This window comes from Anabaena sp. PCC 7108 (assembly GCF_000332135.1).
Taxonomy (GTDB): Bacteria; Cyanobacteriota; Cyanobacteriia; order Cyanobacteriales; family Nostocaceae; genus Anabaena.
On record NZ_KB235896.1, the window covers coordinates 5227356 to 5285026 of the forward strand.

Annotated in this window: 49 protein-coding genes (1 of these 49 only partly in view); 28 read left to right on the forward strand and 21 right to left on the reverse strand. The window is 38.6% G+C overall.

The features are described 5' to 3' along the window. Nucleotides 1-1336: the 5' portion of a cation:proton antiporter gene (locus ANA7108_RS0124395; RefSeq protein ID WP_016953457.1), read on the reverse strand. 968 nt of this gene lie to the left of the window's left edge; the window shows 1336 of its 2304 coding nt (coding positions 1-1336); the start codon lies at nt 1334-1336; its stop codon lies off the left edge, out of view. Nucleotides 1337-1601: 265 nt separating this feature from the next. Here ANA7108_RS0124395 and ANA7108_RS0124400 point away from each other — a divergent pair, with 265 nt between their 5' ends. The 3 genes from ANA7108_RS0124400 to ANA7108_RS0124410 all read left to right on the forward strand — a co-directional run bounded on the left by ANA7108_RS0124400 (nt 1602) and on the right by ANA7108_RS0124410 (nt 5450). Next, the gene (locus ANA7108_RS0124400) at nt 1602-3041 is read left to right on the forward strand and encodes an FAD-binding domain-containing protein (protein ID WP_016953458.1); all 1440 of its coding nucleotides are present in this window, start codon (nt 1602-1604) and stop codon (nt 3039-3041) included. 297 nt (nt 3042-3338) lie between these two features. Continuing rightward, entirely contained in the window at nt 3339-4079 is a 741-nt protein-coding gene (locus ANA7108_RS0124405; protein ID WP_016953459.1) for a cytochrome c biogenesis protein CcdA, read from the forward strand. A 3-nt stretch (nt 4080-4082) separates the two neighbouring features. Beyond that, nucleotides 4083-5450 (forward strand): cytochrome c biogenesis protein, encoded by a 1368-nt coding sequence (locus tag ANA7108_RS0124410; protein ID WP_016953460.1) that lies wholly within the window; start codon nt 4083-4085, stop codon nt 5448-5450. 214 nt (nt 5451-5664) lie between these two features. Here the strand turns inward: ANA7108_RS0124410 and speB are convergent, their stop codons facing one another. After that, nucleotides 5665-6723: an agmatinase SpeB gene (gene speB, locus ANA7108_RS0124415; protein WP_016953461.1), complete on the reverse strand. Its 1059-nt coding sequence runs from the start codon at nt 6721-6723 to the stop codon at nt 5665-5667. A gap of 2108 nt (nt 6724-8831) precedes the next feature. Here speB and ANA7108_RS0124425 point away from each other — a divergent pair. Then, entirely contained in the window at nt 8832-9713 is an 882-nt protein-coding gene (locus tag ANA7108_RS0124425; RefSeq protein ID WP_016953463.1) for a hypothetical protein, read from the forward strand. A gap of 30 nt (nt 9714-9743) precedes the next feature. On the opposite strand, the gene ANA7108_RS0124430 is transcribed toward ANA7108_RS0124425, so the two are convergent. Continuing rightward, entirely contained in the window at nt 9744-10673 is a 930-nt protein-coding gene (locus ANA7108_RS0124430; RefSeq protein WP_016953464.1) for an energy-coupling factor transporter transmembrane protein EcfT, read from the reverse strand. A gap of 66 nt (nt 10674-10739) precedes the next feature. Continuing rightward, a complete protein-coding gene (der, locus tag ANA7108_RS0124435) occupies nt 10740-12104 on the reverse strand; it encodes a ribosome biogenesis GTPase Der (RefSeq protein ID WP_016953465.1) in 1365 nt (454 codons plus the stop codon). 239 nt (nt 12105-12343) lie between these two features. On the opposite strand from der, the gene ANA7108_RS0124440 reads away from it, so the two are divergent. Continuing rightward, nucleotides 12344-14350 carry a WD40 repeat domain-containing protein gene (locus ANA7108_RS0124440; RefSeq protein ID WP_026104429.1) on the forward strand — a complete coding sequence of 669 codons (2007 nt, stop codon included), beginning with the start codon at nt 12344-12346 and terminating at the stop codon, nt 14348-14350. 155 nt (nt 14351-14505) lie between these two features. On the opposite strand, the gene plsY is transcribed toward ANA7108_RS0124440, so the two are convergent. The 4 genes from plsY to ANA7108_RS0124460 all read right to left on the reverse strand — a co-directional run bounded on the left by plsY (nt 14506) and on the right by ANA7108_RS0124460 (nt 17876). Then, entirely contained in the window at nt 14506-15186 is a 681-nt protein-coding gene (plsY, locus tag ANA7108_RS0124445; protein ID WP_016953467.1) for a glycerol-3-phosphate 1-O-acyltransferase PlsY, read from the reverse strand. Nucleotides 15187-15286: 100 nt separating this feature from the next. Continuing rightward, on the reverse strand, nt 15287-16555 hold the full coding sequence (locus ANA7108_RS0124450; RefSeq protein ID WP_016953468.1) for a DUF3086 domain-containing protein: 1269 nt from the start codon (nt 16553-16555) through the stop codon (nt 15287-15289). A gap of 84 nt (nt 16556-16639) precedes the next feature. Continuing rightward, nucleotides 16640-17026 (reverse strand): DUF3119 family protein, encoded by a 387-nt coding sequence (locus tag ANA7108_RS0124455; RefSeq protein ID WP_016953469.1) that lies wholly within the window; start codon nt 17024-17026, stop codon nt 16640-16642. A gap of 64 nt (nt 17027-17090) precedes the next feature. Continuing rightward, nucleotides 17091-17876 (reverse strand): MlaE family lipid ABC transporter permease subunit, encoded by a 786-nt coding sequence (locus ANA7108_RS0124460; protein ID WP_016953470.1) that lies wholly within the window; start codon nt 17874-17876, stop codon nt 17091-17093. Nucleotides 17877-18247: 371 nt separating this feature from the next. On the opposite strand from ANA7108_RS0124460, the gene ANA7108_RS29185 reads away from it, so the two are divergent. From ANA7108_RS29185 to ANA7108_RS0124505, 10 genes are all read left to right on the forward strand, one after another. Continuing rightward, the gene (locus ANA7108_RS29185; RefSeq protein ID WP_083389586.1) at nt 18248-18544 is read left to right on the forward strand and encodes a hypothetical protein; all 297 of its coding nucleotides are present in this window, start codon (nt 18248-18250) and stop codon (nt 18542-18544) included. A 382-nt stretch (nt 18545-18926) separates the two neighbouring features. Then, nucleotides 18927-19748, forward strand: coding sequence for a signal peptide peptidase SppA (gene sppA / locus ANA7108_RS0124465; RefSeq protein WP_016953471.1), 822 nt, complete (start codon nt 18927-18929; stop codon nt 19746-19748). 195 nt (nt 19749-19943) lie between these two features. Beyond that, nucleotides 19944-20357 carry a chorismate mutase gene (aroH, locus tag ANA7108_RS0124470; protein ID WP_016953472.1) on the forward strand — a complete coding sequence of 138 codons (414 nt, stop codon included), beginning with the start codon at nt 19944-19946 and terminating at the stop codon, nt 20355-20357. A gap of 39 nt (nt 20358-20396) precedes the next feature. Next, a complete protein-coding gene (locus tag ANA7108_RS0124475; RefSeq protein WP_016953473.1) occupies nt 20397-20684 on the forward strand; it encodes a hypothetical protein in 288 nt (95 codons plus the stop codon). Nucleotides 20685-20804: 120 nt separating this feature from the next. After that, complete coding sequence (locus tag ANA7108_RS0124480; RefSeq protein ID WP_016953474.1) at nt 20805-21260, forward strand: hypothetical protein; 456 nt, start codon at nt 20805-20807, stop codon at nt 21258-21260. Further along, nucleotides 21257-21487 carry a hypothetical protein gene (locus ANA7108_RS0124485; protein ID WP_016953475.1) on the forward strand — a complete coding sequence of 77 codons (231 nt, stop codon included), beginning with the start codon at nt 21257-21259 and terminating at the stop codon, nt 21485-21487. Before ANA7108_RS0124480 ends, ANA7108_RS0124485 begins: the two co-directional genes overlap by 4 nt. A gap of 8 nt (nt 21488-21495) precedes the next feature. Beyond that, nucleotides 21496-21714, forward strand: coding sequence for a type II toxin-antitoxin system HicB family antitoxin (locus tag ANA7108_RS0124490; protein WP_016953476.1), 219 nt, complete (start codon nt 21496-21498; stop codon nt 21712-21714). Nucleotides 21715-21910: 196 nt separating this feature from the next. Then, entirely contained in the window at nt 21911-22225 is a 315-nt protein-coding gene (locus tag ANA7108_RS0124495) for a hypothetical protein (protein WP_016953477.1), read from the forward strand. A 259-nt stretch (nt 22226-22484) separates the two neighbouring features. Next, entirely contained in the window at nt 22485-22709 is a 225-nt protein-coding gene (locus tag ANA7108_RS0124500; protein WP_016953478.1) for a DUF433 domain-containing protein, read from the forward strand. After that, nucleotides 22706-23044: a DUF5615 family PIN-like protein gene (locus ANA7108_RS0124505; RefSeq protein WP_016953479.1), complete on the forward strand. Its 339-nt coding sequence runs from the start codon at nt 22706-22708 to the stop codon at nt 23042-23044. Before ANA7108_RS0124500 ends, ANA7108_RS0124505 begins: the two co-directional genes overlap by 4 nt. A gap of 16 nt (nt 23045-23060) precedes the next feature. Here ANA7108_RS0124505 and crtR read toward each other — a convergent pair whose 3' ends face one another. The 6 genes from crtR to ANA7108_RS0124535 form a co-directional block, all read right to left on the reverse strand. Then, nucleotides 23061-23948 (reverse strand): beta-carotene hydroxylase, encoded by an 888-nt coding sequence (crtR, locus tag ANA7108_RS0124510; RefSeq protein ID WP_016953480.1) that lies wholly within the window; start codon nt 23946-23948, stop codon nt 23061-23063. 223 nt (nt 23949-24171) lie between these two features. Continuing rightward, nucleotides 24172-25254 (reverse strand): photosystem II q(b) protein, encoded by a 1083-nt coding sequence (gene psbA, locus ANA7108_RS0124515; protein WP_016950481.1) that lies wholly within the window; start codon nt 25252-25254, stop codon nt 24172-24174. 282 nt (nt 25255-25536) lie between these two features. Then, nucleotides 25537-25878, reverse strand: coding sequence for a histidine triad nucleotide-binding protein (locus tag ANA7108_RS0124520; RefSeq protein ID WP_016953482.1), 342 nt, complete (start codon nt 25876-25878; stop codon nt 25537-25539). Between the two features lie 232 nt (nt 25879-26110). After that, nucleotides 26111-27328 (reverse strand): M20 family metallopeptidase, encoded by a 1218-nt coding sequence (locus ANA7108_RS0124525; protein ID WP_026104431.1) that lies wholly within the window; start codon nt 27326-27328, stop codon nt 26111-26113. 277 nt (nt 27329-27605) lie between these two features. After that, nucleotides 27606-28286, reverse strand: coding sequence for a dethiobiotin synthase (bioD, locus tag ANA7108_RS0124530; RefSeq protein ID WP_016953484.1), 681 nt, complete (start codon nt 28284-28286; stop codon nt 27606-27608). A gap of 196 nt (nt 28287-28482) precedes the next feature. Next, entirely contained in the window at nt 28483-30165 is a 1683-nt protein-coding gene (locus ANA7108_RS0124535; protein ID WP_016953485.1) for a serine/threonine-protein kinase, read from the reverse strand. Between the two features lie 1228 nt (nt 30166-31393). Between ANA7108_RS0124535 and ANA7108_RS0124540 the strand changes: the two genes are divergently transcribed. Continuing rightward, nucleotides 31394-32410, forward strand: a complete 1017-nt coding sequence (locus tag ANA7108_RS0124540; RefSeq protein ID WP_016953486.1) for a ribose-phosphate pyrophosphokinase — start codon at nt 31394-31396, stop codon at nt 32408-32410. A gap of 112 nt (nt 32411-32522) precedes the next feature. On the opposite strand, the gene ANA7108_RS0124545 is transcribed toward ANA7108_RS0124540, so the two are convergent. Next, nucleotides 32523-33314, reverse strand: coding sequence for a hypothetical protein (locus ANA7108_RS0124545; protein ID WP_016953487.1), 792 nt, complete (start codon nt 33312-33314; stop codon nt 32523-32525). 83 nt (nt 33315-33397) lie between these two features. On the opposite strand from ANA7108_RS0124545, the gene ANA7108_RS0124550 reads away from it, so the two are divergent. The 4 genes from ANA7108_RS0124550 to ANA7108_RS0124565 all read left to right on the forward strand — a co-directional run bounded on the left by ANA7108_RS0124550 (nt 33398) and on the right by ANA7108_RS0124565 (nt 38015). Further along, nucleotides 33398-34639, forward strand: coding sequence for a sigma-70 family RNA polymerase sigma factor (locus ANA7108_RS0124550; protein WP_016953488.1), 1242 nt, complete (start codon nt 33398-33400; stop codon nt 34637-34639). Between the two features lie 148 nt (nt 34640-34787). Further along, nucleotides 34788-35930 carry a DUF1822 family protein gene (locus tag ANA7108_RS0124555; protein ID WP_016953489.1) on the forward strand — a complete coding sequence of 381 codons (1143 nt, stop codon included), beginning with the start codon at nt 34788-34790 and terminating at the stop codon, nt 35928-35930. A 41-nt stretch (nt 35931-35971) separates the two neighbouring features. Next, entirely contained in the window at nt 35972-37066 is a 1095-nt protein-coding gene (locus tag ANA7108_RS0124560) for a Gfo/Idh/MocA family protein (RefSeq protein ID WP_016953490.1), read from the forward strand. Nucleotides 37067-37376: 310 nt separating this feature from the next. Further along, nucleotides 37377-38015, forward strand: coding sequence for a hypothetical protein (locus ANA7108_RS0124565; RefSeq protein WP_016953491.1), 639 nt, complete (start codon nt 37377-37379; stop codon nt 38013-38015). Nucleotides 38016-38095: 80 nt separating this feature from the next. Here the strand turns inward: ANA7108_RS0124565 and ANA7108_RS0124570 are convergent, their stop codons facing one another. Continuing rightward, nucleotides 38096-39625 carry a YifB family Mg chelatase-like AAA ATPase gene (locus ANA7108_RS0124570; protein WP_016953492.1) on the reverse strand — a complete coding sequence of 510 codons (1530 nt, stop codon included), beginning with the start codon at nt 39623-39625 and terminating at the stop codon, nt 38096-38098. 544 nt (nt 39626-40169) lie between these two features. Between ANA7108_RS0124570 and ANA7108_RS0124575 the strand changes: the two genes are divergently transcribed. Then, nucleotides 40170-40430 carry a hypothetical protein gene (locus ANA7108_RS0124575; RefSeq protein WP_016953493.1) on the forward strand — a complete coding sequence of 87 codons (261 nt, stop codon included), beginning with the start codon at nt 40170-40172 and terminating at the stop codon, nt 40428-40430. 80 nt (nt 40431-40510) lie between these two features. Here ANA7108_RS0124575 and ANA7108_RS0124580 read toward each other — a convergent pair whose 3' ends face one another. Both ANA7108_RS0124580 and ANA7108_RS0124585 read right to left on the reverse strand, forming a co-directional pair. After that, nucleotides 40511-41407: a M48 family metallopeptidase gene (locus ANA7108_RS0124580; RefSeq protein ID WP_016953494.1), complete on the reverse strand. Its 897-nt coding sequence runs from the start codon at nt 41405-41407 to the stop codon at nt 40511-40513. 12 nt (nt 41408-41419) lie between these two features. Then, nucleotides 41420-42052: a TetR/AcrR family transcriptional regulator gene (locus tag ANA7108_RS0124585; protein WP_016953495.1), complete on the reverse strand. Its 633-nt coding sequence runs from the start codon at nt 42050-42052 to the stop codon at nt 41420-41422. Nucleotides 42053-42158: 106 nt separating this feature from the next. Here ANA7108_RS0124585 and ANA7108_RS0124590 point away from each other — a divergent pair, with 106 nt between their 5' ends. The 7 genes from ANA7108_RS0124590 (at nt 42159) to ANA7108_RS0124620 (ending at nt 52741) form a co-directional block, all read left to right on the forward strand. Further along, nucleotides 42159-43526 carry an HlyD family secretion protein gene (locus tag ANA7108_RS0124590; protein WP_016953496.1) on the forward strand — a complete coding sequence of 456 codons (1368 nt, stop codon included), beginning with the start codon at nt 42159-42161 and terminating at the stop codon, nt 43524-43526. Nucleotides 43527-43554: 28 nt separating this feature from the next. Beyond that, complete coding sequence (locus tag ANA7108_RS0124595; protein WP_016953497.1) at nt 43555-45579, forward strand: ATP-binding cassette domain-containing protein; 2025 nt, start codon at nt 43555-43557, stop codon at nt 45577-45579. Between the two features lie 173 nt (nt 45580-45752). Continuing rightward, nucleotides 45753-46859 carry an ABC transporter permease gene (locus ANA7108_RS0124600; RefSeq protein WP_016953498.1) on the forward strand — a complete coding sequence of 369 codons (1107 nt, stop codon included), beginning with the start codon at nt 45753-45755 and terminating at the stop codon, nt 46857-46859. 260 nt (nt 46860-47119) lie between these two features. Beyond that, the gene (locus ANA7108_RS0124605; RefSeq protein ID WP_016953499.1) at nt 47120-48127 is read left to right on the forward strand and encodes a DUF2235 domain-containing protein; all 1008 of its coding nucleotides are present in this window, start codon (nt 47120-47122) and stop codon (nt 48125-48127) included. Nucleotides 48128-48207: 80 nt separating this feature from the next. Beyond that, nucleotides 48208-49836, forward strand: a complete 1629-nt coding sequence (locus tag ANA7108_RS0124610) for a peroxidase family protein (protein WP_016953500.1) — start codon at nt 48208-48210, stop codon at nt 49834-49836. 85 nt (nt 49837-49921) lie between these two features. After that, nucleotides 49922-51103: a hypothetical protein gene (locus tag ANA7108_RS0124615; protein WP_016953501.1), complete on the forward strand. Its 1182-nt coding sequence runs from the start codon at nt 49922-49924 to the stop codon at nt 51101-51103. 504 nt (nt 51104-51607) lie between these two features. Then, nucleotides 51608-52741, forward strand: a complete 1134-nt coding sequence (locus ANA7108_RS0124620; protein WP_026104432.1) for an ABC transporter permease — start codon at nt 51608-51610, stop codon at nt 52739-52741. 290 nt (nt 52742-53031) lie between these two features. On the opposite strand, the gene ANA7108_RS0124625 is transcribed toward ANA7108_RS0124620, so the two are convergent. The 3 genes from ANA7108_RS0124625 to ANA7108_RS0124635 form a co-directional block, all read right to left on the reverse strand. Then, nucleotides 53032-55710, reverse strand: coding sequence for a type I secretion system permease/ATPase (locus tag ANA7108_RS0124625; protein ID WP_016953503.1), 2679 nt, complete (start codon nt 55708-55710; stop codon nt 53032-53034). Continuing rightward, the gene (locus ANA7108_RS0124630; RefSeq protein WP_026104433.1) at nt 55659-56417 is read right to left on the reverse strand and encodes a peptidylprolyl isomerase; all 759 of its coding nucleotides are present in this window, start codon (nt 56415-56417) and stop codon (nt 55659-55661) included. Before ANA7108_RS0124630 ends, ANA7108_RS0124625 begins: the two co-directional genes overlap by 52 nt. Nucleotides 56418-56707: 290 nt before the next feature. After that, nucleotides 56708-57466: a TIGR00297 family protein gene (locus ANA7108_RS0124635; protein ID WP_026104434.1), complete on the reverse strand. Its 759-nt coding sequence runs from the start codon at nt 57464-57466 to the stop codon at nt 56708-56710. Nucleotides 57467-57671: the final 205 nt, after the last annotated feature.

Below are 57671 nucleotides of genomic sequence, written 5' to 3' on the forward strand. Positions count from 1 at the left end.
ACTGGTCAATAACTACCACAGGTAACTGGTTTTGCTGCAACAACCTCACTAAATTTTTGCCAATTCGCCCGTAGCCACATACTACTATATGGTCTTTCCGTGGCACATCTTCAGAAAAATCACGGGCTTGATCTTCCACCAAATAAGGTTTTAGCCAAGGCATTGATTCAGCAAAATCAAATAAAAATGGTACTAGACGCAAGACAAACGGAGTCAACATCAATGTGACTGCGGTAGTTCCCAAAATCAGTAAATATATGCGTCGGGAAACTAAACCCAAAGCCTGTCCTTCACTAGCCAGAACAAAGGAAAACTCTCCAATTTGTGCCAGTCCTAACCCGGCAATTAAAGCGGTTTTTAATGGATAGCCAAATAATTTAACTAGAGGTGTGATAATTAAAAACTTGCCTACGAACACTAGGGCGACAAGTCCGAGAATCAGTTCCAGATTGTTCCACAAAAATACTGGGTCAATTAACATCCCAATCGCAGCGAAAAACAAACTGGCGAAGATATCCCGCAGTGGTTCAACAATGGTCAGTGTTTCGTCGGCGTACTCAACCTCAGAAATCATCAACCCAGCGACAAACGCTCCCATCTCAATTGATAGCCCCAAATATTCTGTTAATAGGGCAATACATAAACACAGAGTTACCACGCCTAACAAAAATAACTCTCGGCTTTCAGTACGCGCTAACAGTCTTAATAAAGGCGGGATTAACCAAATTCCCGCTACAACTGCACCAGCAGCAAATAAGCCAATCCTCACCAGGGCTATTAACACCGCCATCCCAAGAACATCAGCTGGTTCATGGAGGGCTGGTAATACAGCCAACATTAGTCCTAAAGCCAAGTCCTGCACTACCAAAATGCCCAGCATTACCTGCCCGTGGGGTGTTTCTGTTTCGTTGCGTTCCATCAAGCATTTGAGGACAACTGCTGTAGACGACAAAGAGAGAATTGACCCCAAAAATACACCTTTAGCTGGTAAACTTCCCCAAGCGCCTGTTAACCCACATACCAAAACCGTGATTAAAATGGTGAGGGCAATTTGTAAACTACCGCCACCAATAGCGATCGCTTTGACCTTCTTGAGTTCCGCCAAGGAAAATTCTACACCCAAGGCAAACAACAAAAAGGCTACCCCAAACTGCGCCAGGGTTTCCACCTGCACAACTTCTTTAATTAGCCCTAGTCCAGATGGTCCGACAACCATCCCGCCGATGATATACCCCAGTAAAACTGGTTGTTTTAAGAGTGCAGCTAACAGTCCACCGCAGGCGGCGACAGCAAACACTGACACTAAGTCAACAATTAATCTAAAATCCTCTTGCACCAGTTTTTAAAGAACTATTAAGACCTAATAAACCCAGCATACAAAGTTTTATCTCTTTGAGGGGATGGGAATAGTCCCCTAAAAACAAAAATTCTAGATAACTCCATCTATTTTCTCCAAGTTGCTAGTTATCTCTTGCTTAATACCCCTAAATTTATTTATGGAGTTATTTATGGAGTTTAGCGAAACAATGCTAAGTAAAAAACTAAGAGCGCAAGTGTCCTTTTAGATGTAAAATAGTACAAATAAACTATATCAATATCTAATGTCTGACCTAATTCTGTTTTGGCATCGCCGGGATTTACGTATTTCTGATAATACAGGACTAGCCGCTGCACGAGAGCGAAGTGCAAAATTGGTAGGTGTATTTTGCCTCGATCCTGATATTTTGCAGCGAGATGACATAGCTCCTGCTAGAGTAACTTATATGATTGGCTGCTTGCAAGCACTGCAACAGCAATATAGTCAAGCTGGTAGCCAATTGTTAATTCTGCACAAAAACCCAGTGATAGGGATTCCGGTTTTAGCAGAGGCTTTAAAAGCTAAAGCTGTGTTTTGGAATTGGGACGTAGAACCATATTCACAAACAAGAGATATCGCCGTAATAGATTCTTTAAAAGCACAAGGAATTGAATTTCTTCACCAAAATTGGGATCAATTACTTCATGCACCAACAGAAATTTTTAGTGGTTCTAAAACGCCTTACACTGTTTATACTCCTTTTTGGAAAAATTGGATTACTAAACCCAAAGCAACTCCTATAGAAACTCTACCAAATTTTGCAGGTTTAACAGAACAAGAACAAGAAATTGCTCAACAAGCAGGCGCAATTAAATTACCATCTGCTCAAGATTTAGGATTTAGTTGGGATGGAGAATTAATTATTTCTCCAGGAGAATCAGCAGCAGAAACAAGGTTAGAAATATTTACCAAATCTGCTATTAATGAATACCAGGAACAACGCAATTTTCCCGCTGTCGATGGAACATCTCAATTAAGTGCAGCATTGAAATTTGGTGTAATTAGTATTCGTAAACTTTGGCAAGCTACAGTAGAAGCATTAGAAAATAGTCCTAGTGAAGAAGTTACAGCAAGTATCCGTACATGGCAACAAGAATTAGCCTGGCGGGAATTTTATCAACACGCCATGTATCACTTCCCTGCATTATCTGAAGGTGCATATAGAGATAGTTTCAAAAACTTTCCTTGGCGAAATAATGAGACACATTTTCAAGCTTGGTGTGAAGGAAAAACGGGTTATCCGATAGTTGATGCAGCCATGCGGCAGTTAAATGAAAGTGGCTGGATGCATAATAGATGTAGAATGATTGTTGCTAGTTTTTTAACTAAAGATTTAATTATTAATCCTCAATGGGGAGAAAAATATTTTATGCAGAAACTCATTGATGGTGATTTATCTGCTAATAATGGTGGTTGGCAATGGAGCGCTTCTAGTGGCATGGACCCCAAACCATTACGGATTTTTAACCCCGCAAGTCAAACGCAAAAGTTTGATGCAGAAGGAGAATATATTCGTCAATGGGTCAGAGAGTTAAAATCTGTAGAGACGGAGTATTTAATCAGTGGTAATATTACACCTTTAGAGCGTCGTGCTGTGGGTTATCCAGCACCAATTATAGATCATAAAAAGCAGCAGGCTTTGTTTAAACAATTGTATCAGAATCAAAAAACTGCTATGAATTAATTTTTACCTTTAGATGGGAAGGATGTAAATATTAATCATCCCCCACAAAAAACGTAACTGTTCATTTGACATTTGACATTTGACACTGGTTAGAGTCTTTTCCAATCTTCTGAGGGTATCTGCTCTCAATGACTCACGGAATCAAGTTCCATGTTATTTAATGTCTCAAATTTTGGCAGTAATTTTTACCTCTCTCTATTCAAATTATTGATGTCGATTTTCCATAAAATCAATAAACAACAACATAAAATAAGCTAAAATGCAAACAGAGTAAGCATTTCCCCTTTAACAACAATCATGCTGGAGATTCTACAAACACAAATTTATCAACTTGAACAGTTCGCAAACAGCCTTGTTGCTAACCAACTCACCCACCTTAGCATCGTCAGCATTGCCATTATTTTTGTCGCCGGCTTACTCACCAGCCTTACGCCCTGTATGCTGTCTATGCTGCCCATTACCATAGGCTATATCGGCGGTTATGAAGCTAAAACCCGCTTACAAGCAGCAGCCCAATCAACTTGGTTTGCCTTGGGATTAGCAACTACACTTGCAGGGATGGGAATCATAGCAGGTTTAGTTGGAAAAGTCTACGGTCAAGTAGGAATTGGCTTACCAATTATTGTGAGCATTATTGCTATCATTATGGGATTGAACTTATTAGAAGCATTACCCATACAATTTCCTTCTTTGAATGAAACAAATTGGATTTCCCAAGATTTACCTCCTGGAGTGCGTTCATACTCGATTGGATTAACATTTGGATTAGTCGCTTCCCCTTGTAGCACACCAGTTTTAGCCAGTTTATTAGGTTGGGTTGCGAACACCCAAGATTTAATTTTAGGTGCTGTTTTACTACTTTCCTATACAGCCGGATATGTAGCCCCATTGATTTTAGCAGGTACATTTACTGCTGCCATTAAAAAAATATTAGAATTGCGACGTTGGTCTGGTTGGATAAATCCTGTCAGCGGTGCATTATTAGTAGGCTTTGGTGTTTTTTCTTTACTTTCTCGTATCCCTATTGCTAGTTTCTAGACAATGACTTTAGATAATACGACATCCACAGAATTAAGTTGGTGGTTAATACCTGGAAGATTCCTCCGTCGAGGGATTTTGCCGATTTTAACTGATTTGCGCTTGGCAATTATCCTCTTATTAGTAATTGCATTATTTAGCATTAGTGGTACTGTAATTGAACAGGGACAATCACCTGCATTTTACCAATCTAATTACCCAGAACATCCAGCTTTATTTGGTTTTTTGACTTGGAAAGTAATTCAAGTAGTTGGGTTAGATCATGTATATAGAACTTGGTGGTTTTTGAGCTTACTAGTACTATTTGGAACCAGCTTAACAGCTTGTACATTTACACGTCAATTACCAGCCTTAAAAGCTGCTCAAAAATGGAAATATTATGAAGAACCCAGACAATTTAAAAAATTAGCTTTGAGCGCAGAACTAGATATAGTTTCCTTGCAGTCAGTTACGCCAATTTTGCAGCAAAAAAGGTATAAAATATTTCAAGAAAAAAATCAAGCACAGGATGATATTCTCTATGCTCGTAAAGGTATAGTCGGACGTATTGGACCAATTATCGTTCATATTGGTATCGTTGCCATTTTGCTAGGTGGGATTTGGGGCGCAATGACCGGATTTATGGCTCAAGAAATGATTTCTAGCGGCGATACATTCCAGGTAAAAAATGTTATTGATGCTGGTCTATGGTCATCTCAGGATGTATTAAAAGATTGGTCTGTACGTGTAAATCGCTTTTGGATTGATTACACACCTACGGGGGGAATTGACCAATTTTATTCAGATATGTCTGTGTTAAATAATGAGGAAAAAGAAGTTGAACATGAGAAGATTTATGTTAACAAACCCCTGCGTTATCACGGAGTAGTTTTCTATCAAACAGATTGGGGAATTTCTAGTGTTCGGATTAGATTAAATAAAAGTCCGATTTTTCAATTACCAATGGCACAATTAGACACCAAAGGAAAAGGAAGACTTTGGGGAACTTGGATACCAACTAAGCCTGATTTAAGTGAAGGTGTTTCCTTACTAGCAAAAGATTTGCAAGGTATGGTATTAATTTATGATGCTCAAGGCAAATTAATTAATACTGTCCGTGCGGGAATGTCTATACCTGTGAATGGGGTAAACTTAAAAATTATTGATGTTATTGGTAGCACAGGGTTACAAATTAAATATGATCCTGGTATACCCATTGTTTATGCAGGATTTGGTTTGCTAATGTTGGGTGTAGTAATGAGTTATTTTTCCCATTCGCAAATTTGGGCATTAAAAAAAGGAGATACTTTGTATATTGGTGGTAAGACCAACCGAGCGCAAGTTGTATTTGAAAGAGAAATTTTAGGAATTTTAGAGGAATTAAGTTCTTAAGGGAACTCCAAAAAATAAATTATTCAATATTTTGGAATCAAAACGACTGTTCTTCCCCCTGCTCCCTGCTCCCCTGCCTTCAAAACGGTCGAATATTTTTTTAGTTGGAAGTCCCTAAGCTATGGGAGCGTTTCCTGTTCCCTTCCTAAAGCTAAACTAATCGAGAGCGTAAAGCCACTACTGCTACCAGTAATTAATGTTGCTATTTTCAAATTTATTGTTCAGCATCTAAATTTTTTGTCTGCGATAAAAACAGTAAATTCGCCAACTTATAAACTATTCGCGCACCTACATTACCATCCCACTCAGCATCACCAACTTCGCAAATATCAAAACCAATAATTTTTCTGCCACTATTCACCAATTCTCGGAATAAACAATAAGCTTGCTCTAATTCCAATCCCCCTGGAACTGGTGTACCTGTATGCGGACAAAGTTTAGGATCTAAACCATCGACATCAAAGCTAATATATACATTTTCTGGTAAATGACTAATTATTTCTTTACATAAGTCAACCCAAGTTATTCCCGAATATAATTTCTGTTTAATTGCCGATTCATAATAAGCAATAATGCGCTGATTTGAGTTGTTAATTATGTCTACTTCATCTTGACAAATATCTCGTATAGCTACCTGTACTAGTTTGGAAATTTGCGGTATCTTCATAGCATTAAACATGATAGATGCATGGGAAAATTCAAATTCCTCATAGGCATCACGTAAATCTGCGTGTGCATCAATGTGCAGAATACCATAATTCTCATATTTAGCGGCTAAAGCTTGGAAATAACCTAATGGTGAACTATGATCACCACCAATAACAGCAACTTGCTTACCCTGGTTTATCGCTGTTTGACATTGGGTAAACAACCAGTGATTCACCTGTTCACCTGCTTGATTAATTGCTGTTAGCACAAGGGTTAAATCAGGTGTATCTGTCAGTGCTTTTCCTTCAGCTTGTCGTTCAATAATTTTAGCTGCTTCCTGACGGTAGTAATTATTTTTTTCTAAAATATCTTGGGGAATTTCTAGCAAAAAAATTCCCTGTTTCCAGCCATCAGGATGATCTAAATCAAATAAATCTATTTGCAGTGAAGCATCAAGAATTCTCTGTGGTCCTTTGGCTGTTCCAGCACCGTAGGAAACGGTGACTTCCCAAGGTACAGCAAAGACAATCAAGTTTGCAGAATCGTAATCAAATGGTAAACCCAATAGGTTTCCATTCATTTCAGCTATCCCACTAGGATCGTAGTCTTGGAGTTGATTATTCATTGCTCATTTTCTAGATTTACATCAGCAGAGAAAACGCTGCTTGGTCAACATCTGCATTGTAACAGAATTGACTATTAATCAACTTAAAATTGCAAATATCTATAATTAGGTTGATGGATATTATCGACTCTACGATTATTGGAACAGGTAAGGGAGGAAACTGATTATTAAAAAAAGGTTTGGCAATAAACCAAACCTCTATAATTGCTGTGCTTAACAACGTACTAAATTAATTTAGTTCTAGTTTCTTTGCAGTTCATCTTCCTAGAGAGTATGTCCAAATACACCAAAAACTGATAAAGGATTTCTTGATTAAAATAGTAACTCTATTTTTGGGTTTAGTCTCAAAATATACTAATATATATTTTAAGCATGAAAAAGGCTTGGTCTTAGTCCAAGCCTTTGTATATACCAGGTGTTTACCATATATAGTTAATTTAACCTCTCTTGGAATGTAGTTCATCTCTCTATAAGGTGTGTACAAATTTGCTAAAAGCTGCTATCTAATCTCACACTAACTTCTATGTTAAATAAATTTTTTTCTAAAATTTTTTTCAACTAAATAGTGCTGATAGTAGTTAATTATACTATTTCTGAGTTTAACTTTAAAGTATTTACTTGTGAAATAATTGCTAGATAAGCTTTTGGGCGTTTCATCTGTGAGAATTATTTTTTAAATTGTCAGTTAATATTACATACAAAAAAGGCTTGGTTCTGAACCAAGCCCATATATATACCAAGTGTTTACCATATCTAGTTAATTTAGAATAACTTTAATTTTACTTCATCTACCTATAGGATGTATACAAAATTTATATAACCTGTTAAGGATTTATTTGAGAATAGCTAACTAAAAACCTATTCTCACTTTAAACAAATTCTAGATGATCTGTTTTGAGGATTGTCTCAAGATGATGCTTTCTTCAAAAAGATACTACACCCTGAATGAAAATAGAGAATAATACCATAAATAATTCACTTAATTGAGCGAACCACAAATATGATCGATATCCTGATTAATATTTAATTATGAGGTTAATAAAAAAGGTTTAGCACTCGGCTAAACCTCCATAGAAAGCAGTTATTTCGACACACCAAAATTAATTTACGTCTATTATTTTTTATAGTCATCTTCCTTAAGTGAGTATCTAATTTTCGTCAAATATGATAGTCACTTCACCGTTTAAAGCTTTAACTAAATCTACTACCAAAAGAAAGATTAACCATTTAAGTTATTAGCTTTTAAAACAATATTATCACTAAGTTTAAAAAAAGACATTAAATTCACAAATATTTCTATATTTGAAATCTATAAATTAGTATAATTTAGTCGTAATTATTTGGCTGTGTATGCGTTTAAATGGTCGATTGTATATGGCTTTTGGGTTTAGTGAAGAAGTAGCTATTTTAATAAATTGGAACAAATATTACAGCATATGTAGTGAATAATATTAAGTGTAATAACTGAATATTTTACTTAAGTCGGTAGGCACAATTAAACATAACTATGTGAAGAAAAATTAACATTACTCAAACCTTGTTCCCTCAGGATAAATATTCACGGACGGAAGACGTAAATATAACATTGTATTCGGGTGAATAACCATCCTTAGAGCATGGAAAGTTTTTAATGAACCGCAGAGGTAGAAAAAAAGATGTTACGCTAATTAGCATAATGCGTGTTCATAGAAGCCATGTGTTAGCACTACATAGGGGTTGCTGAAAAAGTCTTGTCGTGGAGACAGGGAACAGGGAACAGTTTCAGCTATCTGTCATCCCCAAATTTTTGGATTTATTAGCCCCAAAATGCACAGTTTTTCAGGTCTAACCTTCAAAAATCTTGCACTTTGTTTCCTCTTGTTCAGCCCCAAACCTTTGATTTATCTGGGTTTTACATTTATTCAGCAAGTCCTACATAGCTTTTTCAAAATCGCTATATGATTAAAATAAGTTTTAATTCCAGGATATTTGGCAAGACTTAATGCTATTTTAATGACAGCTTTTACCTCTACTGTAGGCGCACAACTGTTTGTCAATCAGACTTCAGATTTATTAGTAAGTCCTATTGAGTATAAATTAGTAAACTTTGAGAGTGTGAGAAGACAAAAATGAAGCAGTTTTTTACCAGTATTTTCATCTTGACAACTTTGTTAATTGCACCTAGCTGTTCATCAGACAATAAATCTAGTGAAGTCAAGATTTCACCTAGTATGAATATGAATCATGAAAAAGATTCTATGAGTGAACATGATGGACATTCTATGGAACATATGAATGAGGAAGATCACTCAAAAACAACTACTCAAGCTAAATTAAATACTCCTCAAAAGTTAGCTCCTAATCAGCCAATTAATTTAGTGATAGAGATTCAAGATTCTGCTGGAAAACCCGTGACTAAATTTGATAAATTCCAGGAAAAACTAATGCATTTAATTGTAGTTAGTGATGACCTGAGATTTTTCGAGCATATTCATCCAGAATATCAAGAGAATGGCAGCTTTAAAGTCAGTACTAAATTTCCTGAATCTGGAGGATATACTCTATTTAGTGACTATAAACCTGTGGGAGAAAAAGATAGAGTATCTTTAATGAATATCTCTATTCCTGGTTCAGTTCCACTTCCAAAAAGTTTGGAAAAATTTCAAAAAAGCCAAACTATATCTAACACGAAAGTTAATCTCGATTTTTCGGAAAAAAACATTAAAGCCGGAAAATATATTACCCTGAAGTTTGATTTAAAAGATAGCAATAATCAACCAGTTAAAGACTTACAACCATATTTGGGAGAGAAAGGACATTTAGTAATTATCAAGAGTTCTTCAGACCTGACAACAGCAGATTATATCCATGCCCATGCACTCAAAAATACCACAGATGGAGTAATCGAATTTAAAACTAAATTCCCCCAAAAGGGAACTTATAAAATGTGGATGCAATTTAATCGTAACGGAAAAATTAATACTGCTGACTTTTGGGTAAATGTAGAATAGACCTGCCCCCCAAATTCTGCTGTATTTTGATTATGAGACTTGCGTTCCAAAGGCAATTCTTAATCCCCAAAATACAATTAAAATTGCGATCGCTAACCAGTCCCCTGTTCTGAATTTTAAATCTTGCCATTTAACTCGATGCTCATTCGGACTGGTAAAGCCGCGCACCATCATTGCATTTGCCATTTGATCAGCACGCAAGAGCAGATTTTCTAAAAGTCTTTCAATCACAATTAACCAAACTTTAGCTCCTCCTTTTAATCCTAGCTTTTTCCAATTAATTGCCCTAGTCATCACAGAACGCACTAGATTTTGGACTTCTTCTAAAACTAAAGGAATAAATCGCAAAGATAAAGTTAAAGTTAGAGTAATTTCTGTAACTGGTATCTTAAACCTTCGCAGAGGTTGCATTAAACTTTCCATTCCAGAGGTGATTTCTTCTGGTGCAGTTGTTAGCAGATATAAATTAGTGCTGTAAATTAAGGTAAAAACAATTGTACTGAGGCTAATTGCTAAATCTAAGGAACGGCGATTTACTTTAATTGGTCCTTGATGAAACAGCACATAGTTATATTCTTTATTCCTAGCTGCTAATTTGGGACTCTCTTTTGTTTTCTCACCATTTGCTGGCGGAGTTAAAACTTGTTCCGTTGCAGGTAAGCGTGGCTGATAACTGACACCTAGCCCATCAGGACTGATAGCACCAATTATTAATACCATAAATGATAGAACTAACAGCCAACCCATTTGTTGCCGCCACACGCGCAAAGGAATCTTGGCAAATACCGTAAAAATAATTAGCAGTAATACCAATAGCACTCGCCAATAGTTATTAGCGACAACATAGCTGGTGAGAAAGCTCAATAACCAAATTAACTTAACTCGCGGGTCGAGTTTATGTAGCCAAGTTTGCGGATTTTCTAAGTATAGTCCTAGTGGGAGCGATCGCAGTAAATCCATTTTTTAGTCATTGGTCATTGGTCATTGGTCATTGGTCATTGGTGATGAACAAATGACCAGTGAATACTATTTTACGCGAGTTGCTCGATTGAGATTGCCAATTTCCGCATCTCGGACTTTTTTACTCCGCCAGAATAACCGAATCGGAGTCCCATCAAATCCTAATTGTTTGCGAAATTGTCTTTCAATATAACGGCGATAATTATCATTGAAGCGGTGAGCATCATTAACAAATAGAGCAAATGTTGGTGGTTGGGTACTTACTTGTGTACCATAATAAATCTTACCTTGACGACCGCCTCGTGAAGTTGGTGGAGAATGCCAGCTAATTGCATCTGTGAGGACTTCATTTACTACGGAAGTAGTAACACGGCGTTTGTGTGCCTCTGCTGCTTTATTCACCAAGTCTAAAATCTTTTCTACCCGTTGTCCGGTGACGGCACTCACAAAAATTATCTCTGCCCATTCGGTAAAATGCAACCGTCCTTCCAGAGTTTTTTCGTAATCATAAATGGTGTATGAGTCCTTTTCGACAGCATCCCATTTGTTAACTACGATAATGCAAGCTCGACCTTCTTCGATGATTCGCCCAGCTAATTTTTGGTCTTGTTCTGTGGCTCCATCTTCGGCATCTAGAACTAATAAAACCACATCGGCGCGGCGAATTGCTTTAAAGGCGCGGTTAATGCTAAAGAATTCCGTACCGTAATCGATGTGTTTCTTTTTACGAATGCCGGCGGTGTCAATTAAGCGATAAGTTTGCCCAGACCGTTCGATGACTGTATCAATACTATCACGAGTTGTACCGGAAATAGGGCTGACGATCGCTCTTTCTTCCCCAACAAAGGCATTTAATAAGCTGGATTTACCTACATTTGGGCGGCCAATAATGGCGACTTTAATTTCGTTATTTTCTTCTACTTCCGTAACTTCGGGAATGTGAACTAGTAACTCGTCCAGAATTTCCCCTGTACCGCTACCATGAATCGCGGAAATCGGGTATGGTTCACCTAACCCCAACTGCCAAAATTCACTAGCTTGCATTGCGCCTTGTTCGGGAGATTCACATTTGTTCACAGCCAGTAAAACAGGAACCGATTGTTGACGCAACCACCCAGCAATTTCTTCATCTGCTGGCGTGGGGCCTGTTTGACCATCGACGACAAAAATCGCTGCACAAGCTTCTCTGAGTGCGATTAATGCCTGTTGGCGAATCAAAGGCAGGAATTCGGTGTCATCGTTAAAGACTAAACCGCCTGTATCTACGACTAAAAAATCGCGATCGTTCCAAAAAGCAGGTCGATAAGTGCGATCGCGCGTTACACCCGGTTCATCGTGGACAATCGCCGTTTGATCTCCGGCGAGACGATTAACTAAGGTGGATTTGCCCACATTCGGGCGGCCGATAATTGCAATAATTGGCAGTGCCATAAACCAGAGTGCTGAGTGTGTAGATGTGCTGAGTTTTCTATCTACGTTCTTCACCCAGCACTGTTTTGGAGAACTATTTATCATATCACATTTTAAGATTATAGCAAATTTAATTTATATAATTTTTATGTAATTTTAAATAAAAGTGCAAATACAAGTACTTGGTCGTAATGTTGCAAAATACAGCAATAGCAATTATACATAAGTATAAATCAATTATAAGCGTCACAATTAATCACATGAGTAAACGTTCATGGCTAGAAATTAGCGAGTATATATGCTTGGGTTTATCAGTATTGGGAACAATCACAGCTACTGTGACTCAGCAAGTAGTTTATGCAGCTATTCCACTGAGTTTAAGTATGGCGTTAAATTTAGCCAATCGTCCCCGGTTTAATTATTCCCAGTCACAACAACAAATTGAGCAATTACAGTCAAGTCTGCAAAATATGACAGACAACTTTTACCAAGTAACGGAAACTATGGATACATCTAATCAGCGTTTGCAACAAATCGATGCTTGGAGACAACAATTAATCCAAATTATCGACCAAAAAATCGAAATATCAATACAAGAATTGACAGCGAATATTAACCAATTTAATCAACAAATCCAAGTAGTTAATAACCGTTTAACTCGCTTGGATAATTCCCTGCAAAATTTAAATCAGACAATTCACCAACAAGGAGAAGAATTAATAACAGTTCAAGAATTAAAATCTGAATTTTCACAATTTAATCAACAGATTGAAGTTGTTAATTCACGATTTGAGCAAATTGAGAACTCGATCAAAAATTGGAGTGAAAACAGTCAAAAGCAATTAGCTGAATTACGCCAAAATCAAGAAAATCAAAGTTTAGAATTTTCACAATTTAATCAACAGATTGAAGTTGTTAATTCACGATTTGAGCAAATTGAGAACTCGATTAAAGATTGGAGTGAAAACAGTCAAAAGCAATTAGCAGAATTACGCCAAAATCAAGAAAATCAAAGTTTGGAATTTGCCCAACTTAGTCAAAAGATCGAAATAGTTAAACCTCGATTTGAGCAAATAGATAACTCAACACAGCAATTGCATCAAACTATTGGAAAACAAGCTGAAGAATTAGAGCAAGTTAAACAAAATCAAGATACTGAAAGTTCCAAATTTAATAACCTCTTTAATTCTATCAACGATTCTATCAAACAATCTTTGACAGCATTGGATGTGTTGACAGAATTAGATAGTTCATTGGATGCTTTATTAAAACCGTTGCAGACAGAGAATCAGTCAACTAGTCAAACAAATCTGGAATTTAATCAAGCAATTCCAACTACATCTTCATCTGATCAAAACCTAGAAAAATTATTATTTGTAGGTACTTTAAAAGGTCATAATCATAAGGTTCTTTCAGTTGCTTTTAGTCCAGATGGTAGAATATTAGCTAGTGGAAGTGATGATAAAACTATCAAGATTTGGGATTTAGCGACTCAGCAACATCGTACTCTTGAAGGACATGGAGAATCTTCTTGGTCTGGAGGGATTAATTCAGTTGCTTTTAGTCCAGATGGTAAAATATTAGCAAGTGGAAGTGATGATAAAACAATTAAATTGTGGGATATAAATACGGGAATAGAAATTTTCACGTTCACAGGACATGAAGAAAAAGTTTACTCTGTCGTATTTAGTCCCTTGGGAAAAATGTTAGCTAGTGGGAGTAAAGATAAAACTGTCAAACTATGGTCTTTAGAACAGGGGAAAGAAATTCACTCTTTCAAAGGTCATACAGATGATGTGTTATGTGTGGCTTTTAGTCCAGACGGTAAAATTTTAGCTAGTGGTAGCAAAGATAAGACCATTACAATTGTGTATTTAGGTCAACAAAAAGTCCAAACTATTACAACTGATTCTGATTGGTTTGCAGATATTAATTCTCTTGCATTCAGTCCATATGGCAAAATTTTAGCTAGTGCTAGTCAGAAGAAGAAAATTCAATTATGGGATATAGAAACCTGTCAAAAGATTCGCACTCTCAAAGGTCATGATGATGACGTTCTTTCTGTTGCATTTAGTCCCAATGGTAAAATTTTAGCAAGTGCGAGTAAAGATAAAACTGTTAAACTATGGTTTGTAGATAGTGGTGAAGAAATTTCCAGCGTCAAATGTGCTGATGATACAGTTTATTCAGTTGCTTTTAGCCCAGATGGTAAAATATTAGCTGCGGGAAGTGGAGATAAAACGATTACCTTATTTCCTTGTAAGTGAGGCGTGAATTTTATTTATTTATTAATTTAGTTAAATTAGTCGGCTTAAGCCGACTTTCGCTATTAGCCGGGGAATTAATTCCCCGGAGGCTAAAGTTTTTTATCTGTGGTTGCCTTAACCATCAGAATGTCCCACAATTATCTGATATTTATATTTTATGCCGTTTGTTCAGTTTCCGTCTCTACCTTCTGCCCAATTTTCGGTTCTGTACCCGCAATTAATCGCTCAATATTACTGCGGTGACGAATAATAACATATAAACCTCCAGCAATACCAAAAAGTATATATGGTAAAGGTTGATGGAAAATTGCCATCAAAATGGAAACAGCAACAGCACCAGCAATAGAACTCAAAGACACAATTCTCGATATGGCAATAACAACGGCAAAAATTCCTATTGTTGACAAACCAACCTGCCAACTTAATGCTAACAAAATCCCTATACCAGTAGCCACAGACTTACCACCAGTAAAGCCTAAAAAGATTGATTTACTGTGTCCTAAAATTGCGGCAAATCCAGATAAAGTTACTAAATAAGGTTGCCAAATTTCTAAATTTATAGTTAACGGGATTAAATTATAACTAGGAGCAAGATTGCATAAAACATAAACTAGATTTATTGCTAAAACTCCCTTTAACCCATCAATTAATAACACAGATGCCCCTGGAACTTTTCCTAAAGTCCTTAGTACGTTTGTTGCCCCAGTTGAACCAGAACCAACTTCCCGAATATCAATTCCTTTTAACAGCTTCCCAGCCAGATATCCCGTAGGGAAAGAACCCAATAAGTAAGCTATTAAAACAACCGCCCCACACAAAGTTAACCAAATAGCCATAATAGTTCGTAATTCGTAATTCGTAATTCGTAATTCGTAATTATTTGGTCACTAGTCTAGAGTGAAATATCTTGACCAATGACCAATGACCAATGACTAATTAAAACTCATCATCATAATCTCTATCTTTCATGGTTTTTGGATCGGGTGCAAAAGCCAACCAGAGAGGGAATTGTAGCAAACCTAGGCTAATTTGCTCCTCAGAATCATCAATAATAATTAAAGGCAATTGATTGGCTTTAACTAATCTATCTGCTTTCTGGGCTAAAGCCGTCGGTGCTTCAAACAAAACCACACCTCTATCAGGGCCAAAATCGGGACGACCAATTCCCAAACAATCTTGTAAACCGCGTCGCCATTCACCTAAACGTTCTGGTGTATTGGCTAAAATTAGAGTACGCACGCGATCGCCATGTAGTTTGTGTAATATGGAAATTGCCGCCGACGCAATCAAGATATTCTGCAAGCGGCTACCCATTGTCCGTAAAGCACCCCGTCCCCCCAAAGTGAAAAACCAATTAGAAACTCGTTCTGCGTGAATTGGTTCAAAAGTCCGCCTTAACTGCCACGCAGCGCCATAATAATCGGGTTGATTGCGGTATTGGTCAATTAAACGGCGTATTTGTTTAGTTGTCTCTTGAAACTGTTGTTGAGCTAGTTGCAGTGTGGGGGGCTGTTGTTCAGCCGGTTTTGCTTCTTTGACTGCTGGTTTTTCCCGTTCCTTCACAGCCGGGGCTAATTGCAGTTGCTCGGCTGCGGCTGCTAAATCTTGTAAGCTACCTGTGAGATAGTCTTTAAAACCCTGTACCCGAATTGCTAAATCTTGAGATGTTCCCGCAAAGGTAGTTCGCATTTCATTACGAATGCGTTCTTGTCGTCTTTCTAGTTGTTCGACAGAAATCTGCAATGCTTGTTTACGTTGTTCTAACAGCAATAGAGACTCTTGCACCATTTTTGAGAGTGCAGTTTGAGTTTCACTAACTTGTCCTTGAAGATTTTTGTAAGTAGCTTGGAGTTGAAAAATTTCTGCTTTCAGCGCTGTCTCAGTTGCTTGTAACTCGGCGACTCGGTGTGCAGCTTGTACATATAGTGAATTAAGTTCTGATTCTGACTCCAGCACCGCAGTTTCTACTTCACCTTTGAACTCTTCTGTTGGTTCTACTGTCAGAGATGCCGCTGCTATGTTGACTACTGGTGACTCCAAAGATACATCATCTGCTTGTGGTTCACCTGATGGAATTAAAGTTTCTGTTGCCGGCAATAAATCAGCAGCTAGGTTTTCCGGTGTTTCACCTGTAGAAATTTTTTCTGGTGTTTCTTCCCACCAATCATCAATCGATTCTGGAGTTTGAGATTCCTCTGGGTTCATAAATATATAGTGTAATTCCTAGGAAACGAATAATATCGAAGTCAGGGGAGACGCTCAAGACGAGGAGAAAATCACCATTCACCACTAAATACGTGGACAACGCTGTTCCAAACAAGATTTTAAGGCTTTGGGGTCAAATAAAATCGGTAAAAAGTGAATGCTGTTGACTTCTTTAAAATAAAACAGAATGGGAAATCCATTCCAGAAGATTCGCCAATTTTGCCATTCTTGGTAAGGAAAACGCCTAATTAACTTTTCTCCCCGGTAAATATCAAAGTCTGTGGCGGTAAATTGCAACCGCAGTGTGACAGCTTGAAACATGAGAAACAAGCCAAAAATTGTGAACACTCCTCCTACCCAAGGTTGTACTAGCAGTAGTGGAATAGCAGCCAGCACCAAGACGACAGGGATATTGTAACTTGGCTTGAGTTCCACAGTAGCGGTGGTATTCGGCACAGATGAACTAATCACAATCTTGATCTCCTGCTTTGTTAGTAAACATTAATCTTCTATTTTAGTAGTTAAAACTGAGTCGTTATAACCCTGGCGTAAATCCACCACCTGTTCCTTGAAACATTAACCAAGAAAGAAAGAAGTTGCTAACGAAGATAATCAGCAAGGCTGTAACCACGGCTGTTGTGGTTGATTGTCCCACACCTTTCGCGCCTCCTGTTGTCGTTAAACCCCAACTGCAACCAATGGTGGCGATTAAAATACCAAAACAGCCTGCTTTAATCATGGCGCTACAGATATCCCAGATGTCGAGAAAGTTACGAGCTGAGTCTAAAAAGACTGCATCTGAAAGATTGTAAACGTTGGTGGCAATTATCAATCCCCCAGTCATGCCGGTAATTAAGGACAGAAGGGTTAAAATGGGCAGCATTAATAAACAAGCAAGAATACGGGGGATTACTAGATAATCAATTGGGTCAGTTTTTAACATCAACAGGGCATCTATTTGCTCTGTGACTCGCATTGTACCAATTTCGGCTGCAAAGGCAGAACCAACCCGTCCCGCTAAAATTACTGCTGTCAGTACTGGTGTAAGTTCTCTGGTTAAGGCTACCGCCAAAACACCGCCGACGAGGTTTCCTGCACCAAAGTTGATAAATTCCCGCGCTACCTGAATTGTAAAGACTGCACCGACAAAAACGGCTGTTAATAAGGCAATAAATACGGAATCTGGACCAACTGCTGCTAGTTGCTCTAAGGTGTTACGCCGATGGATTTTGCCTTTGAGGAGGTGAACTATTACTTGTCCACCCAAAAAAACCGCTGCCAGCAATCGCTGACTCCATGTTCCTAAACTGGATTTAGTCATTAATTCAGTAGTCAGTTATCATTTATTCAGTTATCATAAACTGCCCTAACTCCCTAAATTCCTAACTCCTTCAGGTGTTGCTCAAACATTAAGTTAGTTTAAAGACTCTCTCAGAAAGTTAAGCTATTATTAAACGCATTGCAACGAGTTATTTATAATTTATTGAAAATAAAACCTTGATAAATAAAGGGTTTCACGGCTTGCCAGCCCTTTATTTTAGCCTCAGCATTTTGTGTAACTAGTAGAGTTTACTTTTAATGAAAACTTAAGATTATTGACGAAATAACTGTTCAGGAGCGATCGCATTTATTCTAGAAGATGACGTGCATCTATTCAGCCATCGTCTACATACTCCCGGAGCTTGCCTGATAATGAGCATATTTACCAACTTTCTTCGCTCCCTACTACTCACTACCGTTTTTAGTTTTATCGCTCCTATATTCTTAGTCGGCAGTATATTAGTCTTCTTATGCCTCTTTGGCTACATTCCTGGTTTACAAGGCGTAGCTGAGAATATCCCGACTCTAATCCTGCATTTTCTCGCCACTTTTGGCACTGGTAGCCCCATTAATGGCTTATTTGTCATTAGTCTTACCTGTGGTTTTGTGGGCGGGCTGTTTGATATCTATGCTTACTATCGATGTCAAATTCTCCGCATTGATTCCTAAGTAATATTAATGCCTTCGTCAGGTATTTATTAAGTTACAGGAAGACGCACTTTCGCCAAAACCACCTTGTTGCTGCTCTTAACTCAGATTTGAGTTCCTATTGTTAACTACGTATAAGCCATCACAAGTCTTAGTCATTAGTAACTCAAGACCATATTTTGTGCTGGAAATAGCCTGTTCGTGCCTTTGTGGCCAAGACCAGTTAATAATTAGTAATTTCAATACATAGTCCTTAACAAATAAATATAGCAAATGAAACTATACACGAAATCTAAAATTTTCCTTAAGATTTTAGATAGTCCTGTACCTGCTCACTATTAAGGAGGTTGTCTGAGCGCTAGGCATTTTATATTAGGTTTATTAATAGGTAATTAAATTGCTCATGGTTTGGCCTTTTTCGCCCAGATTTCGGAAACAAATTGCTCGGATTGAGATTACTGGTGCGATCGCCAGTGCTACCCGTAAACGGGTATTAGAAGCCCTGAAAACTGTAGAAGAGAAGAAATTTCCGGCTTTACTGCTACGCATTGATAGTCCTGGCGGTACAGTGGGAGACTCCCAAGAAATTTACAGCGCTTTGAGACGGTTGCAGAAAAAAACCAAAATTGTCGCTAGTTTTGGCAATATATCGGCTTCGGGCGGCGTTTATATCGGAATGGGAGCCGAACACATTATGGCTAACCCAGGCACGATTACAGGTAGTATTGGTGTGATTTTGCGTGGGAATAACCTGGAACGCTTGCTAGAAAAAGTGGGTGTTTCTTTTAAGGTGATTAAGTCTGGCCCTTACAAAGATATTTTGTCCTTTGACCGAGAATTGACAGCAGCAGAAGAGAGCATCCTGCAACAGTTGATTGATGTCAGTTATCAGCAATTTGTGCAAACAGTAGCTGAGGGCAGGTCTTTGGATGTAGAAACCGTGAAAACTTTCGCTGACGGCCGGATTTTTACGGGAGAGCAAGCCTTAAATTTGGGCGTTGTAGACCGTTTGGGAACAGAAGAAGATGCACGTCGCTGGACGGCCGAATTAGTAGGACTTGATCCAGAGAAAACTCCTTGCTATACGCTAGAAGAACGTAAACCATTATTGAGTCGAGTTCTACCAGGGAGCCGTCTGGCGAACTCCAGAATTGGGGCTGGAATTGATTGGCTCGAATTTGAAATATCTACTAGTGGTTTACCCTTGTGGTTGTATCGACCGTAAATAAATTGTCAATAGTCACTAGTACCGCAGGGGGGAATTAAAAATTAACAATTAAAAATTAAAAAAGCAGATGGCTCTAGCTTTTCAGTAATTTTTAATTGTTGTTTGAGTTACTCTATGCTGCACTAGTTAATAGTCTTTGTACTAATGACTAATGACTAATGACCAATGACTAAATAAAGGAGGATTTTGGAAGTGGAATGGCAAATACGAGCGATTCGTGGCGCAACAACTGTTGCAGAAAATAGAGTGGAAGCAATCCGAGAAGCGGTGACAGAATTACTTGATGAACTCGAAGAACGGAATCAACTTGAACCAACAGCAATTTTGAGTGTTACTTTTTCTGTCACACGGGACTTAGATGTTATTTTCCCAGCTGCGATCGCTCGCAGTCGTCCTTTATGGGATAGTGTGGCTATGTTGGATGTCCAGCAAATGCACGTTGAAGGCAGTTTACAGCGCTGCATTCGGTTTTTAATCCACGCCTATTTACCAACTTCCGCCCCCATTCACCACATTTATTTACGTCAAGCGGCTAAATTGCGCCCAGATTGGGGTTTACCGCAAACGTTACAAACTTCACAGCCAGTAATTAAAACAAAAGTTTAAAATCAGCAGGTCAATAATATATGTAAAAATTAGCGCCAAATGAGTTATTACAATGGTGATGCGGCTGCTCAACCTGCTGCTATTGGTGGGAGTATTTTCACTCATCGAGGAACTGGTGTTTGTGTGAAGTTAGAGGATTTTTTGAATATTCTCTCCAAAGGTGAAGAGCCGCTTGTCATTGTCACTAGTGAAGGTTATTTTACGAAAATATATAAATATGTGACTGCGTATAAGGGTTTTGTGTTTTTCACAGAATCCTTAGATAAATTGCAATTTGGTAGCAATATTGAGGTGATTTACGCCCAGAGTTTAGGGACGGATATTTGATAAAATAAATCAGATTGCGGATAAATATCAATCCTTTGCTGATTATGATTTATACTCGACATTGTGTTAAAAAGATAATTAAAGCTTCTGCTTCTTGATCTGGCAGGAGTTTGATCATATATGTCATTTTTGTTTGGACTAAGAAATCGTAACGGCTTAACCGATAGACAAATAGAATATTGTATTGAGGCTTGGCAAGTCTTATGTGGTGATGAGGGTAGAATACTAATTACAAATGGAGCAAAGATATATAGTTCTTCAACGCGTTTTGTAGAAGGTAAAAATGTCGTTTATTTAGGAGCAGATGCCTATCCTGGTAATAACTCTAGTGCAAATTCCCGAATGTCTGTACTAGCCTGTTTAGCTCACGAATTATCACATATGCAACGTTTTGACAGGGGCTATCGGCGACCTCTGGATATGCCTGATATACTTATAGATGAAGCTGAAACAAGTTTGGATGCTTCTTTTCATATTGTAATTAGCCTCAAAGATAGAGAAGACTTAATAGAAGATGCAAGAGATAGGCTGACCGATTGGTTGGCTAATAAATCTAAGTCAGGAGAATCATTATGATTACAAAAGTAGAACCCAGCGGTGTAATACTAAAAGACATTTGTGAGATTCAAACAGAAAAGTGTGTTGCAAAAGACTCACCAGCTGCAATCACTGCTGTTTGGTATTCTCCAGGACGTAAACAGGTTAATGTATGTAGATCCTGTCTTGATGAGATGGTACGTAGGGGAGAATGGGAGGTTAAAGGTGCTAGGTTAAGCCCTCGCGCTGATATAACCAGTGGATAAGAAAGAAGATGAATAAACTCAAGTACCAAATGATAATTCAGTGGTCTGAGGAAGATAATTGCTTCTTAGTAGGATTCCCTGACTTTCCAGGACCAAAATGGCGCACTCATGGGGATACTTACGAGTTAGCAGTAACGAATGGAATAGAAGCCTTAGACTCTCTAATTATTGCTTACGAAGCTGCGGGTGATGCACTTCCAGAACCAACAGTTTGTCAAGCAGCATAGGGAAGCATTGAAGTAAAATAACCCAACCAGCGTTGTTGGGTTTTCTGACCTGGTTTTTGGGTTGATTAAATCATAATATTACGTATAATTACTGTATGTTACTAAGCCAATAGTTTATATATTATAGTCACGGTGTTTGTCTGAAATACAAAATCGGGCGATCGCACTTGGTAATAAAGTTTAGTGAGGGCATTATATGACAGATGTTCACCTTCCTTTACCTTTTAAATTAAAAGGGTCAAATAAAAGCTTTCATACTGAAGTTGTTGGGCAACTTTCAATTATGGATAACCCACATTTTATTGAAAAGGGTCAACCAATTCTAGTACTTGGTTTCAATGTACCATTTGATGCAAAATATTTGTGTAAATACGGAGACAAAATTCTTGTTATTCCTACAGAAATATCGCGATTTGAGAAAATTAAACGGGATTTCCTTGCTAACCACGAAGGAAAATATGAAAATCTTTCTTACACAGAGATGTTAGAATACCTTGATCTATTTGGTTAAAGGTGTGAATTGATAACACCAATTTCGCAATAAAGATAAGTTGTCAAACTCGCAAGCATTCTTGAAAATCCAAATTTACCCTTCAGACAGTAAGAAACTTACTGCCTGTTTTTCCCATATCTATCACTTACCCTTCGCATTTAAAGCGTATTCCCTAAACTCTCAGTTTTTAGTTGGGTTACGATATTGTTAATTCTCTCTTTCTAAATTATTCAGGAAATTTAGGTTTTGATATAGTAATCATGAGTGGTAAACCCCTATGCCAGATTTATTTGAAAGAATTACAATCAACCCGAAGCAATGTGGTGGTCGTCCCTGTATCCGGGGTATGCGAATTCGTGTATCAGACGTGCTGGATTTGTTTGTAGCTGGACTAAGTGCTGAACAGATTCTCGAAGAAATGCCCGATTTGGAAATGGATGATCTCAAAGCAGCACTTATGTATGCTTCACGTAAACTCAATCATCCGGTTCTGGTAGCATGATAATCTGGGTAGATGCACACTTATCACCTGCTATTGCTGTCTGGATTACCAGTACATTCAGCATCACAGCATTAGCCTTACGAGATGTTGGATTGAGGGATGCTGAAGATCCTGAGATTTTTGAAGCAGCAAAAGCTAGAGGAGTTATCTTAATGACTAAAGATAGTGACTTTGTTGACTTAGTTCAGCGTCTTGGTTCACCACCACAAATTATTTGGTTAACTTGTGGTAATACATCAAATTTTCATTTGCAAAAAATCCTAAATAAAACACTACCGCAGGCACTAGAGCTTTTAAAAGCAGGTGAGACTTTAGTAGAAATCAGCGGTAATTAATACCGCTTACGTTTTATTAGTGATGCTGATTAAACCGAATCCCCAGAAAAACATCATACAAGAACTCAAAAAAGTCCTTCTTCTGTAATAAACCTGAAGTTTGCGGACTACCCTTTTCATCCAATAACGGCTTCATCAAATAATAAGCCGGCTGGTAATTATACCAAGGAATCGAAGGCCACAAATGATGAACTAAATGGTAATTCTGCCCCAAAATCAGGATATTGAGAACTTTACCAGGATAGACGCGGGCATTTTTCCAGCGACTGCGCTCCACAAAAGGACGATGGGGTAAATAATCAAAAAATAACCCCAAGGCAATTCCTACCAAGAACGCCGGAATAAACCAAAAATTGAGAATATAGCCCAAAAAATGATATTGGACAGAAATATAAACAATAGTAATGACAATTAAACGGCTAATAAACCATTCCAGTAACTCATATTTCCGCCACAATTGCCGTTGAAAGAAAAATACCTCATGGTATAAAAATCTGACTGCAATCAACCACAAGGGACCACCTGTAGAGACATAATGATCTGGGTCATCTTTAGGGTGATTCACATTACCATGATGCTGCAAATGTACCCGTGTAAAAACTGGAAAAGCAAAAGCTAAAATTAAGGCACTACAATGCCCTAACATGGCATTAATCACACGGTTGCGATGGGCTGACTGGTGACAAGCATCATGAATTATTGTCCCAGAACAATGCAAGGCCAGAGTATTAATGCTAAAGCATAGCCAATGTGGCCATTCCCAAACCCAATAACCAAAGTTAGATAACACCAACATTGTCACTACTACAAAAAACATGAGTAGTGTGGGATTAAAATCACCAGGAGGTGCTAAAAGTTCTTTGGGTGGGATTGTCAGTGGCTTTTGTGCCTCCGACGTAAGCATCATTAACTCCTTTGTTATCAAATATTACGAATATACAACAAATCTTAGTCATAGTGTCATTATTTAGAACTCATAGATAATGTTTTTTGTCAATGTGTATAATGTTAGCCCTTTCAAAGTTTGGTTAAGAGAGGTGAAAATCACAAAAATTAGATCAACAATATTAAAAAAAAATACCCCCCATTTCTGGAGGGTATTCTTCAGCTATCTGAATCTTTCAGAATTAACCGTTGATTGCAGGTGCGGTTAGAGCAACAGGAGCAACATCACCAGCAGCCAAGTCTAGGGGGAAGTTGTGAGCGTTACGCTCGTGCATTACTTCCATACCCAAGTTAGCGCGGTTGATTACGTCAGCCCATGTACCAATCACACGACCTTGAGAATCAATGATTGATTGGTTGAAGTTGAATCCGTTCAAGTTGAAAGCCATTGTGCTGACACCTAAAGCGGTGAACCAGATTCCCACTACTGGCCATGCAGCCAAGAAGAAGTGAAGTGAACGGCTGTTGTTGAAGGAAGCGTATTGGAAAATCAAGCGACCGAAGTAACCGTGTGCTGCAACGATGTTGTAGGTTTCTTCTTCTTGACCGAACTTGTAACCGTAGTTTTGTGATTCGGTTTCGGTTGTTTCACGAACCAAGGAAGATGTAACCAAAGAACCGTGCATTGCAGAGAACAAGGAACCACCGAATACACCAGCTACTCCCAACATATGGAAGGGGTGCATTAAGATGTTGTGTTCAGCTTGGAACACGATCATGAAGTTGAAGGTTCCAGAGATACCCAAAGGCATACCATCGGAGAATGAACCTTGACCGATTGGGTAGATCAAGAATACTGCGGTTGCTGCTGCTACAGGAGCGGAGAATGCAACACAGATCCAAGGACGCATACCTAAGCGGTAAGAAAGTTCCCATTCACGACCGAGGTAGCAAGCTACGCCGATTAAGAAGTGGAATACTACCAATTGGTAAGGACCACCGTTATACAACCACTCATCTAAGGAAGCTGCTTCCCAGATTGGGTAGAAGTGTAAACCGATTGCGTTAGAGGAAGGAACAACTGCACCAGAGATGATGTTGTTTCCGTACATTAAGGAACCTGCAACTGGCTCACGGATACCGTCGATGTCAACGGGAGGCGCAGCGATGAAGGCGATGATGAAGCAGGTGGTAGCAGCTAACAGGGTGGGGATCATCAAGACTCCAAACCAACCGATGTAGATGCGGTTTTCGGTGCTGGTGATCCATTCGCAGAATCTATCCCAGACGTTAGCGGTTGAACGCTGTTGTAAGGTTGTGGTCATTTTATGAGTGCTTTTATTTTCGTATAATGTTGATAGGTTGTTTTGCCTATCTGTATTCAACATTAAAGGCTAAGTTGAGTTTTGTAAAGATAATTAAAATTAGTATTAGTTATGACAGTTATATGTTTTTCTAATGTAGTGAGATTTACAAAAATAATTTGGGTGAGCAAGACTTGAATTAAGCGTAGCGGAAGTATGCCCAAAGCCAGTTGCTACAATAAGGGGAATCCGAGCAACGCACTGGCTTCCCCACGAGATTTCTAGATGATTCAAATGTGAATATTAACCAGGAGGCCAGGACATAAGTCGGCGGCCTAGGATGTGTATATGTAAGTGATGCACTGTTTGACCGCCATCAACACCAGTATTCATAACTACGCGATAACCGTTTTCTAATCCAGCTTGTGCTGCGACTTTCTGGACTGTTAATAGTAGATGTCCTAATAAAGCCTGATCTTCTGGTTCGGCGGTTGCGAGGCTAACTATGGGTTTTTTGGGAATGATAAGGATGTGAACTGGGGCCTGGGGGTTAACATCTGTAAAGGCCAAGGCTAAATCGTCTTCATAAACAATATTCGCGGGAATTTCTTTACGAATGATTTTGCTGAAAATTGTTTCTGTCATATTGTTGATGCAGTTTTACCTAATCATCTGCTAGAGATTTTAGGCGATAGTTGGAGCAAATGTAGCGATAGAGTCAGTGCTGATTTGTCAGTTCGCTTTTTTGGACGGAAAAAGGTCAGTGCAGGCTTGTAGTAAAAAAACGAAGCCTCGCCTCAGGTGATAGAAATTAGGGCTGTAGCCCTAACTAAGAGCCAATTTCCAAATTTGTTACCTCACTCAAATGAGATATGCTCTAAAAAACAAACCTTTCCACACATCTTACAAACATCTCCACACCCATAACTAAAGCTGTTTCATCAAAATCAAACCGGGGATGATGATGAGGATAATTTAATTTTTTCTCGGCATTTGCAGAACCTAAAAAGAAATAACAACCAGGAACTTCTTGCAGGAAAAATGACATATCTTCACCACCCATTGTTTGGCATTCGGGAACAATACCAAAGGGAGTTTCTATAACTTCTGCGGCTACAGAACGAACTAATTCTGCTATTTCTGGATGATTAATTACAGGTGGATAAAGATTGATATAATTAAACTCATAACTGGCACCATGACTTTGGCAAATTCCCGAAATAATTTGCTCAATTCTTTGTTTAAAAAAGCCGGCTAAATTAGGATGAAAATATCTAACAGTACCACCGATTCTAGCAGTGTCAGCAATCACATTTACTGCTGTGCCGGCGTGGAATTCACCAACAGTTACTACTGCTGAGTCAATGGGGTTAACGTTACGAGATACAATTATTTGTAGTGCATTAACAATTTGGGCAGCTACTACAATAGAATCAACGGTTTGATGTGGTATTGCACCATGTCCACCTTTCCCGAAAATAGTACAGCGAAATAATTCTACAGCTGCCATTAAAGCACCGGCACGGACTCCCACTGTTCCCAAGGGCAAATTATTCCATAGATGTAAACCAATAATGGCATCAACATCAGGATTTTTGAGTACCCCTGCTTCTATCATGGGTTTTGCACCACCTGGTCCTTCTTCTGCGGGTTGGAAGATGATTTTTACGGTTCCTGGGAAGTCTTGACGATGTTGGTGGAGGTAGTATGCTGTTCCTAGAGCGATCGCAGTATGCCCATCATGTCCACAAGCGTGCATCACACCATCATGCTGGGAACAATAGGGAACCTCATTCAATTCTTGAACTGGTAAAGCATCCATATCAGCACGAATTGCTAAAACTTTCCCATTCCCAGATTTTTCACCTTTGATAATAGCAACTATGCCAGTTTCAGCGATCTCTGTTTGATGTTCAATTCCCCATGCTTGCAGCTTTTGGGAAATAAATTCAGCGGTGATTTTTTCTTGAAAACCTAATTCTGGCTTTTGGTGAATGCTACGTCTCCATTCTACTAACTGCGGTTGTAAAGAGCGAATTTTCAACCGTACCTGAGAGAGATTTACGGAAGAGGAATGAGGAAAAGTAGAAAGCATAATTGGTAATTGGTAATTGGTAATTGGTAATTGGTAATTGGTAATTGGTAATTGGTAATTAGTGATTGGGAAATATATTTCTAGGACTTACGCATTGACAAAGTTTTTAAAATATATATGTATGGTGTTTTATCTCTTGTAGGGTGTGTCAGACACGATAATTTGCCCACAATTAAACAAGTTTTGGCATCTGACGCACCTTACTAATATGTCGGAAATAACTAATTTTGGTTGATTCAGATGATGTCTAATTTGTATAGTGCGTAAGTGCTAATTTCTACAACCGCAAAGTTTCCCAATCTAAATTAGATGCAATTTGAGCGAGTTTATCTAAATCAGTGGGATTTTCTAAATAGGGTAAACAACCCAAAACAGGTATATGTGTAAATGAGCGAATTAAATCTGGTGGTGTTAAGTCAGCAATTTCTGCTTCAGTTCTAGATTGTGTACAATTAAGGACAATACCTTGTAAATTAATCTTTTTCTCTCTAGCTAATGCTACATTAGCCACGGCTTGTGCGATCGCTCCCAATCTTACAGGTACAACCAACAGCGTCGGTAATCGCCATTCACCCGCTAAATCAGCTACTGTCAATTCATCAGTAATCGGTGAACCTAAACCACCTAAAGCTTCAATCAACACCAAATCCCGTCCCTTTTGTAAATCTAGTAAAGCCTTCCAAACTATTGCTAAATCTACAAACCGATTTTCCTTAGCCGCAGCGATTGGTGGTGCTAAAGGTGCTTGAAAATACAAAGGAGTAATTTCTTCTGGAGACTGTTCTAGTGTAAAAAGACTTTGGTATAGTTCTCTGTCTCCCACACCCGATTGAATTGGTTTCATAATCCCTAAGCTACGGTGGGGGTAATATTTCTGGAAATAAGCAGCTAGGGCTGTTGTCACAACAGTTTTACCTGCCTCAGTATCAGTTCCTGTGATTAGTAGTGTATTTAACAATTTTTTTGCGAATAATTATTGTTTATCTCTCAAGAAGAAAATATGACGGGGAAAGGAGTATAAAACCCCGGCTAAATCTCCCACTCAGTCGCAGAGATTTCAGGTAGAATCTGAATCTCACAAAAGAAAAGAAACGCTTTCCGCGTTAGAGTATTTCTTTATTCAATGCTGGGACTATCCATAATTTAACTTAAAATCATGGGGTTGGTGTTGTTTCAGGTAGTTGATTATTTTCTCCTGTAGCGGCAGTTGGTGTCGGTGTAGGCGTTTCCGTTGGTGTCGGTGTAGGCGTTTCCGTTGGTGCAGGTGTAGGCGTTTCCGTTGGTGCAGGTGTAGGCGTTTCCGTTGGTGCAGGTGTGGGCGTTTCCGTTGGTGTCGGTGTGGGCGTTTCCGTTGGTGTAAGTTTAATTGGATTTTCTAAAGCAACAATCAGAGTATAGTCACTAAAAGTAATTCCCTCAGCCAAACTTAATTGAATAGTATATTTACCAGCATTCTGTAATACTTGTTGATCTGAATTGTCAATGGGTTGACCATTGGGTGCTAATACAGAGAGTAAAATACTACTTCTTGGGTCAACTGATAGACTTAATATTTGCCCAGCTTCACCCGCAAAACTATACTTAATAATTTGATTTTCTTGGAGAGAACCCTGTTCTCTTGCTGGGTTCGATGAGTCTAAATTGAGAGAGTTATTAAATACAGCAGGTTGAGTATTGGTAGGTATAGGTGTAGGTGTAGGTGCAAAAATTGTACCACCAGTAATCACCGGGGAAGGGAAATCCTGTGGCGTTTGGATTGCTTCTGGTGGAGTCTTAGACGGATTGCGGATAGAGTTTACCACTGCCCAAGAACCGAATCCCGCTAAAATAACTACAGCACTACCGATAGCCCCAATTGCCAATGGACTATCTAGGATAGAACTAGTTTGGTTTGGTGAAATTACAGGTGCAGGTTTGTTAGATGGTCGTGGTATCGGGTCAGGACGACGACCAACAGCGACAGTCTGCATACGCGATATATTGGGCTGAGGGATATGGGGTTGATTTAGAGACGACAATGCTGATTGTACTTGGGCAGCACTTTGATAGCGATCGCCAGGAATATAACTCAACATTCGCTGCAAAACCTCAGCAAATTGCGGTTTCACTTGTACCCACTGTTGCCAATTCCAAGTTAGTTGCGTTTCGTCAAATAAATCTGCCGGTTCTTTCCCAGTCAGCAAAACTATTGCCGTGACTGCCAGTGCATATAGGTCACTATTGGGATAAGCTCGTCCTGATTGCATTTGCTCACTCGGAGAATAGCCTAATTTACCCACAGTAGTCTCAGAAGTCTTATTTGGCGAGTGTAGTCGTGTTGCTAGTTCTTTCACTACCCCAAAATCAATCAATACAGGCTTGGTATCACTATCCCGTAAAATCAAATTATCAGGAGAAATATCTCGGTGAACAATTCCTAAGCCGTGAAGATGCGCTAATACTGGTAGCAAAGAGTTTAGTAAAGATAAGACTTCAGCCTCGGTGAAAGTTTGACCGACAGCTTGACGTTCAGCTAAAAGCATCTGGTATGTCTTACCAGCAACGTAATCCTGTACCAAAAAAAAGCGTTGGTCTTGTTCAAATTTTTCCCTAAACTTCGGTATTTGAGGATGCTCAATTTGATACAGGGTTGCTGCTTCTCGTTCAAACAGTTCCTGTGCTTTCTTTCCACCATGAACTCCCGTAGCCGTCAGCATCAATTCCTTAATCGCGCATAGTTCGTTAAAACGTCTCTGGTCTTCTGCAAGATAGGTTCTACCAAATCCCCCTTGTCCAAGGATGTGAATAATCCGATAACGATTTTGCAGGATAGTACCAACTGTAATGGGTGTTTGCATGATAGATATATGAATACATTGAATTTAAAAGCAACTGAGCTATGGCAATCCTAATTTGATTCGTGATACCGTTTCTTTATGAAAATACACCTCATTCGTCCACTCAGCAGGGCTTTGTCTGTGTAGCCCCAGAATTGTATTCTGAGGGAGAATATAGCGCAACCTCACATAAAATTGGGATGAGATATTTTTTCTGGCGTTGCATAATTGCGGGATGATTTGAGAAACTGCGTCAATATATAATCACCGCGTCTCCCTGTCTCCGCGTCCCCGCTTCAGCCTCAATCATCCCCTTATTCAGCAACGGCTTTTTTCTCAGGAGTCTAGAATTCTCTGATCATAATCAACATTCAGAAACTTCCTCAGTCAGGATGTGCTAGACACAGGGGACGCTCTAATTTAGATTACTGTGCTTCAAGAAGTATCAGCAACCTTAGCCAGAGCTTCTGCTCTTATCCTGACACAGGACACATCTGTAATAGCTTGGGAATCAAGGCTGTTATCTCAACTCTGGATCATCAATTAATTATTAACAGCGCTTTTCCCTGCTCTTCTACCCTAACAACAATTAGGATATTGTTTGATTTGGAAGTCTCTGAAATCTCTTTGTGTCACCACCTCAACCTTAATGATAAGTCTATCTCTAGAGACTAGCAAAGCTCACAACCGGAATTGATATTAGTAGTTGAGTGATTAACAACCGGAATATCTCAACACAAATTCTCAAACTTTCTCAATTTGGCGCTAGTATCATAAGGTAATGGATTGCAACGTCAATTCTTACTCAAAGGTATTCTAATACCTGAGAGCCAACTTAAATATCTCTTTATAATCTGTAAATAATTTTTTTCCCAGTTATAAAAGAAGCAGGTAGAATAAGTAATCTACCATACCGAATTTTCAAATATTGGGTGGCCTACTCCCCCCGAAAAACTTGAAACTATGAAGCTATTGGCAAGAATAGAGATCAGTAAAATCCTCAGTGGTGCTTTTTCCAAAAGAACTAGAAAATTAGTGAATGCAATTCTATGGAGAAATATTTCAAATTTGTATGAGAGCTTCAACAGAACCACCATCTGTTGCCAGGTAGATCAGGTCTTGAACTAATGAGAAAATATGGACACCACAGACTTTTAAGCCTGTTGTCCGTTGCCTGTTCCCTGCTATACATATGTTTTGTTTAGTCTATGTCGATTAAATCTGCTAAATTTCTGATGATAATATTGCCATGAATGCACATCGAGGATCTGCTGTGCTTACTTCCGCAACTTTAAAAATGGAACCAGCCGCAACAGGAATGACTGAAAATCATCGTCTGCGTCTGTTTTCTGGTTCTGCCAATTTACAACTATCTCAAGAAGTTTCTCGTTACCTGGGAATGGAATTGGGGCCAATGATTCGCAAAAGATTTGCGGACGGTGAACTTTATGTTCAAATCCAAGAATCGATTCGCGGTTGTGATGTCTATTTAATCCAGCCAAGTTGTCAACCGGTTAACGACCACTTGATGGAATTACTGATTATGATTGATGCCTGTCGTCGGGCTTCTGCACGGCAGATTACAGCAGTACTTCCATACTATGGTTATGCTCGTGCCGACCGTAAAACCGCTGGACGAGAATCAATTACTGCCAAGTTAGTTGCTAACTTAATTACTGAAGCAGGTGCTAACCGGATTTTAGCAATGGATTTGCACGCAGCACAAATTCAAGGTTATTTCGATATTCCCTTTGATCATGTTTATGGTTCCCCTGTTTTACTAGATTATTTGACGAGTAAAGCACTACACGACATTGTCGTTGTTTCCCCTGATGTTGGTGGTGTCGCGCGGGCAAGAGCATTTGCCAAAAAGCTGAATGATGCACCATTGGCAATTATTGACAAACGTCGTCAGGCTCACAATGTAGCTGAAGTTTTGAACGTCATTGGTGATGTCAAAGGTAAAACAGCTGTTTTGGTAGATGACATGATTGATACAGGTGGCACAATTGCTGAAGGCGCTAGATTGCTGCGGGCTGAAGGTGCAAGTCAGGTGTATGCCTGTGCTACCCATGCAGTATTTTCACCACCGGCAATTGAGCGGTTATCAGGTGGATTGTTTGAAGAAGTCATCGTCACTAATACAATTCCCATTCCAGAAAAAAATCGGTTTCCACAACTTGTAGTGCTTTCAGTTGCTAATTTGCTTGGAGAAGCCATCTGGCGAATTCATGAAGATAGCTCTCTGAGTAGTTTATTTCGCTAACGTACAAAAAACATCCTCTTTAAGGAGTATTAAGATAGTAAATATGAAGGATGAAATTTGCTAATTTTTATCCTTCATTTTTTATAATTAATTTTGCTGATGCTTTTGGGAATTAACGCCACTTTTCACTCCAAGCACCTGTAACATTAAAACCACCATTTACAGGAGTTAATTTCAAAGAACCATAACCAAAAGTATTGCAAATTAGACCAAAACCAGCAGCACAAATATCACTTGCACCGTAACCATTTAAACCACGAGTTCCGAGATGGGAATAAGTTGTTCCTCCCCAATTACCATTACCAAACCAGGTTGTGTTTTTTAGTCCGACACGAAGAACGCAACGTAAACCTTCACCTCGACGATTTCCATTCAAGTCAGAAACTTTGTATTCATCTAAATATCGACCACAAGTTGTTGGTTTTGGCAAAGGTTTGTAATGGGTAGATTGAACTAATTGCCATTCTTCATTCCATGCACCGGTGACACGAATTGTCGATGAATTTATGACGTTAATGTTGAGATTTCCGGGAAAATTATTATTGATATCTTCGCCATTACCATGAATATCTGAGGCAAAACCAACAAGATTAGAACCTCTGTAAATTGCTTGTCCGAGATGACGATATTTTGCACCACCCCAATTACCTTCGCCATACCATGCTAATCGGGGAATTCTATTACTTGGTTTACCTTCACTAAATTTAACGCAGCGAATACCAAAACCTTGACGGTTATTTAATGGTTTGACAATATAGGTACGAAGATGAGGTTCACAGGTAAAGCTGGATTTTTGAACTACGTGCAAATTTTGTAATGTTGGTACTTGTGCTAAGGTGCTAGTTGTAGCAGTTAGGGCAGTTATAGTCCCAATTGTTAAAGATTTTATTGTTTGGCGAAACATAGTTATCTTTGGTTGTAGTAAAGTTTGTTTGTGAAAGCTTTATTAATGCCTTCACTGTTTATTAGGTAGAGTAATTATTTTTTATGCACTCTCGAAAAAACATCATTGAAATTTTTTCAACCTTTGTGCAATTTAGTAGCGATCGCTTTGACCATTGGGCGGTAGAATCGAAACTGCGGCGCAGTATGCAAAGTTGTCTCAACCGCACACCCCAAGAAACATCGGAATCGTTCTGGGAATTATATTGGTATAAGTTTTGGCAGGTGACAGAAACTCAGCGTTTAGCGAAACAACATCTCACCGCTTACTTACAGGAATCTTGTTATTGGGTATCGCAAAAAACAGTTACAAGTTTTGCTAGTACGCAGTATCAACTTTCAGACTGCTTTCAAATTGCAATTTCCCAAGTAGAGAAAATTTTCCAAGGTTTTAACCCAAATCAAAGCTTTAGTCTCAAAAATTACGCAACTACGATTTTTAGTAATTCTATTCGAGAGACTTTGCGTCAACGTCATGAAGTTGATATCTGCACAGATTGGGGATTATTGCGGAAAATCACGAAAAAGCGGTTGCTGGAATCGTTAGAAACTGCGGGTTTATCTCCCGCTGAGGTGAATGCTTATACAATGGCTTGGGAATGCTTCAAAACCTGCTATGTTCCTTCTCCCACAGGTACGTCTCGTCAACTTCCTCCCCCAGATTTAGCAACTTGGAATGCGATCGCTAAAAGTTATAATTCTCAAAGCAGTCAACAAGTAAATCCCCAAACTCTGGAAAAATGGCTGCTAAATACTGCTAAAGCTGTCCGCAAATATCTTTATCCCACACACAATTCTCTCAACACACCCAAAGGTGGGGATGATTCTTTAGAGTGGTTAGATAATCTTCCAGGCTTACAACAAGAGTCTTTAGTTAACGACATTATCGCCCAAGAAGAAGCAGCAACCAGAAATACCCAGCAAAGCGAAATCAATCAAGTCTTAATAACCACAATATCCGAAATAGAACCACAATTACAGCAAATATTGCAATTATATTACCGTCAGCAACTAACCCAAGACAAAATTGCCAAACATTTAGAAATGCAGCAATATACCGTTTCTCGAAGACTGAAAAAAGCACAAGAATGTTTATTAAAATCTTTAGCTAACTGGAGTCGAGACACCCTGCATATTTCCATCACTTCAGACCTACTCAAAAATATGAGTATATTAATGGAAGAATGGCTACAAAATTATTACAGCAGAATTCAGGAGTCAGGAGGAGGCAGTGCGGTGGACGGGTTCCCCCGCATAAAGCAACTGCCGTTCAGGAGTCAGAATTAAAAGTCTTTTGGTGTTTTCCTTTTGATTTCAAATTCCCAGTTAATTTAAGATTACATATCTTCTTCCTTCTTCCTTCTTCCTTCTTCCTTCTTCCTTCTTCCTTCTTCCTTCGCGGTTCATTAAATCCATATTCATTTAATCCCCAACCATGCTAACCTTTGCGAACCCGACAGATTTAATCTTAGAAATTCCTAACCGACAGCAAGCGAGTCTTCGCAGTCAATCTTTTTCTAACTCATATTCTCGCTATCAAGCTTACATTAATGAACTTTGTTTAAATGCTATCTTGCAATGGTTGCAAGAAGATTTGACACCACAAGCAAAGATATGGCTAACTACCACAGCATTATCCAGTTTTTGGGAATTTGTAAATGGAACTGCGGTCATAGTAGACTCCAAAAAATTGATTTTGGTTCCTCAAGACACAATTGATTTGAGTGAATTCCGCGTACCTCAAGAATGGGTAGATATACCAAACTGGGTAGGAGATTATTATTTAGCTGTACAAGTAGAACCAGAAGATAGTTATGTGAAAATTTGGGGTTATTGTACCCATGCACATCTGAAAACAAAAGGTAGTTATGATGCAGTTGAACGCACTTATTCCCTAGATGCAAGTGATATAATCCAAGATATCAATGTATTAACATTAACATTGCAGCTTTGTGCAACTGAAACCACACGCACCGCTATTACTCCCCTACCAGATATACCACTAACACAAGCCCAAAATCTGATTACCCGGTTAGCAAATCCAGAAATAATCACCCCCCGGTTAGCAATTCCTTTTTCGCTATGGGGTGCATTAATTGAAAATGGTGGTTGGCGAAAAAGCCTATATCAAAAGCGTTTAGGACTACCAGAACAATGGTCTATTTTAGAATGGTTAGAAACTGGTATATCTGAAATTGCGGAAAATATAGGTTGGGGAAAATTGAATTTAGAAATGGGTGCAGCTACTGCTAGAAGTATAACAGAAACTCAACCACAACAAACCTTATTTAGACAATTAGAAATTGCAGGACAACTATACGAATTACTAGTCATACCCCAAACCGAAGAAACTTGGCGCTTTGAATTGCGTAACCTCACTATTGCTGCAACCATACCCGGTGGTTTTAAACTCCGACTTCTCACCGAAGATTTACAACCTTTCCCCGATAATGAAGCAGTAGCCACAACTGCGGTACAATCAATATTTGTAGATGTAGCCTTAGAACCAGGAGAAGGTATAGTTTGGGAAATTGAACCCTTACCAGAAAACTATGACCGGGAAATTCTCAGGTTTTAATTATATATCTTTTGCACTCTTACTGAAAATTTTAACTGCTTATGATTGGGGTCGCCATTGTCGGGACTGGGTTTGGTCAAAAAGTTCATATTCCCGCATTTCAAGCACATCACAAAACCGAAATAGTCGCTGTTTATCATCGAGATATAAATAAAGCTCAAGCTATTGCTACAGCTAATAATATTCCCCATGCTAGTGATAACTTAACAGAAATTCTCGCTTTATCAGAAGTTCAAGCAGTCAGCATTTCTACACCGCCATTTTTACATTATGAAATGGCTAAACAAGTTTTAGAAGCTGGTAAACATCTCTTACTAGAAAAACCTATTACTTTAAATGCCACTGAAGCCAAAGAATTATATCAGTTAGCAAAAAATAAAGGTGTAATTGCAACTGTAGATTTTGAATTTCGCTTTATCCCCGCATGGCAATTTTTTTCACAACTCTTATCCTCAAATTATGTAGGGAATGTGCGCTTAATTAAAATTGATTGGTTGGGTGCTTCCCGTGCAGATGTTTCCCGTCCTTGGAATTGGTATTCTGCAAAAGATCAAGGTGGTGGTGCATTAGGATCTTTAGGTTCCCATGCTTTTGATTATATTAACTGGCTATTTGGAACAGTTCACAAATTAAACGTGCATTTAAGTACAGCAATTACCGAAAGAATTGACCCAGCAAATGGAGAATTAAAACCAGTAAATACAGATGATAATTGTTTGATATCTTTGGAATTAGCAAATGGTACACCTTGTCAAGTTGCTATTAGTGCAGTGGTTCATGCAGAAAGAACTCATCGAGTAGAAGTGTATGGAGATAAAGGTACAATAATTTTAGGTAATGATAATCAAAAAGATTATATTCATGGTTTTCGGGTTTGGAGTTTTCAACCTGGTCAACCTTTAACAGAAATAGAAATTCCTAAACAATTACTATTTCCCCAACATTATAATGATGGTCGTATTTGTGCATTTCTTCGTGTCGTTGATGAATGGGTAAAAGGAATTGAAACTCAGCAGGAAATTACACCATCTTTGCGAGAAGGAGTTTATTCGCAATTATTAATGGATTTATCTCATCAATCAAATGATTTAAGAAGTTGGGTAAATGTGCCGAGTTTAGAATCATTTTTGGCTTAATTAATAACTATTCAGATCCCCGATTTATCAAATGATTCAGGGATCTATCTATTCACTAGCCACACGAATAGCGGTTAAAATTGCATTCATTATTTTTAGCCATATCTTCCCTTTCAAAACCACTAACCAATATGATATAAGCATTTATCAGTCATATATTTTACCCAGTTGCAGCCATTAAACTAGATTAAGAACATCTCCGAAAGATAGATATTGATATGAATTTCCGGGAATTTACGAAAATGCTTTTCCTCGTGTTGGATATATAAGAACGATAGCATTCAACTCATTGAGTCAAAAGGAGTGAAACATGAAAGTAAACATTCAGAATATTTATAAATGGTTTTTTAGTCCTGTGTCGGTAGGTGTATTGACAGTAATAACTATCGCATCTTCTCCTTCTCTATCCTTTGGTGCTGCCACTACAAATATCTCATCACCAACAACTTCAAGAAAATTAGTTGCTCAAAACGAAGGTAATTACAGAAATAATACTTTTAAATTGAGGTTTAACTATTCTACTAAGGATTTTGTACTTGATCATAAAACAACTAGACCCAGTTCCAACTTGAATTTGTTAGTTATTGATCTTTGGAATAAAAAACACGCTCAGAAAATCAAAGCAGGAGCTTATGAAGGTGGAGCGGAATACCCAGCAAATGCACAAGTTAGGGTGTACTACAATCCTCGACGTTTGTCATTGCAAAACTGGGTTAAACAAAGTCAGGATTTTGCCGCACCCAAAAAATTTAGTAATGTAAAAATAGCAGGACAAAACGCCCTCCAATTTGAATCTAGTGGTTTATATGAAAATAAGCACACCGTTTTAATTAACCCTAAAAACTCTAACATCATTGTTATCAGCTTATCTCAAATTGGATCTGGTAATGATGATGCTATATACCGCAAAGGATATCAACAAGTGCTGCAATCTTTGAGATTTAATTGATAAGAGGGAATAGGGAAAAGTAGCTAGAAAGATAATTACGAATTACGTATTCTTAGCGGGACTGGAGGCATTATTACGAATTATTGCATTCTATCAATAGTTCGATATTGAATTGCTTCTGCGACGTGTTGCGGTTTGAGATCATCATCTCCGGCTAAATCTGCAATAGTTCGTGCTACCTTGAGAATGCGATCGCTTGCTCTAGCCGATAAACCCAATTTTCTAATCGCAGCTTCCAATAAATTCCGACTAGCATCATCTAAATTACACCACTTTTGGAGATGACCACTTTGCATTTGAGCATTGCAACGCAGATTTGTTTCTGCTTGAAAACGAATCATAGCCCGTTCTCGTGCTGTTTTCACTCTTTCTGCTACAGATTTCGATGCTTCTCCCGTTGCAGCTTGGGTGATTTCCTCCGGTTTTAAGCGATTCACAGCCACCTGCAAGTCGATTCTATCCATCAAAGGTCCCGATAATTTCGCCCAATATTGCTCTCGGTGACGCGGGGAACAAGTACACTCTTGAATCGTATCGCCATAGTAACCACAAGGACAAGGATTAGTACTCGCTACCAAAGTAAACTGTGCAGGAAACGTCACCGATTGTCTAGTTCGAGAAATTGTCACAAAACCATCTTCTAAAGGTTGACGCAGAAACTCTAATACATCTCTTTTAAATTCTGTTAACTCATCTAAAAACAATATCCCCCGATGTGATAGAGATATCTCCCCCGGACGGGGAAAAGTGCCACCACCAACCAAAGAAGGTCCCGATGCAGAATGGTGAGGACTACGAAAAGGGCGATCGCGCACCAACGAACCACGATTTTTCAACAACCCAGCCACAGAATGAATCCGAGTCACTTCCAAAGATTCTGAAAACTCTAAAGGTGGTAAGATACTAGGTAAACGTCTTGCTAACATTGTTTTTCCGCTGCCTGGTGGTCCCACAAAAATGAGATTATGTCCGCCAGCAGCCGCAATTTCCAAAGCCCGACGCGCATGAGCTTGTCCTTTGACATCATGTAAGTCTGCGCCAGTATAAACTACATCTAAACCATTTCTAGTTTCATCCAACTTGACAGGTTTGTAACGTCCTGGATTATTTAATAAATCCACCACATCAGCAATATGTCTGCAACCATAAACCGCTAATCCTTCCACCACCGCAGCTTCTTGAGCATTATCCACAGGAACAACTAAACCTGTAATTCCCATTTTCTGTGCAGTTGCAGCAATAGGAAGAACACCCGCAATAGGACGTAAACTCCCATCTAAAGAAACTTCCCCCAAAAATAAAAAATCTCCCAACAAATCAGGATTAACTTGTTCAGAAGCCGCTAAAATTCCCACACTAATAGGTAAATCAAAAGCGGGTCCTTCCTTGCGTAAATCTGCGGGAGTCAGGTTAATTACAATCTTTCGCATCGGAAAAGCAAAACCCGCATTTTTCAAAGTTGCTTTTACCCGTTCTTTAGATTCTTGAATAGCCGAATCTGGTAAACCTAAAATCACAATTCCCGGTAAACCCCCGGAAACATCAACTTCCACACCCACTTTGACAGCGTCGATACCGATAATAGATGCACTCCAGACTCTAGCCAGCATTTTTTATATATGAATAAACCTTGAGAATATCAAAGCAGATTCTTGGGTGGATTAACAATGGGTGAAATCACGCAAGAAGACTGTTAGTAATCAGAAAACAAGGAAAACATCAGGCTAAAATAACAGCAGCTAAAGATGGAGGTGATTGATGGTTCAAGCATTAACAAAACCATTAACCTTTAAAGAATTCCTCATCTAATTAAAACTTACTCACTATGCAAATTGGACATGATATAGATCAACGATAATTACTGATTGTAGGCTTTTAGAACAGCATATTAGTAGGGTGCGTCAGACTCACTAATTTGACACAATTAACATATTTTCCATATCTGACGCACCTGACAAGACACTGAAAGTTATATTTCATATTTGATGTTTTCTGTCAATGCGTAAGTTCTAATGATATCACAACCTATACGGAGTTAGCGGCTAACAGAAATATCTGCTATTTTCTGTCATAAATAGTCTTGCAAGTCATAATTATCAGCGCGTAAGCATTCCCAAGGTGTGATCTGCCACAAACACCACATAAAGGAAATATATGCGCTATCGTCCCTATGCCAAACAAGGCAATTATTCTATTTTCACAGCTGTTAAATTTGTCAGCTTTACGTTTTTTTTTGGAACTTTAATCTGTGGTGGTTTCTATACAGGTTCTTTCATGATCTCTTATGTTACATCCAGCTTAAACACTATTCACCCTACCTCAATTCCTGGTATTAAACAAGACAAATGTCAGTCTACTGGGAAAGTTTGGCGTGATGATAAATGTTGGGATTATCAACATAATCCTACATTTTAATCACTGCATAGAAGTTCTGTTTGATTTTTCCCCATCAAAAAAGTCGTATATCCGACTTATCTAAAAAGTCGGGTATCTGATTACCAAGAAGATAAAAAGTTCCAACCCTCTTGCTGTGAATTATCTTCTTCGGACGCTTGTGATTTTAAATCTTCCTGAATCAATTGATCATATTCACCAGAATCAACCCATTTTAATAATTCCCCACTTCGCATCACTATCCAAGAAAGTCTATGTTCTGTATAGCTTAATATTTTTGTCACCTTATCCAAACTATCAAAGCTATTAGATGCAAACTCACGAGACTGAATTAGAAAATCTTCAATAACATTATCTGTTAAGTATTCATTGGGTAAACCTGCAAGTTTAATTAACGCAGTTGTGGCTGTATTAATATCTTGACACGCTAACAAACCAGCACGGTCAGCAGTTAACTTAGCCATCATCACCCAATTATATAAAGCTAGTTCGACTCCACTCGCAACTAAGCCACCAATACCCAAGGTGGTACTACTCAATAAATTCTTTAAAATGGGCATCACAATTGCCATTTGATGATATATCATGTGCTGGCTTTTAATTCGAGCAACTTCGTATCCTAAAATATAAAGTAATTCATCTGCATTTAGCCATTCCATAGCTTCTAAATTCATACCAATTAATGGTTTTTCTACTCCGACAACATAGGTTTGAATATAACCTGTACCTCGAAATAAATACAATTCAGGCAGGGGAGAAAAATTTAGAATTTGGCAAGTTTCTACTAATGCTGCATATAATTTGGGAAAATTACGGTTTGTGACTTTGATTTCACTACCAAGGCTTTGCAATCTCAGTAACCGATCAATACCATATTCGTTAATTTTTTTGAGTAAGGGGGAAATCCCTGGCATTTTTTGTAAAGAAGCTAAAGCTTGGCGGTCAAAAGGATGTTCATAGGCTTGAGAATTTAGTCCAGTTAAAATTTTTCTGGTCAAGGGATATTTGCCTCATTTGCTTGTATGAGCGAGTACCAAACTCATTAAACTATCTAAAATGCGATCGCGTGACAATGACATCATTTCTTTACCATATAGTATTTCCTGCACCATCACATAGGATACCAATGAACCAAAAAAGATTTGCGCTGTTGCTTCTGGGTCAGTAATCCCCAATTCTGGGTGAGAAGCAAAATACTGACTCAGCAATTTCCTTCCGCGCTGAATCACGGTTTGAGTATATAGTTTTGCCAATTCTGGAAAGCGTTGTGACTCGGTGATAATCAAGCGGAACAGTGCTAAATACTCAGGATTGTCAGCAACTTTTGTGAAATAAGTTTTGGCAATTTCACGTAAAAAAATCTCTGGTTCACTACGTATATCTTCTGCACAAAAAATACCTCGGAAACTATCAATTGTCACCCTTTCCATTAACGCTTTAAATAGTCCTTCTTTATCTTGAAAGTGACTGTATATAGTCTGCTTAGATACCCCAGCTTCAGCACTCACCCTATCCATACTAGTTCCAGCATAACCATCTCTCAAGAATATCTGCATGGCTCCTTGCAAAATTTGCTCCTGTTTTGGAGTGATTTCTCTTAAAAGAGGTAAAGTTTCAGATTGGTGACTAGAAGTTTTGGACATCTGGAATCGTGAATTTTTTGCATATTTATTTGACTATCATACCACACAGTCTAGTATGATGATCAAAGTAGGTATTTAATTCTAAAAATATATATAGGGTGATACCATGTCTCAGACGGCCTCAACATCTCCAGAAAGTATTATAAATGTTCCAGTCCCACCATCTAAACAGCAACGAAAGAAACCGATTCCTTTGTTGTTGGGGTTGCTGGCTGTAGTCGGTGGGATTGGTTATGTAGTGTGGCATAATCAACCGCAAGGAGCAGCAAATGTACTGAAAGTGAGTGGCAGGATTGAAGGTTACGAAACAGAGATTGGGGTGAAGCGTTCGGGAAGAATTGTCTCAATTGCAGTCAGAGAAGGGGCAGCGGTCAAGAAAGGGCAAGAATTAATCAAGTTGGATGATAGTAACGACCAACTGCTACAAGAACAATTGCGGGGCGCTGAGGCTAGGGTTGCGTCTGCCCAATCTGATGAACAGCAAGCAATTTCCGATGTTACTCAAGTGCAAAGTGGGATAGAACAAATTGATAGCCAAATCAGTGAAGCAAAACTTAATTTTCAGCAATCTCAAGGAGATACCCAAGGAAGAGTTCAACAGGCACAATCTAACGTAGCAGCAGCCAAAGCCCAATTATTACAGGCTCAAGCACAGACAAAACAGGCAGAGGCAGAAGTAAAATTAGCGAGAATGAATCGCGATCGCTATGCCAAACTAGTCCAAGAAGGCGCTATTAATCAACAACAATTTGACCAAGCACAAACCACATTTGACACAGCAGTAGCCACCCTAGAAGCCCGAAAAGCAGCGGTAAATGCTGGAGAAGAACAATTAAGTGCTGTTGTCGGGGCATTAACCCAAGCTAAAACCACAAGTTTCAATCCTGATATTCGCAATGCCCAAATAGAGGCTTTAAACAGAAAAAAAGACCAAAGTTTTGCTCAACTGAAATCTGCTCAGTCCAAGGTAAAATCTGCTCACGCTAAAGTCAATGATGCTAAGGCATCAAAACAGCAAATCCTCACCCAAATAGAAGACTCAAAAAAAGATTTAAATGTTATTAGTCCTTTAGATGGGGTAGTAACTGCCCGTAGTGTTGAACCTGGTGCAGTAGTTAGCAGTCAAACCAAGATTTTGACAATAGTTGACCCCAATACAGTGTATTTGCGAGGTTTTATTCCCGAAGGCGATATTGGGAAAGTGCGTTTAGGACAAACAACTAAAATCTTTCTTGATTCTGCACCGGAAAAACCCCTGATGGGCAAAGTGATTGCTGTTGATCCTCAAGCTTCCTTTACACCAGAAAATATCTATTTCCAAAAAGATCGGGTAAGGCAAGTAGTAGGCGTGCGGATTCAGTTAGAAAACCCTCCTGGCTGCTTTAACCCGGAAAATCCCTACTCTGGTTCAGATTTGCCCTGCGCCAAAATTGGAATGCCGGCAGATGCGGAAATTAGGTTACAGAACAATTAAAAATTAAAAATTAAAAATTCACGAAATTATGTTGGAAATAATCACCAATCACCAATTACCAATTACTAATTACCCAACAGAAGCTATTAGAGTTAGTAATTTACATCAACATTATGGACAATTAGTTGCAGTCAAGGGAATTGATTTCACTGTTAATAAAGGTGAAATGTTTGGGTTAATTGGTCCTGACGGTGCAGGTAAAACTACCACTTTTCACATCTTAGGTGGTGTGATGGAGGCAACAGCGGGAGAAGTTTTAGTATTTGGTCAACCTGCAAGAAACGCACGTTTAAAAACGGGATATCTCACACAACAGTTTTCCTTATATTTGGATCTCAGCATTGATGAAAACTTGCGTTATGCGGCGGGATTGCGACAAGTAAGTGATGATTTATTAAGGGAACGTCGCCAGAAGTATCTGACATTGATGAGTTTAGAACGGTTTAGCGATCGCTTGGCTGGTCAACTTTCTGGGGGGATGAAACAAAAGCTGGCGCTGTGTTGTGCCTTGGTTTCCCAACCCGAAGTGCTGTTATTAGATGAACCTACCACAGGAGTTGATCCAGTTTCCCGACGGGAATTTTGGGATGTGTTAGCGGAACTTTCATCTGATGGGATGACAATTGTTGTCGCCACACCCTATCTAGATGAAGCTGAACGCTGCCATCGGGTGGCATTGATGTATGGTGGTCAAATTCACGAAATCGGCACACCAGCAGCCTTACGCGCCGATTTAGGCTTACATCGCTTAGAAGTGAGAACAGAAAATTTGGAGATAGCCGAGAAACTTCTCTTGGAAAATGTGCAGACAAATATAGTCGATGTGCAGACATTTGGCGATCGCTTGGATGTTCTCGTTGAAGATATAACTATGGGTGAAAACCAAGTTAATCAACTGCTACAACAGCATCACCCCAATATTGAACGTGGCGAACCCACCCTAGAAAACGTCTTTGTCACCCGTCTACGACAACAAGGTTCTGCGCCAGCATTTTTACAATTTCCGCGTTCTCGTGGGGGAAATAAGGCTAGAGGAATAGAGGAGCAAGTTAACAGAGAAACAAATTCTTCCCAATTACCAATTACCAATTACCAATCACCATCTTCTTCTCAAATCGCTATTTACGCCAATAATCTCAACCGTGTATTTGGTAATTTCCAAGCAGTCAAAAACGTCAATGTTGAAGTACGTTATGGCGAAATATTCGGGCTTTTAGGTGCAAATGGAGCCGGAAAAACCACCACAATTAAAATGCTGTGTGGATTATTAGCAGCTAGTGGTGGTGAAATTTCTCTAGGTGGAGAAACAGAAAATCTGCGTAGCACTGAATTAAGAAAACGCATTGGTTATATGAGCCAGAAATTCACCCTTTATGACGATTTAACAATTCTACAAAATCTAGAATTTTATAGTGGTGTTTACAGCGTCCCCCGCAAACTCAGACGCGAAAAAATTGATTGGGTAATTGCTACCTGTGGGTTAGAAGGACAAGAACAAATGCTGACTGGACAATTACCAGGAGGTTGGAAACAAAGAGTAGCTTTTGGTGCTTCTGTTATGCACGAACCAGATATTTTATTTTTAGATGAACCGACATCTGGAGTAGATCCTTTAGCCCGTCGTCAGTTTTGGAAACTAATTAATGACTTTGCTCGTAATGGTACAGCAATTTTAGTAACAACCCATTATTTAGAAGAAGCCGAACAATGTAACCGCATGAGTTTTATGGTAGCTGGAGAAATCGCCGCCGAAGGTTCACCAAGTTCTATCAAAGCTTCTCAACCAGGAAAACTTATAGAAATTATTGTGAACCAAAACCAAGCCGCATCCAAAATACTTAAACAACAATTTGATTCTTGGCGAGTTTCTATTTTTGCCAATAGTTTACACATTGTTCTTGATCACCCTGAAGTAGAAATTCCCTACATAACTCAACTTTTAAAATCCGCAAATTTTACAATTGAATCTCTGCGTCCCATTCCTTTCTCCTTAGAAGACGCTTTTATTGGCATAGTTGAACGCACCGTAGGAGGAAACTCAAATAATTCGTAATAGGAACTTTATTTTTCCAAATAATTATAAAACTCATGCAAAATTCCTTTTTAAACCTCTTTTCTTCGCGATCTATCCCTTCGGGACGCTACGCGAACGCGTCTTTGCGGTTCATTAAATCCAGGATTGTGTGCGCGTAGCGCAACACAAACTACAAAAAATAATTTAGAGATATGAAAAGAATTCTTTCCCAGTGTATCAAAGAAATAGCACAATTTCGACGAGATCGCTTAACTTTATCGTTAGCATTTTTATTGCCGTTTTTAACTCTATTGATTTTTGGATTTGCTATTCGTTTAGAAAGTAAGGATATTCCTCTAGTTGTCCAGGATTTTGACCGCACAAACCTGAGTAGCAGCTATATTGAACGGTTGTATGCTACCAATCAATTTATACCTAAACAATGGTCAGGAGGTAATCCAGCACGAGATGCAATTGACAGAGGAATTGCGAAAGCAGCGGTGATTATTCCTCCCCAATTCAGTCGAGATATTCAAGCTGGTAAAAATGCCAAGGTGCAAGTATTAATCGATGCCACAGATGTTAATAATGCTCGTGTCATTAGAGGTAGTATTCAAAGAGTAACTAATTTCTTCATGCAAGACCAAGGACTAATAGCAAATAAAAGCATTATTACACCGCGAATCCGTTTGTGGTTTAACCCTGGTAGATTGGAATCGCTGTATATTGTTCCAGGAAGCTATGCTGTCGTGTTGTGGATTTTCCCCTCAATGCTAACAGCAATCGCCATGGTGCGTGAAAAAGAAAAAGGTACAATTTTACAAGTCTATGCTTCTAGCATTAGTGCAACGGAACTGTTACTTGGTAAAGGACTAGCTTACCTGCTACTTGCCATTACTGAAGCTTTAATAGTCATGGTATCGGGGTCAATAATTTTTCATATTGGCGTAATTAGTAACCCGATTACTTTGTTACTAGGAACTCTACTATTTTTGATGGCTAGTGTTTCCTTTGGTTTACTTATAGGGGTACGCAGCACTAACCAAAATTCCGCAGTACAAATTATTTCTCTTGTCGGTTTCATTACATCTTTATTGCTGTCGGGTTTTATTTATCCTCTCAGTAATATTCCTTTTCCCCTTTCACTAACACCTAATGTATTTCCTGCCCGTTATTATATTGATATCACTCGTGATGCCTTTGTGCGTGGTACAGGATGGACAGGAGTTTGGTTTGACTTACTCATGCTTGCAGTTTTAGGATTTGTATTTTTCAATTTAGCGCGTCGGCTTTTAAGTCGAATGCAAATTGATAAGTAGGTCAACGAAAGTCTAAAGCTCAACAAGCATAAATACTCTATTGAGTCTAGCTGAAAAAACCTATTGTAATTCCCTATTAAGTGAAATCAGCAGACCATCAACAATTCCTGAAAAGTTTGTGTAATCTGCTTTTTTAATTCTGCCTTGCGGTACTAGCCTTAAAAACAATTATATCTTAATAAGAATTATCAGGACTCTCAGATGAATCTGCATTTTTATGAAATGCTTATTGAATTACTCAAAGGATTTGAAATATAACTATGAAACGTTTAGTCATTTGTTGTGATGGAACTTGGCAACAGTTAACGAGTTCTTACCCAAGCAATGTGGTTAAGCTGGCTCAATCTGTGAAACCGATTGCCAGTGACGGGGTTGCACAAATCGTTTTCTATGACGCAGGCATTGGCACCGAAAGTCAAAGAATTTTAGGCGGAGCTACCGGATTAGGAATCGATAGAAATATAGAAGATGGCTACCGATTTCTTAGCCTCAACTATGTTCCTGGTGACGAAATTTATCTGTTCGGCTTCAGTCGCGGTGCTTACACAGTTAGGAGTCTAGCGGGGATGATCTATTGCTCCGGTCTCCTAGAGCGCCCCCATGTCACTAAAGCACATGAAGCTTACGAGCTTTACCGTAACCGGGTTATTAAACCCAAAGATAGAGTAGCAACAAAATACCGTCAAATTTATGGCGATCGCGTCCCTATCACCTTGCTTGGTTGTTTTGACACCGTTGGCGCTCTTGGTATTCCTGGGATACCCGCTTTCCGAAGTTTGCACGACCAGCTAAATAAGCGGTACAGATTCCATGACACTACTTTAAACAAATTTATTGGCAATGCATTGCACGCAGTGGCGATCGACGAAATCCGCGAAATCTTTGATGTCACTCCCATGAAAAAACATCCTGAGGCTGAAAACCAGCGGGTAATTCAAAAGTGGTTTCCAGGAGAACACGGTTGCGTCGGTGGTGGAACGGAAGAACACAGTGGGTTATCAGATACTGCCTTACAGTGGATGATTGATTCCATCGAGAATCTAGGATTGGGGCTTGACCTCGATCCTAGTGTGATTCCCACAGGCATTAACCCCAATTATGAATGTGACTTTAAGAACAATGTTGGCTTCTTTAAATTAGCAGGAATCAAGCTTCGCGAGGTCAGCGATGTGATTGAAGATATTCATGAAAGCGCAATCAACCGTCTGCAAAAGCGCAAGGACTATCGACCCAAGAATCTACAAAAGATTATTTCCAAACTAGATTAAGTTGAATGAACTTAGGTAAGTAAATCAGAGAATTTAGTGTAAATTGAATACATCAGTTTTAAAAAAAGGTAACAATAATTATGACTGCAAAAAGAGACACATCTAAAGACGGTTTTAGCAACAAGCTTCAGACATTTGTTTTAACAAACTTTGAAGGCATTTGGCAACTTATTCAAAGCAATGAATCTCTAAAACGTACAGTTAACAAAGCTCTAATTAATAGTCTCATCTACAAAATTCCTACTCGTCCTAATGCCTACAGTATGATGACCTTAGATGAGCATATTCCTGATACTAAAATTCCTAAAAAAACTGATACTTATACTTCCTGGGAATCCCTCAAAGATCGCACTTATACAGGAAGACATCTACCACCTGATCCAAAGTTAAATGCTGAGGGCAATTTACCTAAAGTTGAAGACTTGGCTGTTTTGTTCCGTAAAAGAGATGGTAAAACAATTTATTCTCCCAAATCAACTATGCTGTTTCCCTATTGGGTGCAGTGGTTTACTGATAGTTTCCTCCGCCTTGATCACACTAATAAATTAAAAAATACCTCCAACCATGAAATTGAATTATCTAATGTTTATGGTTTAACCAGAAAACAAACACATCTTTTAAGAACCTTTCAAGGAGGTAAATTTAAAACTCAAAAACTTAAGCGCCAAGATGGTGTAGAAGAAGATTATCCCTTGTTTTATTATGCTGATCCAGAACAAGGTATAGTTGATCCTCAATTTGAGGGACTTTATGAACCCATCAATGATGAGAAAAGACAGCCCGCAGATAAAAAACAATATATGTTTGCAATGGGAGTAGAACGAGCAAATGTGCAAATTGGCTATGTCATGCTCAATACTATGTGTATCCGGGAACATAATCGTCTTTGTGATGTATTAGCCAGCAATTATCCAGATTGGGATGATGAACGCCTCTTCCAAACTTCGAGAAATATTCTCATGGCGATGATTCTCAAAATCATTATGGAAGAGTACATTAATCACATCACTCCTTATCACTTTAAGTTGTTTGCTGATCCTGAAGCTTTTACTAAGGAAAGTTGGCATCGTACCAATTGGATGGCAATTGAGTTTGACTTTGTTTATCGCTGGCATAGTGCGATTCCAGAAACCTTTAAATATAATGGTCAACCAACCCATATTGCTACAACTCTCTGGAACAATAAGCTGTTTATTGACCAAGGTTTAGGTGCATTGATGGAAGAAACTTGTTCCCAACCAGGGACAAGAATTGGTCTATTCAACACACCTGATATATTGGTTGAGTTAACCGAGTTACCCTCAATCAAACTAGGACGACAACTGCAATTAGCAAGCTACAACGATTATCGAGAAATGTGTGGTTTCCCCAGAGTGAATAGATTTGAGCAAATTACCAGCGATGAATTTACTCAAAAGAAACTCAAAGAATTATATGGTCATGTAGATAAAATTGAGTTTTTTGTGGGACTTTACGCTGAGGATGTGCGGCAAAATTCAACGATTCCTCCTCTAGTAGCACGTTTAATTGGGATTGATGCCTTTTCTCAGGCGCTAACTAATCCTTTACTATCACCCAATATTTTCAATAAAGAGACTTTTTCTCCTGTGGGTTGGGAAATTATTCAAAATACCAAAACTGTTTCAGATTTAGTGAATCGTAACGTTCCTCCATCAGATAAGAAGTACAAAGTTACTTTTGACCTCTAGGAGATATTCCGCATCAATCAGCTTTTAGTGCGATCGCTTTAGCAAACAAGTGATCGCCACAATTATTACATCAACCTGTAAAAACATGAAACTATTTACCGAATACCCAGAAAAAGACGAAGCAAAATATTGCGCTCTCATGAGTGAGTTAGTCAAAAAGAACATGGACAACCTTTACGGAGGTGAAAAGAAAAAAATTGCCAAAAGAGATACTCACTCAAAAACCCACGCGGCTGTTCAAGGTACTCTAGAAATCTTTGACTTTGATGAAGCAGCAATTAAGCAAGAACTGAGCAAACACACCTCATTAACTGAAGCTCAACTTCAAGCAATTTCCCTAAAACAAGGTTTATTTGCCCAACCGAAACAATATCCAGTTTGGCTACGATTTGCAAGTGGTGCGTTCTCAGTCAAGGGTGATTATGAAGGCGATACGCGCTCTATGGCCGTAAAAGTGATCGGGGTAGAAGGAGAACGACTACCACAAAGTCACGAGTTAAAAACCCAAGATATTATTGTCCACAATACCGAACTCTTTTTTGTGAGAAGCATTAAAGACTTCTACGGCTTTTTTTTGGCGATTTATCGAGCAGGGTTGTTTCCACTTTTTAAGCTGTTAGTGCTTTTATGGCTAAACTTACATCCCTACGAATTCAATCTTTTAAAAACTAGTTTCAAACGGTTTCCCAAAACTTTGCTTATAGAACGCTATTGGAGTGCTTCAGCATATTCTCTAGGACTCAAATCTGATTTTGATCCCTACAAACCAGGTCGAGTTCCTGTAGAATATCCATCTGTGATTAAATATGGGTTTATTCCGGTTTCCAGTCAACCACCTCATCAACAACTTTCTCTAGAGTCCAGATCAGAAAGCGAGCTAAGAAAAGCCAAAGCTTTAGGTTCAGAGGATAACTACTACCGGGAGGATATCATTCAAGCTTTAGCAAAACCTGATGCTGAGTATACTTGGGATTTTCAAATCCAATTTCAAACTAAACCAGAAATGTCCATTGATGATACCACCATTCCTTGGAATGAAGAAGAATCACCCTTCTTTACAATTGGTCGTCTGACAGTTAAGCATCAGAAGGTTGATTCTCCCCTAGAAAATGACTTTGGGGAAAATCTCAGTTTTTCTCCAGGGAATGGTCTAGCAGTACATCGTCCTATCGGTGCGATTAATCGGTTACGCAGCATTGTTTATCCGATTGTGGCTGAGTCCCGTCACAATAAACGAGGAGTCGAATACCAGGAACCCACTGTCTGACTTTTCACAGCAATTCAAGAACCCAAGAAATAGAAATTGTATGTGAAGTTGCAGAGAATGACGAAATCCATGAATTCCAGAAGTATTTATCTGCGATAGTTGTCCTGGAAATCTTATTTTATGCAACTTCATTTTCAGCAAGATATCAGTTTGTTAACAAATTATATGAATATTGCACAAGCTTCTCTAATAGGACTTACGCAAGTGTCACACTAAAAATCTCTTGTAGGGTGCGTCAGACTGCATAAATCCTGCAAATAAACAGATTATTGATATCTGACGCACCCTACTAATATGCCAGTTGCGTAAGTCCTGTCTAAGTAGGTTGGCGTTAAAAATTGTTGTTATGACAAGGGAACAGGGAACAGAGAAGAGATTTTACTTTTCGTTACATAGTACTCTTCGAGAAGCCGCTGCGCGTCTACGGTTTTTTCGGTTCACCTACTTAGAACAATTTAGATACTATACTTTTTCTCAAAAATGATTAATCACCAACTAAATCATATGAAATATATTTGGCAATATATTTGGCGATTGTTTGATAGTCCATTTTGGTCATTAGTGCAGAAAGAAATTAATCAAATTCTGCGAAATAGAGAATTAATTGTTTTGTTAATTGTGCCACCAACAGTACAATTATTACTTTACGGATTTGCACTTAATCCAGATGTTCATAATTTACGATTGGGTGTAATTGATTATGCAAATGTATCTGCAAGTCGAGAACTAGTTTCAGCAATGACATCCAATCACACTTTTAAATTAGAATCTGTACCAACCAATGAAAAAGATTTAAGCCGCCAAGTAGAAGAAGGTAAGCTAGATGTTGGGATCATAATTCCACCAGATTTCCCACGTCAACTAGCCAAAAAATCAGCAGAAATTCAAGTATTTATCGATGGAGTAAATGCAAATACAGCAGGTATTGCTGCTAACTATGTTAGTCAAATTATTCAACAATATAATCTCACCTTAATGCCAGATATAGTTAGTATCCCAGTCTCAACTGAAGTTGTTTTTCTTTACAATCCCGGACTCATAAGTAGTTGGTTTTTCATACCAGGAGTTATGGGTTTAGTCCTGACATTAATTGGCACATTAGTATCAGCAGTAACTGTTGTCCGCGAGAAAGATACAGGAACTTTGGAGCAATTGTTAATGACTCCATCTACAAACTGGGAAATTTTATTAGCTAAAATTGTTCCATTGGCATTTCTACTCATGGGAGATGTGCTACTAGCTTTGACGTTGGGAACAGTCGTATTCAATGTGCCATTTCGTGGTAGTTTTCTGCTATTTATCGCCTTATCAAGTATGTATGTATTTGTGGGAATTAGTTTGGGAATTATGTTGGCAACTATTTGCGGTTCTCAACAACAAGTATTACTCACATCCTTTTTTATAAATTTACCAATGATACAAACTTCTGGGGCGATATCTCCTATTGAAGCTATGCCCTCTTTGTTTCAATTTCTCTCTCTATTTAATCCCCTACGACATTACATCACAATTGTGCGCGGTATTTTACTCAAAGGAGTTGGTTTAGATGTTTTGTGGTTAAATGTTTTAGCATTAATCGGTTTTGCTGTTGTGTTATTAACTATTAGTGTTAACAAGTTTCGTAGTCAATTAAGCTAATTGGTAGAGTGGATTAAGCACACTCATATAAAATGATAAAAATCAAGATTTGCTTTCCTAACACCGTAAACTAAGTAGGTGGGCGTTAAAAATTGTCGTTGGGGTAAGGCAGGGAGCAGGGGGCTTTCTAGCAGGGGGAAAGAGGGTTTCACCCCTATTTACTTTTCTTCACATACCTTTAAATTTTTCTGTTTACCTACTTACTACCATTTACACGAACAGTAAAGGTGGGTTATACAAAGGCTATACCCACCCTACAGTTCTTGGGTAATTTATCTATTGGTGTTCCCTCAAATATTCGTCTGCTGTCGTTGATAAAGTGACCAGTACAAACCCTTTTGTTTTAATAACTCTGCGTGTGTACCCCTTTCCGCAATTATGCCCTTTTCCATGACTAATATTAAATCAGCACGTTTTAATGGTGCGAAACGGTGAGCAATTAAAAACACGGTGCGGTTAGCAGAAACTTTTTGCAGGTTTTGTAATACTTGCTGTTCGGTTTCACTATCTAAAGCGCTGGTAGCTTCATCTAAAATCAAAATTGGTGCAGTAGAAAGAAACAATCTTGCTAAAGCTATTCGTTGTCTTTGTCCACCAGATAAAGCTGTACCTCTTTCACCAACATTGTTTTCGTAACCGTAGGGTAATTGACTGATAAAATCATGGGCTACGGCTAATCTGGCAGCTTCTACAACTTGTTCGGCGGTAATATCTGGATTTCCTAAAGAGATGTTTTCCAAGATAGAACCATTAAATAAAAAGTCTTCTTGGAGAACTACGCTGATTTGTTGTCGTAAAGATGCCAAATCCGCACTTTTGATATCAAACCCATCAATAAGAATCCGTCCTGATTCAATTTGATAAAGGCGTTGTAAAATTTTAGAAAGGGTACTTTTTCCAGAACCACTACGTCCAACAATTCCTACAAATTGCCCAGGTTCGACATTAAAAGAAATTCCTTTTAATACAGGTTCAGTGTTGGGATTATAGCGGAAAAATACTTGTTCAAAATTAACTTCACCTTTAAGCGGTGGCAATACTAAACCTGTTCCTGCTTCCGTTTCTGGTGCGGCGTTGAGAATATCCCCAATGCGGTCTACAGATAGTAGCACTTGTTGGAGATTTTGCCACAATTGCACCAAGCGTAATAGCGGTCCTGTGACCCTCCCCGATAACATTTGAAAGGCGATTAATTGACCAACTGTGAGTTGATGATCAATTACTAATTTTGCCCCAAACCAAAGTATCAGCAATGTAGAAAAATTAGTGAGAAAATCACCTATATTACTGCTAATATTAGATGTTGTAGAAGCTTTAAAACTGGTGCGAATAAAGCGAGCAAATAAGCCTTCCCAGCGTTCTCTAGCTACTGGTTCTGCGGCGTGGGCTTTAACTGAATGTATACCCGTGACTGTCTCTACTAAAAATGATTGACTGTCCGCACTACGGTTGAAAGTTTCATTTAACCAATTCCGCAAAATTGGTGTCGCAACAATTGTCAAAGTTGCAAATAAGGGTAATACGGCCAAAGCTACAAAGGTGAGGGGAATGTTGTAATAAAACATCAATCCCAAGTACACCACTGCAAAGATGCTATCGAGAATAACTGTTAAAGCTGTACCTGTCAGAAATTGGCGAATTTGTTCTAATTCCTGAACTCTAGCGATTGTATCTCCCACTCTCCTCGACTCAAAATAAGCCAAGGGTAAACGCATCAAATGGCGAAAAAGTTGAGCCGATAAACTCAAATCTAAACGTCGTGCTGTGTGGGTAAAGATGAATAGCCGCAGCATACCCAGGATAGATTCAAATATAGCAACCAATAAAAGTGCGATCGCCATTACGTCGAGAGTTGCTAAACTCTCCTGTACCATGACTTTGTCAATGATGACTTGGGTAATTAACGGTGTCGTTAACCCCAACAATTGCAAAGTAAAGGAAGCCAGCAATACTTCACCTAACAAAACTCGATATTTCCAAACTGCGGGAGTGAACCAAGAAAGGTTAAATTTTTCCTGTTTAGAAACCAGTTCTGCTTGCCATAATTTACCATCCCAGCAAGATTCTACTACTGATTCGGTTAAATATTCACATTCAAAATTGAGAGGATTGGCAATAATTAAACAATTACCTTTCATCCCATAAGCTACAACCCAACTACTGATAGATTCAGATTTCCACAGCAGCAAAGCAGGAAATGATAACTGTCGTAATTCACCCCAACTTACCTGCACGCGACGCAAAACTAACCCTACTTTTTCGGCTGCTTCTATCAGATTTTTAGGGCGTTGTCCTCGCAGTTGACGTTGTACCCATTCCAGTTGTACAGCATTATTTAAATATTGCGCCACCATTGTTAAACAAGCCGCACCAGTGTTCCCACTTGCGACAAAAGGATAAGAAGGTGAGAGGTGAGAGGTGAGAGGTGACAGTGAAAAAGGTGAAGAAGAATTTTCTCCTCTTTCCATCTTTCCCCTGTCATCTATTACCTGTTCCTTGTTATCTTTTCTGTCACCTTTTATATCACCTGTCAAATTCCAAAATTCATCTATTTGGGGATTGGAAAACTTTGCCCATAGTGCTGAATTCCAACACACAATTACTACTTCCTTACTAGCAGCTATAGCTTTACAATCAGTAAATAACTTTTGACAATCACCAAACCAATCTCCTTTTTGTAAAGTTGCTAAAGGTTTGCTTACGTCTTCAGTTCGTAAACGAACTTTACCAGTAACGATAAAAAACTGATATTCGCTGGCTTCCTTTGACCAAATTTTTTCCCCAAGTTTATATTCACGGATTTCCGAATTACTTTTTAATTCGGTTTTTTGTACATCTGTAAGCCAGGATAGTGGTGGTTGATTCCAAGGTAACAAATCTAGCACATTCGCTTGTAAATAGTTATTATCCAGAATTTTTAGCTCACTTGTAATTTGACTGTCAGTTTTTGAATTTTCGACCCTAGCCATTGATCAAATAACTCATTTTCTAGTGATTTTTTTAGTTGAGTATCTTCTAAAGATGCTGGCAGAAATTGTTCTACTCGAAATAAACTGTAACGCCCTTCTAGTTCTATTACTCCTGTGATTTGTCCAGGATTTACAGCATCTATTTCCGCCCTCACTACATCGGGTAAACTCCCTCGACTAATTGGTCCCATCATGCCATTAAAAATGCGTTCATCTGCCAATGAATACTCTTTTGCTAATTGTTCAAAACTACTGCCTTCTTCAATTTGAGTTTTAATTTCTTCTGCAAGTTCTCGGTTATCAACCATAATTCGAGAAAGAACCACACGATCTAAATAAATTTTGTGGTTAATAAAGTGTTCTGGTAGTTTTTCTTCTGCAACTACGGCTTTTAATTTTTCTAATTTGAAGCTAAAAGTAACTGATTCATGAAATGTAGTGTAGTCACTACCATTGTTTATTAACCATTCTTGGAATTTTTGAGGATCAGTTAATTGGTTTTTCAGTCGAAAATCAATAATTGTTTGTTCAATTAAGGATGGACTGATATCAATATCTGTTCGTGTCTGTAGTTCTTGTTCTATGACATATTGACGAATTACATCACTAATAAACTGATTCAGCTTACCAGAGACTTGTAAATACTTGATCACTTGAGAAAGGTCGATCTGCTCGTTGTTGACAGTAAAAAATGATGAAGATGTCATGAAATAAATATGAAGAAACCACTAGTAAATCTATACAACTTTTCTATTGAATAATAGATAAAACAGTAGAAAATTACGGTTCATAATGATAAAGATTCTATGAATTAGATATGTGAAAAATAAATAATTATAAAATTAACCTAACTTACTGAAAATTAGCTAAACAGCAAAAGTAATTATTGACATAATATTTAGTATGTTTTGAGGCAGTAAATATAAAAAAAACAGCAAATATGCTGTCAGGGTTTAAGGAATTTTTGGTAAATTTTTGGTAAATTTTTGGTAAATATTTAAACAAATATACTTTTCCAGAGTAAGGACAGGCTGATAGCAGAAACCGCACCAATAAATGTGTTGATGATATTTACGACTTCATTAGTAAGCCAGGTATATTTAGATTGCAATGTTGCACCAATGACACTTTCTAAATTTGTAGCGATAAATGCTGCTAATACACACCAAAAAATTCCGAAGATATCAATTAAATTAACACCCCAAGCCACAAGTGCGATCGCTACTGAACCAACAATACCCGCTAAAGTCCCTTCTAAGCTAACTGCTCCTTCTGTACCTCTAGCTACAGGTTGCAGCGTCGTAATCAAAAAGGTACTTTTACCATAAGCTTTACCCACTTCACTCGCTGTCGTGTCCGATAACTTTGTGCTAAAGCTCGCTACATAGCCCAAACATAGCAAAAACTTTAAATCAGGTACAAGCAACACTCCCACGGCACACAAAGCCGCAATTAACGCCGAACCCCAAACATTTTCTGGTCCCCTAGCACCAGAACGCTTTTCTGCAATTCCGGCCGCTTCCTTTTGCGCCATGCCAATGCGCGTCACTCCTGAACCGACGATAAAATAAAATATTACGACTAAATATCCTTGCCAACCTAATGTACCCCAAATGATAATTCCCAGTAACCAAGCATGGAAAATACCGGCAGGAGTGAGTAACTTTTTGGGAATAATCGCCACTATACCCAACAAAATCGCATTTAAACCTACACCAATTAACCAGGGATTTACAGATTCAAGTAAATTTAACATTGGTAATAAATTCTGAGTATTTTCAAGTTTTTGATGGTAAAAAATTATTTTATACCCTTTTACCAGAGACTTATCGTAAGTTAACCATTGGGATTTTTTAATTCTAGTGCAGCGGCCATTTTTTCTTCCCAAACTCTATCCAGCTGAACTTCAATGCTGTAGCATGACTCCATAAAGTGCGATCGCTACGCTACTACCTAAATAA

What these genes read in the sequence shown, in the direction of transcription:
- ANA7108_RS0124555 (WP_016953489.1), top strand. Translation starts at nt 34,788, where the DNA reads ATGCTAACCTTTGCGAACCCGACAGATTTAATCTTAGAAATTCCTAAC.
- ANA7108_RS0124460 (WP_016953470.1), bottom strand. Translation starts at nt 17,876, where the DNA reads ATGACTAAATCCAGTTTAGGAACATGGAGTCAGCGATTGCTGGCAGCG.
- ANA7108_RS0124535 (WP_016953485.1), bottom strand. Translation starts at nt 30,165, where the DNA reads ATGCAAACACCCATTACAGTTGGTACTATCCTGCAAAATCGTTATCGG.
- ANA7108_RS0124545 (WP_016953487.1), bottom strand. Translation starts at nt 33,314, where the DNA reads ATGTTTCGCCAAACAATAAAATCTTTAACAATTGGGACTATAACTGCC.
- sppA (WP_016953471.1), top strand. Translation starts at nt 18,927, where the DNA reads ATGGTTTGGCCTTTTTCGCCCAGATTTCGGAAACAAATTGCTCGGATT.
- ANA7108_RS0124520 (WP_016953482.1), bottom strand. Translation starts at nt 25,878, where the DNA reads ATGACAGAAACAATTTTCAGCAAAATCATTCGTAAAGAAATTCCCGCG.
- ANA7108_RS0124635 (WP_026104434.1), bottom strand. Translation starts at nt 57,466, where the DNA reads ATGTTAAATTTACTTGAATCTGTAAATCCCTGGTTAATTGGTGTAGGT.
- ANA7108_RS0124575 (WP_016953493.1), top strand. Translation starts at nt 40,170, where the DNA reads ATGCGCTATCGTCCCTATGCCAAACAAGGCAATTATTCTATTTTCACA.
- ANA7108_RS0124480 (WP_016953474.1), top strand. Translation starts at nt 20,805, where the DNA reads ATGTCATTTTTGTTTGGACTAAGAAATCGTAACGGCTTAACCGATAGA.
- ANA7108_RS0124615 (WP_016953501.1), top strand. Translation starts at nt 49,922, where the DNA reads ATGAAACTATTTACCGAATACCCAGAAAAAGACGAAGCAAAATATTGC.
- ANA7108_RS0124570 (WP_016953492.1), bottom strand. Translation starts at nt 39,625, where the DNA reads ATGCTGGCTAGAGTCTGGAGTGCATCTATTATCGGTATCGACGCTGTC.
- ANA7108_RS0124500 (WP_016953478.1), top strand. Translation starts at nt 22,485, where the DNA reads ATGCCAGATTTATTTGAAAGAATTACAATCAACCCGAAGCAATGTGGT.
- ANA7108_RS0124540 (WP_016953486.1), top strand. Translation starts at nt 31,394, where the DNA reads ATGAATGCACATCGAGGATCTGCTGTGCTTACTTCCGCAACTTTAAAA.
- ANA7108_RS0124625 (WP_016953503.1), bottom strand. Translation starts at nt 55,710, where the DNA reads ATGGCTAGGGTCGAAAATTCAAAAACTGACAGTCAAATTACAAGTGAG.
- ANA7108_RS0124585 (WP_016953495.1), bottom strand. Translation starts at nt 42,052, where the DNA reads ATGTCCAAAACTTCTAGTCACCAATCTGAAACTTTACCTCTTTTAAGA.
- ANA7108_RS0124430 (WP_016953464.1), bottom strand. Translation starts at nt 10,673, where the DNA reads ATGGATTTACTGCGATCGCTCCCACTAGGACTATACTTAGAAAATCCG.
- ANA7108_RS0124450 (WP_016953468.1), bottom strand. Translation starts at nt 16,555, where the DNA reads ATGAACCCAGAGGAATCTCAAACTCCAGAATCGATTGATGATTGGTGG.
- ANA7108_RS0124505 (WP_016953479.1), top strand. Translation starts at nt 22,706, where the DNA reads ATGATAATCTGGGTAGATGCACACTTATCACCTGCTATTGCTGTCTGG.
- ANA7108_RS0124620 (WP_026104432.1), top strand. Translation starts at nt 51,608, where the DNA reads ATGAAATATATTTGGCAATATATTTGGCGATTGTTTGATAGTCCATTT.
- ANA7108_RS0124550 (WP_016953488.1), top strand. Translation starts at nt 33,398, where the DNA reads ATGCACTCTCGAAAAAACATCATTGAAATTTTTTCAACCTTTGTGCAA.
- ANA7108_RS0124595 (WP_016953497.1), top strand. Translation starts at nt 43,555, where the DNA reads ATGTTGGAAATAATCACCAATCACCAATTACCAATTACTAATTACCCA.
- ANA7108_RS0124485 (WP_016953475.1), top strand. Translation starts at nt 21,257, where the DNA reads ATGATTACAAAAGTAGAACCCAGCGGTGTAATACTAAAAGACATTTGT.
- ANA7108_RS0124590 (WP_016953496.1), top strand. Translation starts at nt 42,159, where the DNA reads ATGTCTCAGACGGCCTCAACATCTCCAGAAAGTATTATAAATGTTCCA.
- ANA7108_RS0124440 (WP_026104429.1), top strand. Translation starts at nt 12,344, where the DNA reads ATGAGTAAACGTTCATGGCTAGAAATTAGCGAGTATATATGCTTGGGT.
- ANA7108_RS0124600 (WP_016953498.1), top strand. Translation starts at nt 45,753, where the DNA reads ATGAAAAGAATTCTTTCCCAGTGTATCAAAGAAATAGCACAATTTCGA.
- crtR (WP_016953480.1), bottom strand. Translation starts at nt 23,948, where the DNA reads ATGCTTACGTCGGAGGCACAAAAGCCACTGACAATCCCACCCAAAGAA.
- ANA7108_RS0124400 (WP_016953458.1), top strand. Translation starts at nt 1,602, where the DNA reads ATGTCTGACCTAATTCTGTTTTGGCATCGCCGGGATTTACGTATTTCT.
- ANA7108_RS0124565 (WP_016953491.1), top strand. Translation starts at nt 37,377, where the DNA reads ATGAAAGTAAACATTCAGAATATTTATAAATGGTTTTTTAGTCCTGTG.
- ANA7108_RS0124525 (WP_026104431.1), bottom strand. Translation starts at nt 27,328, where the DNA reads ATGCTTTCTACTTTTCCTCATTCCTCTTCCGTAAATCTCTCTCAGGTA.
- speB (WP_016953461.1), bottom strand. Translation starts at nt 6,723, where the DNA reads ATGAATAATCAACTCCAAGACTACGATCCTAGTGGGATAGCTGAAATG.
- ANA7108_RS0124490 (WP_016953476.1), top strand. Translation starts at nt 21,496, where the DNA reads ATGAATAAACTCAAGTACCAAATGATAATTCAGTGGTCTGAGGAAGAT.
- ANA7108_RS0124630 (WP_026104433.1), bottom strand. Translation starts at nt 56,417, where the DNA reads ATGACATCTTCATCATTTTTTACTGTCAACAACGAGCAGATCGACCTT.
- ANA7108_RS0124495 (WP_016953477.1), top strand. Translation starts at nt 21,911, where the DNA reads ATGACAGATGTTCACCTTCCTTTACCTTTTAAATTAAAAGGGTCAAAT.
- psbA (WP_016950481.1), bottom strand. Translation starts at nt 25,254, where the DNA reads ATGACCACAACCTTACAACAGCGTTCAACCGCTAACGTCTGGGATAGA.
- ANA7108_RS0124610 (WP_016953500.1), top strand. Translation starts at nt 48,208, where the DNA reads ATGACTGCAAAAAGAGACACATCTAAAGACGGTTTTAGCAACAAGCTT.
- ANA7108_RS29185 (WP_083389586.1), top strand. Translation starts at nt 18,248, where the DNA reads ATGAGCATATTTACCAACTTTCTTCGCTCCCTACTACTCACTACCGTT.
- ANA7108_RS0124475 (WP_016953473.1), top strand. Translation starts at nt 20,397, where the DNA reads ATGAGTTATTACAATGGTGATGCGGCTGCTCAACCTGCTGCTATTGGT.
- ANA7108_RS0124605 (WP_016953499.1), top strand. Translation starts at nt 47,120, where the DNA reads ATGAAACGTTTAGTCATTTGTTGTGATGGAACTTGGCAACAGTTAACG.
- ANA7108_RS0124560 (WP_016953490.1), top strand. Translation starts at nt 35,972, where the DNA reads ATGATTGGGGTCGCCATTGTCGGGACTGGGTTTGGTCAAAAAGTTCAT.
- ANA7108_RS0124425 (WP_016953463.1), top strand. Translation starts at nt 8,832, where the DNA reads ATGAAGCAGTTTTTTACCAGTATTTTCATCTTGACAACTTTGTTAATT.
- ANA7108_RS0124410 (WP_016953460.1), top strand. Translation starts at nt 4,083, where the DNA reads ATGACTTTAGATAATACGACATCCACAGAATTAAGTTGGTGGTTAATA.
- plsY (WP_016953467.1), bottom strand. Translation starts at nt 15,186, where the DNA reads ATGGCTATTTGGTTAACTTTGTGTGGGGCGGTTGTTTTAATAGCTTAC.
- ANA7108_RS0124405 (WP_016953459.1), top strand. Translation starts at nt 3,339, where the DNA reads ATGCTGGAGATTCTACAAACACAAATTTATCAACTTGAACAGTTCGCA.
- der (WP_016953465.1), bottom strand. Translation starts at nt 12,104, where the DNA reads ATGGCACTGCCAATTATTGCAATTATCGGCCGCCCGAATGTGGGCAAA.